This window comes from Flavicella sp. IMCC45668 (genome assembly GCF_057219105.1).
In genome coordinates this window covers 2,767,552-2,825,222 of the sequence record NZ_CM170114.1, presented here as the reverse complement: position 1 = coordinate 2,825,222, position 57,671 = coordinate 2,767,552, and the positions used below count along the sequence as shown (strand labels likewise).

Annotated in this window: 29 protein-coding genes (2 of these 29 only partly in view); 12 read left to right on the top strand and 17 right to left on the bottom strand. The window is 34.6% G+C overall.

The genetic code is table 11. From position 1 onward, the window contains the following. The 6 genes from AC2DZ0_RS11540 to uxaC form a co-directional block, all read right to left on the bottom strand. Positions 1 to 142, bottom strand: partial view of an alpha-L-fucosidase gene (locus AC2DZ0_RS11540; protein WP_484641902.1) — the 5' end (the start) only. It extends 1,385 nt beyond the left edge of the window; 142 of the gene's 1,527 nt are visible here — the first part of the coding sequence; the start codon lies at positions 140 to 142; the stop codon falls past the left edge of the window. Next, positions 143 to 2,035 (bottom strand): hypothetical protein, encoded by a 1,893-nt coding sequence (locus AC2DZ0_RS11535; RefSeq protein ID WP_484641901.1) that lies wholly within the window; start codon positions 2,033 to 2,035, stop codon positions 143 to 145. Between the two features lie 119 nt (positions 2,036 to 2,154). After that, a complete protein-coding gene (locus tag AC2DZ0_RS11530) occupies positions 2,155 to 3,453 on the bottom strand; it encodes a glycoside hydrolase family 117 protein (protein ID WP_484641900.1) in 1,299 nt (432 codons plus the stop codon). A 46-nt stretch (positions 3,454 to 3,499) separates the two neighbouring features. Beyond that, complete coding sequence (locus tag AC2DZ0_RS11525; protein WP_484641898.1) at positions 3,500 to 6,337, bottom strand: glycoside hydrolase family 2 protein; 2,838 nt, start codon at positions 6,335 to 6,337, stop codon at positions 3,500 to 3,502. Between the two features lie 20 nt (positions 6,338 to 6,357). Then, complete coding sequence (locus AC2DZ0_RS11520) at positions 6,358 to 9,210, bottom strand: glycoside hydrolase family 2 TIM barrel-domain containing protein (RefSeq protein WP_484641897.1); 2,853 nt, start codon at positions 9,208 to 9,210, stop codon at positions 6,358 to 6,360. A 7-nt stretch (positions 9,211 to 9,217) separates the two neighbouring features. Then, positions 9,218 to 10,621 carry a glucuronate isomerase gene (gene uxaC, locus AC2DZ0_RS11515; RefSeq protein ID WP_484641896.1) on the bottom strand — a complete coding sequence of 468 codons (1,404 nt, stop codon included), beginning with the start codon at positions 10,619 to 10,621 and terminating at the stop codon, positions 9,218 to 9,220. 201 nt (positions 10,622 to 10,822) lie between these two features. Here uxaC and AC2DZ0_RS11510 point away from each other — a divergent pair, with 201 nt between their 5' ends. Then, on the top strand, positions 10,823 to 11,974 hold the full coding sequence (locus AC2DZ0_RS11510; protein ID WP_484641894.1) for a hypothetical protein: 1,152 nt from the start codon (positions 10,823 to 10,825) through the stop codon (positions 11,972 to 11,974). A gap of 65 nt (positions 11,975 to 12,039) precedes the next feature. Here AC2DZ0_RS11510 and AC2DZ0_RS11505 read toward each other — a convergent pair whose 3' ends face one another. After that, the gene (locus tag AC2DZ0_RS11505) at positions 12,040 to 16,320 is read right to left on the bottom strand and encodes a two-component regulator propeller domain-containing protein (RefSeq protein ID WP_484641893.1); all 4,281 of its coding nucleotides are present in this window, start codon (positions 16,318 to 16,320) and stop codon (positions 12,040 to 12,042) included. 405 nt (positions 16,321 to 16,725) lie between these two features. Between AC2DZ0_RS11505 and AC2DZ0_RS11500 the strand changes: the two genes are divergently transcribed. The 10 genes from AC2DZ0_RS11500 (at position 16,726) to AC2DZ0_RS11455 (ending at position 36,642) form a co-directional block, all read left to right on the top strand. Next, positions 16,726 to 19,821: a SusC/RagA family TonB-linked outer membrane protein gene (locus AC2DZ0_RS11500; RefSeq protein WP_484641891.1), complete on the top strand. Its 3,096-nt coding sequence runs from the start codon at positions 16,726 to 16,728 to the stop codon at positions 19,819 to 19,821. Positions 19,822 to 19,877: 56 nt separating this feature from the next. After that, on the top strand, positions 19,878 to 21,701 hold the full coding sequence (locus AC2DZ0_RS11495; RefSeq protein WP_484641890.1) for a RagB/SusD family nutrient uptake outer membrane protein: 1,824 nt from the start codon (positions 19,878 to 19,880) through the stop codon (positions 21,699 to 21,701). 43 nt (positions 21,702 to 21,744) lie between these two features. Then, positions 21,745 to 23,319: a hypothetical protein gene (locus AC2DZ0_RS11490; protein ID WP_484641888.1), complete on the top strand. Its 1,575-nt coding sequence runs from the start codon at positions 21,745 to 21,747 to the stop codon at positions 23,317 to 23,319. A 199-nt stretch (positions 23,320 to 23,518) separates the two neighbouring features. Next, a complete protein-coding gene (locus AC2DZ0_RS11485; protein WP_484490203.1) occupies positions 23,519 to 24,610 on the top strand; it encodes a T9SS type A sorting domain-containing protein in 1,092 nt (363 codons plus the stop codon). 90 nt (positions 24,611 to 24,700) lie between these two features. Continuing rightward, a complete protein-coding gene (locus AC2DZ0_RS11480) occupies positions 24,701 to 26,245 on the top strand; it encodes an alpha-L-fucosidase (protein ID WP_484641886.1) in 1,545 nt (514 codons plus the stop codon). 89 nt (positions 26,246 to 26,334) lie between these two features. Next, on the top strand, positions 26,335 to 28,902 hold the full coding sequence (locus AC2DZ0_RS11475; protein WP_484641885.1) for a right-handed parallel beta-helix repeat-containing protein: 2,568 nt from the start codon (positions 26,335 to 26,337) through the stop codon (positions 28,900 to 28,902). Positions 28,903 to 29,094: 192 nt separating this feature from the next. Continuing rightward, positions 29,095 to 31,614, top strand: coding sequence for a T9SS type A sorting domain-containing protein (locus AC2DZ0_RS11470; protein WP_484641884.1), 2,520 nt, complete (start codon positions 29,095 to 29,097; stop codon positions 31,612 to 31,614). Between the two features lie 24 nt (positions 31,615 to 31,638). Continuing rightward, positions 31,639 to 34,344: a T9SS type A sorting domain-containing protein gene (locus tag AC2DZ0_RS11465; protein WP_484641882.1), complete on the top strand. Its 2,706-nt coding sequence runs from the start codon at positions 31,639 to 31,641 to the stop codon at positions 34,342 to 34,344. Then, positions 34,341 to 35,042, top strand: coding sequence for a hypothetical protein (locus AC2DZ0_RS11460; RefSeq protein ID WP_484641881.1), 702 nt, complete (start codon positions 34,341 to 34,343; stop codon positions 35,040 to 35,042). Before AC2DZ0_RS11465 ends, AC2DZ0_RS11460 begins: the two co-directional genes overlap by 4 nt. 424 nt (positions 35,043 to 35,466) lie before the next feature. Then, the gene (locus AC2DZ0_RS11455; RefSeq protein ID WP_484641880.1) at positions 35,467 to 36,642 is read left to right on the top strand and encodes a carboxypeptidase-like regulatory domain-containing protein; all 1,176 of its coding nucleotides are present in this window, start codon (positions 35,467 to 35,469) and stop codon (positions 36,640 to 36,642) included. Between the two features lie 71 nt (positions 36,643 to 36,713). Here AC2DZ0_RS11455 and AC2DZ0_RS11450 read toward each other — a convergent pair whose 3' ends face one another. From AC2DZ0_RS11450 to lacZ, 5 genes are all read right to left on the bottom strand, one after another. After that, entirely contained in the window at positions 36,714 to 38,525 is a 1,812-nt protein-coding gene (locus AC2DZ0_RS11450) for a beta-agarase (protein WP_484641879.1), read from the bottom strand. A gap of 3 nt (positions 38,526 to 38,528) precedes the next feature. Then, positions 38,529 to 39,497: a hypothetical protein gene (locus AC2DZ0_RS11445; protein ID WP_484641877.1), complete on the bottom strand. Its 969-nt coding sequence runs from the start codon at positions 39,495 to 39,497 to the stop codon at positions 38,529 to 38,531. 50 nt (positions 39,498 to 39,547) lie between these two features. Beyond that, positions 39,548 to 40,432, bottom strand: a complete 885-nt coding sequence (locus AC2DZ0_RS11440; RefSeq protein WP_484641876.1) for a carbohydrate-binding protein — start codon at positions 40,430 to 40,432, stop codon at positions 39,548 to 39,550. Positions 40,433 to 40,462: 30 nt separating this feature from the next. After that, positions 40,463 to 41,785 carry a family 43 glycosylhydrolase gene (locus AC2DZ0_RS11435; protein ID WP_484641875.1) on the bottom strand — a complete coding sequence of 441 codons (1,323 nt, stop codon included), beginning with the start codon at positions 41,783 to 41,785 and terminating at the stop codon, positions 40,463 to 40,465. Positions 41,786 to 42,015: 230 nt separating this feature from the next. After that, positions 42,016 to 45,270 carry a beta-galactosidase, LacZ type gene (lacZ, locus tag AC2DZ0_RS11430; protein ID WP_484641874.1) on the bottom strand — a complete coding sequence of 1,085 codons (3,255 nt, stop codon included), beginning with the start codon at positions 45,268 to 45,270 and terminating at the stop codon, positions 42,016 to 42,018. 269 nt (positions 45,271 to 45,539) lie between these two features. On the opposite strand from lacZ, the gene AC2DZ0_RS11425 reads away from it, so the two are divergent. Further along, complete coding sequence (locus AC2DZ0_RS11425; RefSeq protein ID WP_484490191.1) at positions 45,540 to 46,148, top strand: superoxide dismutase; 609 nt, start codon at positions 45,540 to 45,542, stop codon at positions 46,146 to 46,148. A 79-nt stretch (positions 46,149 to 46,227) separates the two neighbouring features. On the opposite strand, the gene AC2DZ0_RS11420 is transcribed toward AC2DZ0_RS11425, so the two are convergent. The 5 genes from AC2DZ0_RS11420 to AC2DZ0_RS11400 form a co-directional block, all read right to left on the bottom strand. Next, positions 46,228 to 47,403 (bottom strand): hypothetical protein, encoded by a 1,176-nt coding sequence (locus AC2DZ0_RS11420; RefSeq protein ID WP_484641872.1) that lies wholly within the window; start codon positions 47,401 to 47,403, stop codon positions 46,228 to 46,230. Positions 47,404 to 47,467: 64 nt separating this feature from the next. Then, positions 47,468 to 50,113 carry a BNR-4 repeat-containing protein gene (locus AC2DZ0_RS11415; RefSeq protein WP_484641871.1) on the bottom strand — a complete coding sequence of 882 codons (2,646 nt, stop codon included), beginning with the start codon at positions 50,111 to 50,113 and terminating at the stop codon, positions 47,468 to 47,470. Positions 50,114 to 50,128: 15 nt separating this feature from the next. Next, positions 50,129 to 51,256, bottom strand: coding sequence for a glycoside hydrolase family 88/105 protein (locus AC2DZ0_RS11410; protein ID WP_484641870.1), 1,128 nt, complete (start codon positions 51,254 to 51,256; stop codon positions 50,129 to 50,131). Positions 51,257 to 51,700: 444 nt separating this feature from the next. Next, positions 51,701 to 56,962, bottom strand: coding sequence for a Calx-beta domain-containing protein (locus AC2DZ0_RS11405; RefSeq protein WP_484641868.1), 5,262 nt, complete (start codon positions 56,960 to 56,962; stop codon positions 51,701 to 51,703). Positions 56,963 to 57,019: 57 nt separating this feature from the next. Next, on the bottom strand, positions 57,020 to 57,671 hold the final stretch of the coding sequence (locus AC2DZ0_RS11400; protein ID WP_484641867.1) for a LamG-like jellyroll fold domain-containing protein. 3,485 nt of this gene lie beyond the right edge of the window; the window shows 652 of its 4,137 coding nt (coding positions 3,486-4,137); its start codon lies beyond the right edge, outside the window; its stop codon occupies positions 57,020 to 57,022.

The window sequence follows — 57,671 nt, the reverse complement described above, 5'->3', positions numbered from 1 at the left end:
GAGCAGCCCCATGTTGTTTTAATGACTCAAAGGTTGGCTTATAAACAACTGGTTTTTTATGCTCACTATTAGGCATACCACTACAGCCAGCAAGCATCCAACCAGCTAACAGGACTCCACTACAAAACTTAATCAAATTCATCTATTTATTTTTTTTATTGTAAACTTTCATCGTTACAGATGCTACATGTCCTCCATTATCTGGAAATGCAATACTTACATGGTTGTTCTTTGTTAAATACTCTACAGGAATTGGAATTTCTAGAACTCCATAAAAACGATCTCTTTGCTCTTGTAAATCACCAGCAATAACCTCTGAATACTCTAGACTTTTTCCATTGATCTGAACCCTAGGCATTAAACTTTTGTCATGGTTTCTACCGACTCCAACTCTTAGTACTGCCTTTCTACACTGATTGACAACAACACTATCTATAGTAAAGGTAAGCTCAGTATTCGCTTCAATAGATTGGTAATATTCTTTTGAATAATATTTAAACTCCTCTTGTGCTTTGACTAATTTTATAGATTTCTGAAAACTGTATTCTAAAACCATCGTACCTTCTGCTTCTAGCACAACATTATCCAACATATTTTTGAAAACGGATTCCTCAATTTTTCCTTCTCTTTCAACTTCAATTGATTTATAAGGAGCATAATGATGTTTTACCTTGATACTTTTTAATCTATAACCTTTCGGATTTAAAACATCTAATGCTATAGATTGTTTCTGTTCAGATAAATTATTTAAAATAACATACATCTTTTTACCCGCCACAAAAGCTTGGGTTTGAATATCTATATTGTTTGATTCAATAGCAATTCTCTTTCCCTTAACATCAGACCATAGTTGATAAAACTGAACTAAATCCGAATACACCCATTGCTCCCCACTTTCACCTTTTTTCTCAAATTGCTGTCTAAATAACCTGCTTCTATAGGGATGTCCGTCTTTAGTTCTACCCCATTCACATTTTAACATAAAAAACGGAATTGCCATGGCCACTGATTCTGAATGATCCATAAAAGTCATCAACATAGCATTGGCACTTTTTACATACAGAAAATCTCTCCAAGGAGTCCATGCTAAATCCCTATACCGATGTGCTTGAACCGAATACTCCGAGATGACCATAGGTTTAATCTTTCCAAACTTTATCATACTATACTGTTCTAACATATCTAAAGAAGCTTTCAAGTTACTTCCTTTACGATACTTTTTAATATAGCTTAGTTTGCCATTTTCATATTTCTGTTTACATGGGAAATCATAAAAATGCAACGACCAAAAATCCATATCATCACCTGTCAAATCAATGAATTTTTTCCATCGATATTCCCACCTCTTAAAATCATACTGTTCAAAATCCGGAAATGCGCAAGTAAAACCTCCCACTAAAACATCTGGGTTTATTTTTTTTATTTCATGAGCCACGGTAGAATGAAATTCAGCCATCTTAGCTACTGCTGCCTCTTCTTTCTCTGCAATACCTCTATTTTTTTTAGGTACTAAATCCCACATCGGTTCATTTATTACTTCTATAAACCTAGGTTTTTTCATTTCCCCAGTTGGATAAAAACTTTTTAAGTAGTGAGCCATAAACTCACCACTAGCAGTTCCGAATGGTTCCTTGCTAGAACTTGACTCAGATAGCGCCCAACCCTTTCTGGTAAGTTTTCCTTCTGGCCAAATTGGATGAAACTGAGCTCCAACAACCATATTGTTCAACCTTTTTTCGTAGCCAAACAAGTTGGGTTTCCTTTGATAAGATTGTACAAATCTTGCTCCCAATTTTTGAATATCCGTAACATCGGCAAAGCCAGGTCTATTAGGATCTTCTTTTACAGCATTCAAAGCCCCTTTTAAACCTCCAGTTTCTCTACCAAGGTACACATCATACCCCTTTAAAAAATCCTTTCTAATATCTGACACAATATGATCGCCAGCCCAATCACTAGACAAACTCGCGTGTATCGTAATGTACTTTTCACGGTCAAACTCTTCTATATCACCTACAATATGTTGCGTATTCATATCAACCTTAACATGGTTTACCTGAGCCGTACACACATAATGGAATCCTCCTAAGATTAGGAAGCAAAAAAACTTAAAAACTAATCGATCTCGTTTCACCTAGTGTTCTCTGTTTTAAACTACTGTTGTGTTTTTATTTTGTTGTTTTCTTCTGAAATTCTTTTTCGCTGTTTCTTACTTAAACCGTGCTTTTTGTAATGAAACTCTGGAGAGTAGTTATAATAATGTCTTTTCATCTCATCATCATGAATTTCTGTACTCAAATCACAATCAAAACGAGTCAGGATAGAATGTCTCCAATTTCCGCCAGCATTGATAAAATGAGAAATCCCCCATGTAATCCCTTTACCATCTTTAGTATCCGTAAAAGCATCTGGTATATATGGACCCGCCGCTACGGGTAATAATTCTGTAATGGCAGCTATTTCAAAATTCACCCAATCCTCTGCATACTGAATGGTATTATGCTCTTGCCCATCTCGCTGAACGATTGCTGCAACTCCTTTCTTAAAAGGAAATAAAGTTGTTTCATGTCCAGAATTAATAACGGGATTCAAGGGATGTTTTTCAAAAGGTCCCAATGGGTCTTCTGCAATTGCCAATCCTTGCATTCTTATCTTAGAAGGTTTTAATTCCGGACGCTTATCAAAATCTCCTTTATAGTATAAATAAATTTTACCATCGTGTACTAAAGGGTACGGATCATGAATCGAATATTGATCCCAAGAACCTTCCGGACCATTAGGAATAACGATTTTCCCAGTATGTTTCCATGGGCCATCTGGAGAATCTGCCACGGCAACTGATACTGGACAAAAGTCACCTCTTAATCCACTAGCCTCCATAAATGCCTGAAAATATAAATAATACTTGTCCTTAAATTTTAATATATCTGTAGTGGTAACAGACCTCCATCCTGGTTGTGGTTTTGGCGGTCTTGGCACGGCTATACCTTCCTCTTTCCAAGTAAAACCATCCTCAGAAGTAGCATACCAAATATCCGCTAAATCCCAATCAGCTGAAGGAATTACATCCGTTGCCTCTTTAGCACGTGACATCCCTACGGGTTTTACTGGTGTTTTTCTACCCGTATACCAAACATAGTATTTCCCATTTTCAAAAATTACTTTTGAAGGGTCTCTTCTTGTAATCGTACCATCACCATCATTATAATCAAGCCCTTTTAATTTCGTATACTTAAACTGTGTATACAATTCTGTTTGCTCAGGACGGATGTTTTCATAAGCATCATAATTTCTTTGCACAGCCGCACTCAAAGGGCGATCTGGTTTCTCTGCAGGTATAAAAAAAGGAAATTCCTTTTGATCACCTTTCATTGGTTGTTGTTCTTCTTGTTTATTCTGACAGGCAACGGTTACCATTGCAAACATCAGTAGGTATAGAAATTTATGCATCATGTTAATTGTTTAGTTTATTTAAATTCTCTTTGTAATAAAAGCAACACTAAAATTCAAAAGTTAAGTCCACTTTTATCATTTCATCATCGTTTCCAAAAATCATTTCTTCGTTACTGGTTGGTCCCATTTCTCCTAAATTTTTAAATTTTGAACCAATCGCTGGAATATTTTTCACAAAAGAAATATCCCCTTTAGGAAACTTTGTAACTGCCGAACCTCTTAAAGGTTCTGCTGGAGCCTCTGGTGTTAACATCCTCAAAAAAGTGTTTTTTGAATGACAATAAACATTAAAACCATTTTTATGATTTCCTCTAATTTTTGCCCAGTACAAACTAGAAAAGAATCCCTTAAATTCTGGATACACATAACCTGACTCACCCGTTATGGTATTGTTATAATCGTTTTCCCAAACTTTTAATTGAGTTCCTTTCATTCTATTTCTCCAAACTCGGTACGGACCATCTCCCAACCATTTCATACCGGCAACTTCCGTTTCTGGAAACGTGAAAGTAATTCCTTTACACACCTTCGTCTTTCGGGAAGTTTTAAAACTAACATGCAGATCTACCAAACCATTAGGATGCACCGTCCATTTGATATAGTCTTGATACATTTCTGTATTCTCTTTCCAGTCCCAATATTTTTTCTTGGCTTTCATAAGCGCCGTTATTTCGACTTTCTTTTTATATTTTTTAACCGTTACAGAAACCACCTCATTTTTACTATCCAAAATAACAGGTCCGTTTGTTAATGGAATCAGAGCATCTCCTTTTACCACTTTTGATATGAGTCCGTTTTTTGACGAAAATGTAAGCTCTAAATTCTTTACAGTAACCACTATATTCTCCTCTGTTTCCTTCAGTGATAATTTTCCTTTCTCTTCACTTACAACTTGTAATGCGTTGTGTTCTTTTGGCATTTTAACAGGATACGACCAAGTAAAAATCTCCTTTCCTTTAGGGTCTGTCGCTGTTAAATACAACACATCATTCTTTTGCCAAGCATCTGGCAAATCAACTTTAAAAACACCTCTATTCCCAGGAGTGATTGAGGGCATGATTACATTCGTTACAACATTTACTTGTTCCCCTGCAGCACCGTTTGGTCCTTCAAAAGAAACCCATTTGGCCGTCATCTTACAGGCGTTTAAATTCGTATAATGATAGCGGTTCTCTACCTTAAACTTGCCATTAAAACCATCTCTGATAAACCTATCTTCAATAAATATAGGAGACCATACTTCCTTAATCGTAAAATAGCTCCCTTCTTTTTCGCCATACGGCCCAACAATACCATCAGGTGCATGATTTCCGTCAGCGTCAAGAACACCTCCTTTATCAGTACGAACCACGCTCTCGTCTGCAAAATCCCATAAAAAACCACCTGCATTTAAAGGCATCTGCCACATTAATTTCCAATAATCATCTAAACCTGCCCCATGTCCACCATCATATAAACCATGCATAAATTCTGTTGGAAATGTAATTTTATCTTTTGCATATCCGTCATAAGCCAATCCATGATATGGTACATAATGAAACGTGTTTGTTTTTTTAAAAATCCCCCAAGGATGAATTACCTCACGCTGCTGAATATCCCATTTGGCAAATTCATCATCGAGTTGTGTATTCCAACCACTTTCGTTTCCATTATCCCAAAGCAATATTGAAGGATGACTTACATCTCTAGTTACGGTTTCTCTTATAATTTTCTTTCCAACCTCCACATCTAAATAAGGCACATGCCATGTACAAACTTCATCTAACACAAACAGACCTATAGAATCACAAGCTTCTAAAAAATGAACATCTGGAGGGTAATGAGACATACGAACTGCATTCATGTTCATATCCTTGATCATCTCAATATGCCTGATACTTAATTCTTTTGACGTTGTTCTACCAGATTCAGGATGAAAAGAATGCCTATTGACACCTTTGAATTTTATTTTTTGATCATTTACATAAATACCATCACTCTCTCTAACTTCAACTGTTCTAAAACCAATTTTTTGATAAACACTATGCAAAATGGCTCCTTTCTTATTTAACAAACTTATCTTTAGTCTGTACATATTCGGACTTTCAGGATTCCAGGTTTTGATATTTTTTGCATGGGTAGCAACGGTCCATTTTTGCTTTCCTTTTTCCATCGTAGTCAGGTTCAAATCTTGAATTTTGTTCCCTAAATCATCTTCCAAAAGCACCTTTATTTTATCAATCTTTTTAGAAGAGGTAAAAATAGCTGCCGTTATATTTCCATTTGCTTTTGCATCCACAGCAACGCGCTCAATATTTTCTTTTGGCAATACTTCTAAATACACAGGTCTATAAATCCCTCCAAAAATCCAAAAATCAGATTGTCTTTCTGCTGCATTGATAGATTCATTACTCGAGCGTTTGTGTACCGTTACTTCCAATTTATTTTCAGCCCCGTATTTCAATAATTTTGAAATAGAATATTTGAATTCATAAAAAGCTCCTTGATGTATTTCTCCAGCTAATTTCCCATTTATCTTAACTTCCGCATCAGTCATCACTCCTTCAAAAACAATTTTCACTTCATTGTTTTTCCAGGCTTCCGCTACAAAAAAGGAATGTTTATAAATTCCATGTTCATCAAAATAGGGTTTATTTATTTTAAAATCTCTACCATAATTATAGTTCCCAAAGCCCTGAAGTTCCCAACAAGACGGCACTTCTATTTGGGTCCATTTTTTACTTTGCATTCCGCCCGAACAATAAAAATCCCATGAAACGGTATGATCTTTATCGGTTCCTGACAAATACTTTTTAATTGTTTTAACGTTTTGTCCTTGGACTTGAGAGACAAAAACTGCCAACAAGATCAAAGTAAAAGTTCTGAGTATTAAGTTTAAATTCATTTTGCAATTCTTTTAGTGATCTAGTTAAAATCGAAAGTCAAGTCTAGTACAATTGGTTCATCATCATTACCAAAATAGTGTTCATTATTTCCGTGCGGTCCTGTACTTTCTGAAAAATCAAATTTAGTTCCCATTCCAGGAATATTCATTACAAAAGAAATATCTCCTTCTGGAAAAGAGGGGTGAATTTTCTCTTTCTGCGCACCTGACTTATTAATTTTTGGTTCTTCAGGCGTTAACATTCTTAAATAAGTATGCGGTGTTCTACAATACACTGTAAATCCATTATTATGATTTCCTTTTATGGTAGACCAATACAAACTTGAAAAGAACCCTTTAAACTCTGGATATACAAATTCATCCTCACCTGCTTGTCCGGTTACAGTATTGTTATAATCATTTTCCCAGACTTGAAAACGTGTTCCTTTGATTCTATTTCTCCAAACTCTATAAGGTCCATCTCCCAACCATTTCATTCCAGCTACTTCCTCCTCAGGAAAAGAAAAAGTAATTCCTCTATACCCCTTTAGGTTTCTAAACCCTTTAAATTCAACCCTTACATCTAACAAACCATTAGAATGTACAGTCCATTTTACAATATCAGATCTCTTTTCCTTTATGGTAGACCATGATGGTGATCTGCTAGATTCTTCAAAAATTGTCAATATTTCAACTTTGTCTTTTAATGATTTTACGGAGACGCTTTTGATTTTTGATTTTTGATTTAAAATAAAAGGTCCGTTGTTTAAAGGAATAATTTGAGTTCCATTTGTAACCTTTTTTAAAATTCCATTTTCTTCAGAAAATTCATATTGGAACTCTCCAGCTCTGACACTAATAATACCGTCTTTAGTTTTAGTGTTTATTTTACCAGTTTTTGAATAATCAACTTTATCTGCATTCAATTCTTTGGGTCTTGCTACTGGATAACTCCAAGTAAAAATCTCCCTACCCTTTGCATCCACGGCTGTTAAATGTAGCGCATCAGCATTTTGCCAATTTTTAGGCTTTTCAATTGTAAATTTTCCTTTTGAACCAGGATCTAAACTTGGCAGCACCACATTACTCTTAGCAATTAATTTCTCTTTCCCTCCTTTTGGACCTTCAAATTCGATCCACTTTGCCGTCATTGTACAAGCCTCTAAATTGGTGTAGTGATATCTATTTTCTAATCTAAAAACCCCATTAAAATCTTCATTGATAAAACGATCTTCAATATAAATTGGTGACCATATTTCTTTAACGGTAAAATAGCTAGCTTCCTTCTCTCCATATGGGCCTACAATACCATCTGCTGCTTTGTTACCTTGAAGATCTATTTCATTATTCCTATCCGTTCTTTCAATCCCTTCATCTGCAAAATCCCATAAAAAACCTCCTGCACTTAAAGGCAAATTCCACATTTTCTCCCAATAATCTTGTAAACCTGCACCATGTCCTCCATCATACAATCCATGTAAGAATTCAGTAGGAAACAAAATTTTATCTTTAGTATAAGAATCATTGACCAGTGAATGATAATGACTGTAGTGAATTGTGTTTGTTTTTTTATAGATACTCCATGGATGAATCACTTCTCGTTTTTGAATATCCCAAAGCGCATAATCTCCGTCCACTTCTGGATTCCATCCCTGTTCATTTCCATTTGCCCACAATAAAATTGAAGGATGATTCACATCTCTTACAACAGTTTCCTTTACAATTTTACGCGCAACTTCAGTGTCTAACATTGGATTATGCCAAGTACAAATTTCATCAATCACAAATAAGCCTATGGAATCACAAACTTCTAAAAAATGAACATCAGGCGGATAGTGCGACATTCTCACCGCATTCATATTCATATCTTTCATCATTTGAACATGCTTTATGCTAATTGCTTTAGAGGTTGTTCTTCCTGTTTTAGGATGAAAAGCATGTCTATTGATACCCTTGAACTTAATTCGTTCTCCATTTACATAGATCCCATCGCCTTTAAGTATTTCAACCGTTCTAAATCCAATTCTTTTGTTAGAGATATGAATCAATTTGCCTTTTTTGCTCAACAATCTAAACTCCAATTCATACAAATTTGGGTGTTCTGGATTCCAAGATTTTATATCCTTCGCATGAGTACTAATATGCCATTTCCCTGATTCTTTTTCTATCTTATCAATTGACAACTCTTCAATTTTATTCCCTTGAAGATCCAACAAAGAAACCGCTACAGAATTTGTTTTTTTTGAGTTCACAAACAAATCCGCTGTAATATCTCCATTCGCTTTTGCATCAATTGCCAAACGTTGTATGTTTTCTTTCGGAGCTATTGTTAAATAAACAGGTCTGTATATCCCACCAAATATCCAAAAATCTGCAACTCTCTCAGCATGATTAACAGATGCATTGGCAGATATTTTGTTTACTTTAACTTCTAATACATTTTGTTTTCCAAATTTTAAAAATTTATGGATGTCGTACTTAAATTCATAGAAAGATCCTTGATGAATTTCTCCAGCCAACTTTCCATTTATTTTTACCTCAGCATCCGTCATTACACCTTCAAAAACAATTTTAACATCTTTCTTTTTCCAATCCTCTGGAACCAAAAAAGAATGCTTGTACAATCCGTGCTCTTTCGCTCTGTCTTCTACTTTATCTGTACCATAATTATAAGCTCCAAAACCTTGTTGCTCCCAACAAGAAGGCACTTCTATCTTTGTCCATACTCCACTTTTTCTTCCCTCAGAACAAAAAAAATCCCAAGCAACAGTAGCATCGCTTCCAGTACCTGATAAATATTTAATTTCCGATTCCTGCGCATTCACTGAACTTTGTACAAACAAATGAAATGATACAAGGCAAAAAATGAATCTTTTTAGATTTAAAAATTTCATGCTTTTTTTAATTAAAATTAAAATAATTCTTAGCGTTATAATAACTGATATCCTCTACCATTTTTTGTAACAATTCCATATCCTTAGGAATCATTCCTTTGGCAACATCATTCCCCAATAAGTTACATAAAATCCTTCTAAAATATTCATGTCTTGAATAAGACAAAAAGCTACGAGAATCCGTTAACATTCCAATAAACCTGCTGAGTAAACCTAAATTAGAGAGTGAATTCATTTGATCTTCCATGCCAGATTTCTGGTCTAAAAACCACCAACCCGAACCAAATTGAATTTTACCTGGAACCGAACCGTCTTGAAAGTTCCCAATCATCGTTGCAACAACATCATTATGGGCAGGATTCAAATTATAAATAATGGTTTTAGCCAATTGATCTGTCTTATCAAGGGTATTTAAAAATTTTGACATCGAAGCAGCCACACTGATATCATGAATGGAATCAAAACCCGTATCTGGACCTAATTTTTCTAACAATCGACTGTTATTATTTCTTATCGCTCCATAGTGGTATTGTTGCGTCCAATCTTTTTTATGATCCATCAATCCAAATTCATACAACATTGCCGATTTAAATTTTCGTACTTCATTTTCCTGCAAATCAATACCAGACCTTACTTTAAAGAAAATTGTTTTTATTTCCTTTACATCATAATCATCTGCATAAAACTCTTCAATTCCGTGATCTGATAATCGACAACCTACTTTATCAAAAAAGTCATGACGCTTCAAAAGGGCCTCCATAAGATTTTCAAAAGTTACAATGGGAACCTCAGCAACAACTCCCAACGTATCTATATAATTATTGTACTCCTCTGTATTTTCAACAGCCATGGCCTTATCTGGCCTCCATGTTGGGAGTACTTTGGTTTTACAATCACTATTTGCAATTTCAATATGGTATTCTAATGAATCGATAGGATCATCGGTAGTGCACACCAACTCCACTTTCATCATCTGCATCAGACCCTGTGGACGATAGGCATCTGTCGCTAATTTTTTATTTACCAATTCCCAAACTTCCTCAGCAGTATCTTCATTAAGCACTCCTTCATAACCAAAAAAAGATTTCAACTCCATATGTGTCCAATGATACAAGGGATTTCTTAAGGTATAAGGTACTGTAGCCGCCCACTTTTTAAATTTCTGAAAGTCCTCAGCATCACCAGTACAATAGTTTTCAGCAACGCCATTCGTTCTCATACTTCTCCATTTATAATGATCTCCATCTAACCACAAATGCGTTAAGTTTCTAAACTTTTTATTTTCTGCAATGGTTTTTGGATCCAAATGACAATGATAATCTATGATTGGCATCTGAGAGGCATTCTTATGAAACAGTAGCTGAGCTTCCTCTGTTTCTAAGATAAAATTTTCATGTAAAAAGGTATTCATTGTTAGGTGTATTTAGGTAACTATTTAAATCTTAAAATCTCTATAGAATTAGAGCTTCCATAGAGTAGCTTTGTAAGATTTGTTCTTCAAATGTAGCTATCTAACATTCTTTTTTTAACTTTAACGCAGCTTTAACGGTACCTATAACGGTTAATGCACCGCATAAAACCCCTTTAAATCAAAGGAAAACAGAAACCATACATGGAACTCGGAAAATCTAAAAAACAGGAAATCGTTTCAAAAATCAGAAACAGCAATACCCTAAAAAATGCTCCAACAAGTAGCGCTTTGTTGCAATACTTACATGAAGCAACCCTTAAAAATATAGAATTAAAGGAAGGGGTAATTGATATAGAGTTTTTTGGCAACAAGGACATTTCTGAAAAAAACAACCCTCGAGTTCGTGTGAATGTTTACAACCTTAGAAAAAAACTAATCGCATATTATCAAAACGAAGGAAAGCAGGACACCTGGAAATTGGCCATTGAAAAAGGACAGTATAAAATTAGTTTCGTAAAAACAGAGAAAGAAGTAAACCCAATAAAAAATATCAACTGGAAACTTACCCTTCCCTACCTTGGTTTGTTGGGCGCCGTGATAGTGATTCTTCTTATATCAAAAACCCCTACCGCACCGGTGATGTGGAAGAATTTTCTAGATGACAACCAGCAAACAAATCTATACATAGGAGATCATTTTGGAATAGCCGGAAATACCATCACAGGAGAAAGAGGATGGACACGAGATTTTAACATCAATAACACGAAAGATTTTTACCAACTGATAGATGACAAACCAGAATTGAAAGGAAAAATAAACCCCGCTAGTTATAGTTACAGTACAAGAATGAGCGCTTTGGCTACACAAAAAATTCAAGAATTATTTCAGATGCACAACAACCGTTTTGAAATCAGATTCTCAACCCAGACTACCATTCCTGAGATAAAAGAAAGCAACGCTATTTATGTTGGACCTTCTAAAAACAAAAACCAATTTTTAACCTTTTTCAACGAAGCCAACCCTTATTGCAAAATCCTTGACAACACATTACATATTAGTGGACTGACAGCAGCTGAAAATAAAAGTTACTCGTTTAACTCACAAAACACACAAGAAGAATATGCCTTGGTTTCTAAGTACACGAGTATTGGTAACAAAGAACACTTTGTATTCTTTTCGCAACACGATATTGGAGTAAGTGCCACAGTGGCTTATTTCACAAATTTGGATAGTATTTCAAAATTTGAAAAGGAATATTTACAAACAAGTAAACATTTTACGGCCATTTATAAAGTAAAAGGACTCAACAGAACAGATACTGATTTGAAACTATTGCAGGTGATTGCTTTTTAAAACAGAACAAAAAAAAGCTTGAAAATTAATTTCAAGCCTTTTTTTATATCACTATACTTTTTCTCCTATGCTTGGAAAGTATCGCCTTTTCCTTCGGTTGCTCCTGCATCTCCTTTGATTTGTTTCAAATACTCACTCGGTATCAATCCAAATTGTTTTCTAAAGCATTTAGAAAAATAGGATGCTGTATTAAAACCAGTCATATACATGATTTCCTTTACCGCTAAATCTGAATCTGTAAGCAGCTGCATCGCTCGTTTTAATCTAATATTCCTAATAAACTCACTTGAAGACAAACCTGTTAATTCTTTAATTTTCAGATAAAAATGACTTCTACTCAAATACATTTCTTTCACTAAAAACTCTACACTAAACTCGGTATCCATCATATGTTTTTCTACCACTCCAATGGCACGTTGCAAGAAATCTTCATCAGTAGATGTTACCGTTACTTCTGTTGGTTGTAGTGTAATCTCTCTATTAAATCTCTTTCTTAACTCTTGACGATACTTTAAGGTATTTTGCAGTTTCAAGTGCAAGAGCTCCATATCAAAAGGTTTTCTAATATAAGCATCTGCCCCTGTTTTTAATCCCTGTATCTCTGACTCCTGAGACATTTTTGCCGTTAACATTATCACCGGAATATGACTCGTCTCTTGCGTTGTTTTTAAACTTTTACAAAATTCAACACCATCCATTACCGGCATCATCAAATCTGTAATAATAATATTAGGAGTTACTTTTTTTGCTATTTCAAAACCTTGCTCTCCATTTTCTGCTTCATAAATATAATAGCTTTCCCCTAACCCTTGCTTGATAAACAATCGGATATCTTGATTGTCATCAACAATTAACAATACAGGAAGTTTAGACCTTGACCTATTGATATTCGAATCAACAATTTCATCCATAACATCTATTGCCTGAGATTCTGCATCCTCTTGGCTAATAAAACTATCCGTCTCAAAATCTTGTTGAAAACTAACTCCTTTTTTATCTAAATAGGCAGCTTTATCTTTTGGCAACCATACATAGAAACACGTTCCATCATCGCTATTACTCTTTACACTAATTACCCCTTGATGCAATTCTACCAAGTTTTTTGTGAAAGACAAACCAATACCTGAACCTTTCATGTTCATTTTTAGTTTATCTACTTCCATATAAAAACGTTCAAAAACATGATTAATTCTATGTGCAGGTATTCCTGGGCCAGAATCTTGAACTTTGATTAAAACGTAGTCTTTTAATTCCAGTCCTTTTGACATTTCGTACAATTCTGGGTATTGATCTGCCTCAGCAACTTCCAAAGAAATCTCTCCTTCTTCTGGTGTAAACTTAAATGCATTTGACAACAAATTATTCACCACCTTTTCCAAGGCATCAGAATCAAACCAGCTGATAATGGTAGCTTCTTTGTTTACTACTTTAAAATTGATATTCTTTTTTGTTCCTAAAAACTGAAACGGCTCGCCAACCTCTTTTAAGAAAGCCACTATATTTCCTTTGGCTATATTCAAATCAAGCTTTCCTCTATCCATTTTTCTAAAGTCAATCAACTGATTCACCAAACGCAGTAAATACCCGGTGTTCTTTTTCATTAGATTGTATTGAACACGTGCTTCTTTAGGTGTAATTTTATCGCCCTGTTTTAACAAATAATCTAAAGGACCATTGATTAAGGTTAACGGAGTTCTAAACTCATGCGAAATATTTGTAAAAAACTCTAACTTCAGCTTATGAATTTCTTCTTTCTTCTCCTTTTCAAGATGCTCTAACTCTAGGTCGTATTTTTTTGTAGTTTTAATAATTGTAAAACGCCTAAAAGCAAATAACAATCCTAAAACACACAACAAGTAAAAAATCTTAGCAAAACTTGTTTTCCAAATAGGCGGAATCACCTTAATTTTTAATTCCACCGGAGTGGTGTCCCAAACTCCATCATTATTAGAAGATTTTACCTTCAACACATAGGAACCTGGTTCTAAATTAGTATACGTTGCGTATCTATTTTCTGAAGTGGTATACAACCATTTTTTATTAAACCCCTCTAATTTATAGGCATAGGTGTTTTTGTTAGAGGCAGCATAATGCAATGCTGCAAATTCAAAAGAAAAACTATTTTCATTATGCAATAATTCAATTTCATCAACCTCATTGATAGATTTATCAATAACAACTCTACCATTGATTTCCTCTCCAATTTTTACCGATTTATTAAAAATTAAAAAATCCGTTAATACTGTTTGTGCATTGATATTATTACTTTTTATTTCTTCTGGATAAAAAGAATTAAAACCATTTACACCTCCAAAAATAAACTCGCCAGATTTTCGAACCACACAGGCCAACTCTCCAAACTCATCACTTTGCAACCCATCATTTACATCATAATTTTTGAAAATCTCATGTTCTGTATCAAACCTAGAAATTCCTCGATTGGTTGAAACCCAAAGATTTCCTTGTTTGTCTTCTAAGATTCCTTTGATCACATTATTAGGCAAGCCATGTAATGTAGAATACCTTTTGAAATGGGCAGGACTTGACTCTGTAGCAGGTACAAATTTATTCAATCCTCCGCCAAAAGTTCCAATCCACATTTCTCCTTTAGAACTTTCATATAAGGTTAGTATATAATTATGACTGATACTTGTTGAATCCTTTCTACTATTTTTATAAACTACAAATTTTGGATTTCGTGCAACGGCCTCTTCTCTAGTCAACATATTCAGACCGTCACCCGTTGCGAACCAAACATTTCCAAAATGATCTTCATAGATATCTCTTACAATATTATTAGAAATACTTTTCTCCTGATTATCATTTTTAAAAAGTATATCCTTCTTAAACTCTCCCTCACTTCCTGAGGACAGCCATCTTCTTACCCCTCCATTATAAGTACCAATCCATAAATTCAATTTGCTATCCTGTAATACAGAAAACACCGTACTTGTGACTTCTTTCACGGGTTCAAAAACTAACTCTGATACTGCCTTTTCTTCTGTAACATCTACCATAAACAGGTTTGGCGTAGATTGCCCACCTACCAATACCTTATCCCTTCCTCCAATAGTCGCATTTTCAATAGTGAAGGCAGTTACAAAATCTTGTCCATATTCAAATTTATTATAAACTCCATCATCATGTATTCTCGACAGAATATCTAAACCTCCTCCCTCGGTACCGACCCAAAGAAACCCATTTTTATCCTCTTGAATCGATCGAATTTTATTACTACTCAAACTTCCTGACTCACCGGTTTTTAAAAAATGTTGAAATTGTTTTTTATGCGGATCGTATTTATTAATTCCAGCTCCATAAGTACCAACCCACAAAATCCCAGTATCATCAATAAACAAAGACTTCACACTGTTTGAACTTAAACTTCTTCTTTGGTTTGGGTCATTTTTAAAAAAGTTTACAAGAACTGGCTTTACTCCATCGTCTAAAGTTTTGAATTGCATCAATCCTCTATTGGTAGCCGCCCAGATATATTCTTTATCAACTACAATATCTGTAAAATTACCCCAATAGACCTTCATAGCCTTTTTAGAATACCCTCTTTTTGAAACTATAAAAATATTATTATGCGTCCCTAAAATTAAATTTCCATATTGATCCTCACTCAAACATCTCACTCCAGATTCCGGTATTCCTAAAAAAACATTATACCATTGAAAATATTTATGACCATCTTTATCACTTTCTAATTTATGAACCCCTTTTGCACTGGCCACCCAAATTTGTTTATGACTATCCTCAAAAATTTGAGAAATATGCGTTCCGTTCCAAACATCAAAAACTTTATCTTTATTTAAATTACAATGAATAAACTTGGCCTTATCCAAAGGCGTATTTAAGTCTAGCATATCAATACCAACGGCGGTTGTAATCCAAAGTCTATTTTCAGAATCAATTAGAATAGAAGTGATATAATCATTAGACAAACTGTTTTCATCATCTTTATCATTGATAAAATGTATAAACTCCTCAGTTTGAGAATCAAAATAATTGATACCATTTCCTGTGGTAGCAATCCAAAGACCTCCTTTAGAATCTCCAATAATTTTCCATATCAAATTACTGTTGATACTCTTCTCATTTGACAAATCGGGTGTAAACACCGTAAACTCATATCCATCATATCTGTTCAGCCCATCATGAGTTCCGAACCACATATACCCTTTATCATCTTGATAAATGGCATTTACATCATTTTGTGACAAACCGTCTCGAGTGGTCAACTTATCAAAAATCACAGAATTTTGCGCTTCTAGACCACAAAAGAAAAGAATACAGATGCTTGTAATGAAGTAGAACTTTGATTTAGTATTTAATATTCTCATAATCTAATAGTAGCTAAGGTTCCAATTAACATCTGATTAAAAAATCAAAAAACAGATTTTTTTTGGAAGATACTTTGTAATTTAAGAAAAATCTAGAAAAAACAAATGTAGTTTGATTTTTTTCAAAGTTCACTCATTGACAATAAATTAAGAGAAAGAGAAATAAAAAAAAACACGACAAATGGTTCTTTAATTTTTCTAAAAAATCAAACATAAAACCAATAGAAAAACAAACCAACCCAACAACAAACCATCTCAAATAACTGATTTACTGATTTTTAACACACAAAACCAATATTAAAACCACGATTAAAAATTGGATTTGTTTCCCCGATAAAATCATTTGTTTCCCTAACCAGGAGCAAAAATCTAAATATTTGTAGTCTAATCTTAAAACTAATCAATATGAAATTCAAATTACTTGTTAATTGGAAACTCAAAGCTTTTTTTATAACATGCCTGTTATTAATTAGCTTTGGTACAATTCAAGCACAAACGATCTCCGTTACCGGAATTGTTACAGGAGACGGGGAGCCACTACCCGGTGTTAGTGTTCTTGTCAAGGGAACATCAAACGGTACTGTAACTGATTTTGATGGTAACTACTCACTAAAAACCGATGCCAACAGCACTTTATTAATTAGCTACATAGGTTTTATTGCACAGGAAGTTCCCCTAAAAGGACAAGCGGTTGTAAACGTAGAACTTGTTTCTGACGTTGCAGCATTAGAAGAGGTAGTGGTTATTGGATACGGTACACAGAAAAAAAAGGAAGTAACTGGGGCAGTTGCAAGAATTGAATCTGAAACTTTAATCGAATCTTCTACGGCAGATTTAGGTACTGCGTTACAAGGACAAATTGCAGGGGTTACCGTAACTGCTAGTGACGGTCAACCAGGATCTGAATCAAATATTATTATTCGTGGAATAAGCTCCATTGAAGCTAGTAGTTCTCCTTTATATATTGTAGATGGGATTCCTTTTGAAAGTGACCCTAAATTAAGTTTAAGCGAAATTGAAACTATTGATGTTTTAAAAGATGCTGCTTCTGCAGCCATTTACGGAACACGTGGAGCAGCTGGAGTAATCTTAATTACCACTAAAAAAGGTCAAATGGGACAAATGAATATCAATGCAGATAGTTATTACGGTATTCAAAACATCACTTCTGGTCTTCCTTTGGTAAACTTTGAAGAAGATTTATATGTAAAATTCTTATCTGCTGCTGCTAATAACGGAACACATTATAACAACACTTGGACCCCTTTAGAACAAGGAGTGGAACAATTTACAAACAACACAAACTTGTTGGAGGTAATGCAGCAAAACTTTGCTCCTATTCAAAACCACGGATTACGTATTTCTGGAGGAAAAGATGGATTGGCATATAGTATTACAGGGAATTACTTTAGCCAAGATGGTATTATCATTAACTCTGGTTATGAAAGAATTAACGTTAGAGCAAATACTCAATTTTCTAAAGGGAAATGGAAAATTGATACAGGTATGGGATTCCGTATCGAAGAACAACAATATGCGGCTTGGGGATTATTAACCGATGCCTATAAATACCACCCACACCAACAAGAGATTGACCCAAATGCAACTACAGTTCAAACACCAGGAGGTGGAGATCAAAATGAGACAATCAACTTGAGTAACATTTCTACCAAACTTCAACAAACAGATGTAAGAAATGGAGAAAGCTTAAACGCAAACATCACGGCTAATTATAAAATCAATAATGCCTTTAGGTTTACTACAAGATTTGGTATGGCTTACACAAACAATACACGTGTTCGTATCAATCCTCTTTTTGAAGTATTTAATGAAGATGGAGACCCAGTACCGGTACAGCAAAGATCAGGTGCTTGGAACCAAAGTGATAGATCCGAAAAAGCAACATGGGAAAACTTCATTAACTATAACAAAAGTTTTGGAAGTCATAATGTAAAAGTTTTGGCTTTATATTCTGCTGAAAGATACAACTACACATCATTTTTTGCGAGTAAAAAAGACTTTTTCAGCAATGACATTACCACCCTTGAAGGAGCTTTAAGAGATGCTGATGCTGGAACAGGAAATAAATGGACTCAAGATAAAACGAACACACTACTTGGTGCATTGGTAAGATTCCAATACAATTACAAAGGAAAATACCTTTTAAGCTTAAGTGCAAGACGTGATGGTTCTTCTAGATTTGCTCCAGAAAATAGATACAAAACATTCCCTTCTGTTTCCTTAGGATGGAACGTATCTGATGAAACTTTTTGGCAACCTGCTAAATACATTGTAAACTCATTCAAAGTAAGAGCAAGTCATGGTACCACCGGTAACCAAGGAATTTTAGATTACAGTTACCAACCAACAATTACCTTAAATCAAGATTACGTTTTTGGTCCTGAGCAAGGAGACAACCTTGTTTTGGGTGCAACTCAATTAGCCTATAAGAACAGATTTACGCAATGGGAAACATCTATTCAAGATAATATTGGTATCGACTTCGGTTTTCTTAAAAACCAAATTACTTTAAGTACAGATATCTACAAAACAGTAAAACAAGACATGCTATTCCCTCTATTAGTTCCGCCTACTACAGGGGTTTGGCCAAACGACAAAACCGTTACCTTAAATACGGGTGATATGGAAAATAAAGGTGTAGAAATCGCAATGAACTATCGTCATAAAGGTAAATTCAATTGGAATGTTGGAGTAACATACACCAAAAACAAAAATACGATCACAAAAATGAGCGGTACTAATAAAATCGCTTATCTAGACGGAAGTAATGTAGCAGATAACAATAACGAGGATTTAGTTTCTGTGATTGCTGAAGGCTATGAAGCAGGGGCGTTCTTTTTAGTTAAAACGGATGGAATTATCTCAAGTGCTGAAGAGTTAGCTGACTACCAAGCAAATGTCAATCCAACTGCTAAAATTGGAGATTTAAAAATGATTGACGCGAATGGAGATGGTACAATCAGTATCGATGATCGTCAATATGCTGGAAGTGGAACTCCTGACTATAATATTGGTTTGAACTTCAATGCAAATTATAAAGGTTTTGATTTTTCTATGCAATGGTATGGTTCTTTTGGGGCTGAATTAATGAATGGTAGTGCAGCTTTTGCATATAAATACGCTACGCATAAAGATTTAGTATATCAATGGACTCCAAACAACACCGCTTCTACTATTCCTGTAAACCGCGGAAGAGATCATGACAACTACAGAGGGTTCACTGATTATTGGTTAGAAGATGGATCTTACATTCGTTTACGTAACGTAAATGTTGGATACACGATACCTAAAAAGGTTACGGAATCAATAGGTGTAACAAAGTTAAGACTTTATGTTGCGGCTCAAAATCCATTGACTTTTACGAAATATACTGGATTTGACCCAGAAATTGGAGGTAACAACCTTGCTACTCGAGGAATTGACAGAGGTAGTTATCCTATCACATCTCAATACAGATTAGGAATTCAATTCGACTTTTAAAATAGAAGAACCTAATGAGAGAAAAAAAAATTAAGAGTAATAAAATATTTTCAACCATGAAAAATACACATATACACAAAATAGCAATTGTCTTGATGGCTATCTTGACGCTTACTGCTTGTAGTGACGATTTTCTTGAACAAGTGAATCCAAATCAACTATCTACTGCAAGTTTTTGGAAAAACAGAAACGATTTAGACATTGGTCTGATCGCTGTCTATAGCTCCCTTAAAAGCGGAAACATTATCCGAATGACAGATGAGAATAACAGAACAGACTTGACATACCCTGGGTTTGGTAGACCTAACCCAACCAACGAGTATTACTTGCAGACATTTAATAACTCTTCTGATGCTCCTAACAGTAAATGGCAATTTCTTTACCAAGGAATTTTTAGAGCAAATCAGGTAATTATTGCTGCTGAACGTCTAAAAGGAACTCATCCAAATGCTACTGAAGAAGCCGCTGCCAACTATATTTTGGCTCAAGCAAGAGGACTAAGAGGATTGTTCTATTTTTACTTGCACAACTCTTTTAACAATGGTTCTGTAGTAATTTTTGACTTTGTTCCTGAAAAAGAATCAGACTTCTTTCAACCTTTAAGTTCAGCTAGTGCTGTGGAGGCATTTTACTTACAAGATTTAGAATTCGCCTACAATAACTTACCAGAATCATGGGACACTGCAAACCTAGGAAGATTTACTTCTGGTGCAGCGGCGGCACTTATTGGTAAAAGTTATTTATACGCAGATAATTATACCGAAGCACAAAACTGGTTTGGAAAAGTAATTAATGAATTCAGCTATAGTTTAACTCCTAACATTGGAAGTAACTTTACTACCATGGATGAGTTCAATTCTGAATCAATCTTGGAAATTGCTTACTCTCTTAACTACAAAGATGAAATTGACCCATATTCTGGAGAGCAAATTTCAAGTGTAAACAATTTCTTGGTAAGTCCAGTTGGTGGTTGGAGAACCGTAATACCAGCATGTTGGTTAACAATGGCCTACAAACAAGATCCTCTGGATCCTACTGACCTAAGAAATCAAGTAAGTGATGGAGCTGGTGGAACTACTTTAAGAAAATACTCTCTAAGAGCTTCTTATTCTATTGCCTTACCCGATGATGAAGATCTATATTACTATATCGGAGATGTCACTCAAGATGATGGAAGTAAGGTTACGCAAGGATTGACCCCTGCTCAGTCAGCTCCTTTCAACAACAAAGAATATGCCTATTTCAGAAAATACACGAACTGGGATTTTGCTGAAAGTGAAAGAACTATTTCTGCAGCGACACCTCGTTCTGGTGTAAATGTTAGATTGATTCGTTTGGCAGATGTTTATTTAATGTACGCAGAATCAATTTTAATGAATGATGGATCTGTGGATGAAGCATTGATTTACGTAAACAGAGTTAGAAAACGTTCTGGGTTACAACTACTAGGTATTGATGGTACAGGAGAATACCCAACTAGCTTACACGATAATATTGCGCATACAACAGGAAAAAACGGAACTCTTATGCAACATTTAGTGTATACGGAAAGACCTTTAGAATTATCAATTGAAGGAAATGCTATCAGACATATTGATTTGAGAAGATGGGTTGAGAATGGTACGATTAACAAAACTATGAATGACTACTTCTTAGAACTATCTCAAAAAGAATACTACGTAACAAACCACACCTATACTACAGCTGAAAACAAACCAGGGACTAAATGGGGAGCAGTATTACAAAATGATGGCGGTGCAGCAGCAGATGAAAACTTTAAAGAATTTCATCTTTCTGCCCAAAACTATATTAAAGAAGCTCACGCTTATTGGCCAATACCAAATAGTGAGATTACGGCAAATCCTAAATTAAATGAATAACCAACAAAAAGGATATTCTATTAATAATTAAAAAACTAATCCAATGAAAAATAAAATATATGCAATTGCTCTAGTTGTTTCTAGTATTTTTACTAGCTGTAACAACAACGACTACGATGCACCCAATTCAAACTCTGATATTGGTTGGTACACTTCTGCCTTAAGACAAACGGAATGGAAAATTGGTATTAACAAATACATGTCTTTTGCAGATTTATCTCAAGGAACAATAGAACATAAATGGACTATCGGTGAAGGAAACTACTTTCTTGAAGGACCAATTCAGCGACAAGATTCTGTTTTTGATCAATTTATAATCAATAGAGGAGCTACGGAAACAACGGACAAAACAATTCATGTATTGTTTAAAAAATCTGGTTTGCAAGAAATTAGACTTTACAACACTTTCAAAGATTCCGTTTCGTTTAGAGGTAATGATACCATACCAGCAGTTCAAATTGGTGACAAGTGGGTAATGGATACTACATTCGTTGTAGATGTTTACGACACCATCGTACCTGCTATTGAAGTAAGACAAGCTGGTGTTTTAGTGCCACACGAAAATCCTTTAGATACTATTTATGTAGAAGCTGGAGACAATATTGAATTTACAGATATTACTACTATTGGACGACCAGACACTTGGAATTGGAATGTAGGTGGTTCTTCAAGTAGTGAACAAGTAGCAACCTTGATTTTCAAAAAACTAGGAAACTGGAAGGGTACCTTAAATCTTAGTAGAACAGCACAAAACACACCTGGTGACTGGGAAAGCTATAAAATTCCAGTTAATTTTAAAGTAATTCCATCATCACAACCATTTATCGTTTCTGGTGATGTTATCGAACTTGAAGATCAAACCATTCAGATTCCGTATAATGGTGAATTTGCACCTTTTACAGATCAAGAGTCTCACTTTACTGTAAATGTAAACGGAACAGCTTTCGCAATTGACGCCGTTACAATTAACGAAAGTGATGCTACAATTTTAGATATCAACCTAGTTGATCCGATCTATGAATCAGATAATATTACGGTATCTTACGATGGAATGGGAGCCTTAGAGTCAACCGACACAAGAACACCAGATGCTTTCTCAGATTTACCTGTAACTTCATACTTTGTTAATGTATTTGATGTAAATGCTTCAACAATGGAAGATGGTGGTGCTTCTGCTTCATGGGTTCCATCTTGGGAAGATGATACTTTAATAGAAGTTACTACAGACAACCCTTACTCAGGAGACTATAGTTTAAAACTTACTTTTGATGGTGAAGAACGAAACAATGCTGCGGGTTATAGATGTAACCCTATGAGTAACGGAGCTCAATTCACTTTAGAAAACAAAACCTACTTACTAGAATTCATGTTATATATTGAACCAGGAGGAAATTATCCTAATATCTGGCCTCACTTTATAAATGGACAATGGAAAGGTTGGTGGACAGATGCTTCAGCTGCCGTAGGTACTTGGACTAAATTCTCATATGAATATGCTCCTGGCGACCTTAAACCTGGATCAGCTATTATGCTTCGTATTCCAGGAGAAGATCCTGCTAAACGAGGAGTTATGTATTTCGATGATTTTGTAATCAAAGAAAAAGACATCAGACCATAACAAACTGAACCAATAGAAAAGCCTGCATCAACTGCAGGCTTTTTTTTATTAAAAACCCTAAAATACACAAAAACAACTAATTAAAAACTAACAAACTCTATAAATAAGTCATTTGTTTCCTCGAAAAAATCATTTCGTTTCCCTTAAATAACACTATTGCAATAATTTTGGACATTATATAACCACAAAAATCTTTATTATGTTTAAAAAATTACTTTTTAGTTTGACATTGATTGTTGTAAGCATGGAGATGTTTTCGCAAACAGCTCCCTTTTCTACCTGGACAACAGAACCTCCTGCAACAATAACTTTAGGTAGCTCATATACTGTTGCAGCCGACTATGACGCTGGTGACGATGGAATGGGACTCGATTATACTGTAGATGCAAAAGTACAATTCGTAATCCTTGAATATAACTCAGAAAATGTAAACCAAGGTTGGAGAGCTGGGAACAGTGACAATTCTGCAGGTGGTGAACATTCTGGAAATGCAACTGTTAATTGGACTATACCTAGTCTTACTCCATCCGCTGATTTAGCCAGTGGTAACTATTATGTTATGGGAATATCTTGGAAAAATTCAAATAATTCGTGGCAAACTTCTACCCACAAACCTATTACTATTGTTTCTCCAGCTGATGTTCTTTCTTGGAACCCTACTAGCCCATCAATAAGTTCTTCAAGTACAATAGATATTGGAATTAGTTATTCTTCAGATAGTGATATTCCAGTAGGGGGAATAAAATTCACGCTTTGGACTATTACAGATCCTTTTTCTGACGTTTGGCATGGGGCTTATTCAAATACCGCAATTCTTCCTTCAGGAGATAATTTAACAACTACAATCTCTATTAATGTACCAGCTGGTTTACAAGACGGAAGTGGCAATATGGTTACCACAGCTGACTTGCCTACACTTGATCCGAATAGCGGTGACGCAAGTTACCCTGGTGCCGGTCTTATATCATACTCATATCAACTAAGAATGATTGCTGTTGACTCAGATGATTTTGAGCCAGCCATTCCGAGCGAAAGCTATCCTATCATTACTGAAACTTTGTCAACGGATAAAACCGAACATAAAAACACAGTAGTATATCCAAACCCTACTGAAGGAGAAGTTTACATTTCTGACTTAAAGGGAGCACAAACTATTACAATAACTGATGTATTAGGAAAAACACTAAAAGTTTTACCAGCAACCACTACTATAAATTTATCAGGAATGAAGGCAGGTGTTTACATCATAGAAACAGACAATGGATTGCAACGAAAAATTGTAAAACAATAAAAAACATACCCAATCTAATACTTCTTAGATTAGGTATATAATTTGACCCTTAATTGACTCTAAGTCACTCTAACTAAAAAGAAAATTCTCATGGAATTAAAAACCCTTAAAAAAATAAGCTTACTTGCAGTTTCCTGTTTAGTATTTGCCTGCGCAAACAAGAAAACACCCGTTGCAAGTAAAACAACCTCAACTCCTAAGTTTGAAGCAAACTGGGAATCTATCAAAAAAAATTACAAAGATCCGGCTTGGTTTAATGAAGCTAAATTTGGAATTTTTATTCACTGGGGTGCTTATAGTGTTCCCGCATATGGTTCTGAATGGTACCCTAGACAAATGTATATGGATACAGCGAATTTCAATGCGCAATTAAATACGGGAACGAAAGGTCCGAGTAGAGAATACTTACATCATAAAAAACACTGGGGTGACCAAAAAAACTTTGGGTACAAAGATTTTATCCCAATGTTTAAAGGAGAAAAATTTAGTGCAAATGAATGGATTAGTCTTTTTCAAAAAGCAGGGGCAAAGTACGTAATTCCAGTTGCAGATCATCATGATGGTTTTGCGATGTATAAGTCTAACACTACTCGATGGAACGCCTATGACATGGGACCAAAAAGAGATGTATTAGGCGAACTTTTTAAAGCAGGTAGAGATAAAGGTATGATCATGGGAGCTTCTTCTCATTTTGCTTTCAACTGGTCTTTCTACAACAAAAAAGCACACTTTGATACAACAGACCCTGAATATGCAGATTTATATTCTTCAAAAGGTACTGACTTAACAGAACCCGTATCTCAAAAATTTAAAGATAGATGGTGGGCTAGAACTAAAGATGTTCTTGACAACTACCAACCAGATATTTTTTGGTTAGATTTTTATGTTGATATTCCAGATTTTGCCGAGTTGCGACCGAAATTAGCAGCATATTATTACAACAAGGGAATTGAATGGGGAAAAGAAGTGGTACTTCAAGACAAAAATTTTTCTCATGAAGCCTTCCCAGAAGGAACTGTTGTATACGACTTAGAACGAGGAAAATTGCCTGGTATTAGAAAATTGCCGTGGCAAACAGATACATCTATTGGAAAAAACTCATGGAGTTATGTAACCAATTGGCAATCAAAAACGGCAAATCAACTTATTGATGATCTTGTTGATATTGTGAGTAAGAATGGAAACCTTTTATTAAATGTAGGTCCAAAATCTGATGGAACTATTCCAGAAGATCAACAAAAAATCTTGTTACAAATGGGAGATTGGCTTTCTATCAATGGTGAAGCTATCTACGATACAAAATATTGGAGAACTTTTGGAGAAGGTCCTACGGAAGTAAAAAAAGGACATCATTCTGAAGGAAATAATAAAGACCTTTCTTCAGAAGACATTAGATTTACCTCTAAAGGAAATAAACTTTATGCAATTACACTTGATTGGCCAGCTAATGGTATCATCAAAATCAAAACATTAGCAAAAACGAATCCTAATGCCAAAGACCTTAATATCTCTAAAGTAAAAGTATTAGGATCTAAAGAAAAAATTAAATGGCATCAAACAAATGAAGGTTTAGAAGTACATATGCCTAAAAATAAGCCTTGTGATTTCGCATATACAATTGCAATATCACTTTAAAATTTTGGTTAATTAGTCTTAAAAAAGTGTGACTCCATGTGAGTTGCGCTTTTTTTTGTAAACACAAACACCCCTATTAATTAGAATCAATGACAACCTATAAAAACAACTATACGACCCTACTAACCATAGGTTTATTATTCATTCACTTTTTTATCTACTCAAATAATATTTATGTAGCAAAAACAGGTAATGATTCTAATCCTGGAACAGAAGAGCTACCCTACCTTACAATTTCAAAAGCGGCAACAGTTGCTGTAGCAGGAGACATTGTTTATATAAAAGCAGGAACTTATGAAGAAACGTTGACCCCTACTAATTCTGGTACTGACGGAAATCCTATTATATTCCAATCTTACCCAGGAGATAAAGTCATAATTTCTGCCATGGAAGCCTTGTCAGGCTGGACACAATCTGAAGGAGCTATATACAAAACCACAATTCCATTCAGTTCACTTTCCCAAGAGAACTTTGTAATGAATGACCAAACTGCTTTGAATTATGCAAGATGGCCTAACAAAACTACTTCCGATCCTTTTGTACTCAACTCAATACGCAATACGGGAGGTAGCGATGGAACCGTGGAAATTGACGCTTATTTAACAGAATCCTCCATCCCTAATATAGATTGGACAGGAGGTGCGGTTTGGTTTTACGGAGACAAACCCGGTTCAGGATGGACAGCATGGAAAAGAACTATTAAAAGTAGCTCAACAGGAAAAGTAACATTTGACCTGACCTTCAATGATTCTGAAGAATGGGTTAGAACTTATCATGCTCCTGCTGACTTGGGAGATTTTTTTCTAGAGGGAGCTAAGGCCGCTCTAGATTATGAAAACGAATGGTATTATGATGAAAATTCTGGAGAACTTTTTGTGCAACTTCCTTCTGGACTTGCTCCTATAGATGGAGAAGTTAAAATGCGCAGAAGACTTGAAACCATCAATCTAAAAGACAAAAAATATATCCATATAAAAAATCTTGCAGTTTTCGGTGGAACAATAAACATGGAAGATTCCTCTACCTGGCACACCAATGGAAACAATAGAACGACAAACAATTTGCTTTATGGTATCAGTTCTTTTTATGGAAATCACACCTTAGGAGTTGCTGAATCTTCAAGATCCGGTAAAGCAAGTATTAGCATGCAAGGTTCCAATAACACGATAGAAAAATGTGAAATTGCCTTTAATGCTGGGGCTGGAATCCAAACAAGAGGAAACAATATAACCATAAAGGACAATTATATTCATGATTTTGATTTTCTTTCCAATTATGATGCTCCTTTAGTAGCTAGAGGAATTGAAAATAGCACTATTATAAACAATACCATTTTTAATGGAGGTAGAGACTGTATTCAATATGCAGGTTCTAATAATGTTGTTTCGTATAATGATGTTTCACAAAGTAATCGCTTAGCAGATGATTGTGCCTTATTCTATACAGTGGGTGCACAACCAAATACAGAAATTCATCATAACTGGTTTCATGATACCGAATCTAGTGGTACTAAATCAAAAGCCGCAGGAATTTATTTAGATAACGATGCTGAAAGTTTTATTGTGCATCATAATGTTGTATGGAATACGGAATGGACAAACATTCAAATCAATTGGAATGGAAAAGACATAGAGATTTACAACAACACTTTATTCAATGGATCAGCTGTTATGGGAGCATGGCATCTTGAAGGTACTGAATTTACAAATGTAAAAGTATGGAATAACCTTGGTGGTGATTCAGAATGGGAACCACAATCCGACCAACAAAACAACATTACTACAACTTCAGCTTCTTTTGTAGACTCTGCAAACGGAAACTTTAATCTAGTAGCAGAATCAGAGGCAATTAATGCTGGAAAACTTATTCCTGGTTATACTGACGGTTTTATTGGAGAAGCACCAGATGTAGGTGCTTACGAATACAGCGCTACCGAATGGGTAGCCGGAATGACTTGGGATCACAAATACAGTCCTACAGGTCTAGGTTGTTACGGTTTACCTGGTGAAGATTGTGAAAATATTATTGACGAACTAACATGGAACCCTAGACACCCAACTCTCAATGCGAATAATAGTTTAGAAATCCCTTTCACTTACAGTTCTGACACAGAAATAGAACCAGGAGGAATTTTATTCACGTTTTGGGTTGTTCAACCTTCTCCTTGGTGGCACCAATGGAAAGCGCAGTATAAAAACACAACTACACTTCCTATTGGTCATGATGTTCAAACAAGTATGATCATTACCCCTCCAGCGGATGTTAGTACCAATGGCATCATCTGGACAACAGACGAACTTCAAGTGAAAGACATCAATAATTCTGGTGAAACATATAGATATGAATTGAGAATGCTGGCAGGATCTGACACCGATTTTACTCCAACTTTACCTGATCATTCTTATGTAACAGTAGCAGAATCATTATCGATTGATAAAAATTCGGTTGAACAAATAAAAATATACCCAAATCCAACAACGGGAATTATTTTTATTTCCGATATCAAAGATGCCACTTTTATAACAGTTACAAACCTAATTGGAAAACACGTTATGACCCTCCCAATTTCTGATAGAATTGACCTTTCTCATTTACCAAAAGGAATTTATATCATACGGACCGATAATGGAATTCTGAGAAAAATAATAAAGAACTAATTCACTTAACAATTAGTCACTAGAACAACGGAAAGCGCAGATACATACTATCTGCGCTTTTCTTTTATAAAAAACTTCTCAAATCATCCTCTCATAAAATAAAGACATTTGTTCCCTTATCAACTTCATCTGTTTCCCAACAAAATTGACTTATCCAGTAATTTTGATTGACAAACCTAAACCAACTATTTCATGAGATCAAAATTTAGAGTTCTAAGTTTTCTTGTATTTACCTTTTTGCAAAAAAACCAAGCACAAGAATCAAATATCTATATTGATCTAAAATGCCAACGTTTTATTGGAGAGATTTCAGAAATTGACAGAACAAAATTTTTCTCTGTTCATGATACTGGCTCGGATGTTGACCAATCAAAATTTCGATCTGACTATAATGTCACTGGAGGAAGAGGATTTTGGGGAGCCTATTCTTATGCCAAAAGCAAAACTGGTGAAGTTGGCGTATATCCCGATCCGAAACCAGAAAACAACACTATAAAAGCTGTACTCACAAACTATGTAGCTACAGAGCACCCGAGGAGTGCTTTTAAAGATGGACTAAATATTTTTTCAGCTGGAGACTGGGCAGTAGAATATTACAATAATTTTGTGAATACCTCTGGTCGTCAAGAATTTTTTGAAGTAATGAATGAACCTTTTGTACATGCAGATGATTTTTACGAAGGTTGGGACCCTGAAGAAAATCAACGCATCAAAACGCAAATGGCTGAATTTTACAATGAAGTAGGTAAAAGCATTCATTCAAAACCTGAATTAAAAAACATGAAGGTTATTGGTTATTCCGCTGCCTGGCCTTCCATGGAATTATGGGATTTTGGTCAATGGAACGACAATATGAAATTATTTATGGATGTCGCGGGTGCTAACATGTATGGCTTTTCAACACATTTATACGATGGGATTAATGTAACCGGTCAAGACAGTAAAAGATCAGGAAGTAATTCAGAAGCTATTTTAGATATCATAGAAAACTATAGCATGCTAAAATGGAATAAAATCAAACCTCATGCTATTACAGAATATGGAGCTATAGAAAAAGGATATGGAGATAACTATAGTGATTTAGCAAGTGTTCAAACAGTTGCATCTATCAATCATATTTTATTAAACCTTTTAGATAGAGAGGACAGAATTTGCAATTCCATACCCTTTATAACAGGAAAAGCCACTTGGCATATCAATGCTGACAACAACTACCAACCCTATGGTGCAGTACTTTGGAAACCAACTAACATTGGGGTTCCTGTTGACCAAATTGAAGGATGGGAATATACGCCTAGAATTCTATTCTATGAATTGTGGAAAAATGTTGAAGGTAAAAGAGTTTTGATAAAAAGTGACAACCCAGATATTCAATGTCATGCTTTTGTAAAAGATAGTAAAATGTACGTTGCCTTGAATAACCTAGATGATCATGAACAAAAAATTAATTTAAATTTTCTTTCCAGTCTACCTCTCTTGGAATCAGTACTTGTAAAGGATTTAATTATATATCCAAAACAAGCCCATATTTACAACAGTACAACCTTGAATACAAGTCCATCTGAAATCAACCTTATAAAAGATGAATTTGTTATGTTAGAATATACCTTTAAAGAAAATATTGAATTTAACAACACTGTAAAAACCTCCAATTATTACGCGTCGAATTATCTTGAACCAATCCTTACAAACACAGAAATAAGCTACACTTATAACAATATCATCAAAGGAAGTGGATTTGCAAATCTTAGAATGAGTATTGGAAGGAAACATGATGTTACCAAACAACCTCTTGTTAAAATTAACGGAGTTCAGGTGGATGTTCCTAGTAACTACAAAGGATATGATCAATCAGATAGAGATGATTTTTTTGGAATGATAGAAATCCCATTTTCAGTCAACCTTTTAAATGAAAACGACAATACTGTATCTGTTACCTTTCCAGATAACGGTGGACATGTAAGTTCCATGATTCTTGCTACCGACATTTATGATAAAGAAATTGGTGTCATGAGTGTTAAAACAATCTCAAATCCTTGTCCTGATGCTCAAGAAGGTGTTATTAAGTTTCATCCAATATTTTCTGATCAGTATATCGCAAGAGTTTATAAGGAAGGTTATGATGAGACCTTCACTTTCAGTGAAAATTTTAATGTTGAAAACCTAAGCAATGGAATTTACAATATAGATCTTACAGCTACACAAAACGAAAATTACCACGAAACCTTAAAAGTTGTGATTACCTCTCCGAACGTTTTGGAGGTTTCTGGCAAAATCAACGAAATAAAAAAGACAACGACACTTAAGCTAGAGGGAGATAACATTTTTGAAATCACACACAATCAGAATACTTTTAAGACTTCCTCAAAAACCATTGAAATTCCACTAAAAAATGGCACCAATTCCATCTCTGTAAAAGCAAATAAAGATTGTCAAGGCATCTACCAAAAAGAAATTTTTATAGGAAATGAAATTACAGGATACCCAAATCCTTTACAAAACTCCTACACCATTGATTTCGGACAAGACCCTAGTCCAACAGGACAATTAAACATATATAACGCTGTTGGAAAAATTGTTTTATCAAAACAATTAACAATCCTCAATAATATCGCTCAAATTGATACCTCTCCATTTCCAAATGGAATTTATCATATACATGTGGCAACTGAACAAAAACATAAAACACTCACAATTCATAAAACCAAATAATTTAGATATTCAAATTTAAACCCAATGATCAACCTAAAACAATTTATTTTCCTCGCACTCCTACTGCTACATTTTCACATATCAGCTAGGGATATATATGTTGCCAAAACAGGTAACGACAATAACACTGGTACTGAAACCAATCCATATTTAACCATTACCAAAGCAGCCAATGTGGCGGTCGCTGGGGATATTGTTTATATAAAAGAAGGTACCTATGAAGAAACCTTAACCCCAACAAATTCAGGTTCTTCGGGAAATCCAATAATTTTCCAATCGTACCCGGGAGACCGAGTAATTATTTCTGCAATGCAAGCTTTGGAGGGTTGGACTCAAGATTCGGGTTCCATTTATAAAACAACTATCCCGTTCAATACATTAGGTCAAGAAAATTTTGTCATGTACAATGAAACTGCCTGTGATTTAGCAAGGTGGCCAAACAAAGTAGATGATAATCCTTTCAATTTGGCAACGAAAAGGAATACCGGTGGTAGTGGTTCAAGTATTATCGTAGGCGCCTATCTAGAATCCATTGAAATCCCAAATATTGATTGGACAGGGGGAACCGTATTTTTCTATGGAGACAAACCAGGTTCTGGCTGGATCGCATGGAAAGAGACTATCTTAAGTTCATCCTCCGGGAGGGTGAATTTTACATTGGATAAAAACCCAAGTTGGATCAGAACTTTTCATGCTCCTGCTGACAAGGGTGATTTTTATCTAGAAGGAGTAAAACAAGCTTTAGACTATAAAAATGAATGGTATTTTGACAACACCTCTAAAGAATTATTTCTACAAATCCCATCAGGAGGGGCTCCAGAAGATGGTGCAGTTAAAATGAGAAAAAGAATCAAAACCATTGATCTTGACAGAAAAAGCTATATCCATATTAAAAACCTAGCCGTTTTTGGAGGAAGCATCACTTTAGATCAAAGCACCTCTACCAATAATTTACTCTATGGTGTTTCTTCTTTTTATGGAAATCATACTCTTGGTGTTTTTAGAGGTTTTAATGCAAACAAACCTAGCGTTAGAGTAAATGGATCTAACAATAAAATCGAACGATGTGAAATCGCATTCAGTGCTGCTACAGGAATCTACATCGATGGTAAAAATAATGAAGTTGTAGATTCTAGAATCCATGATTTTAACTACCTCGGTTCTTATGATGCTCCTTTAGTGGCAAGAGGTGGTGAAGACAATACTTTTATCAACAATACCATATTTAATGGAGGTAGAGATGGAATTAACTATAATGGAAAAAATTGTGAATTTGCCTATAATGACATTTCCCGTAGTAATTTAATTGCAGATGACTGCGCTTTATTCTATACCGTTGGTGCACAATACACTACTGAAATACACCATAACTGGTTTCATGATGTAGCTTCTAGTGGTTCAAAAAAGAAAGCGGCAGGAGTATATTTAGACAATGACGCTGAGGGATTTAACGTACATCATAATGTTATTTGGAATACCGAATGGACCGGTGTACAAATGAATTGGGATTGTAAAAACATCAATATTTATAACAATACACTTTGGAATAATGAAGGAGGAGTTATGGGAGCTTGGCATAAAGAAGGAACTGCTTTTAGTGACATAAATGTCTGGAATAATATTGCAAGCGATGACAAATGGGAACCCCAATCTGACAAACAAAACAACCTTACTACTACATCAGATTCTTTTCAAAATGTATCCACTGGTAACTTTAATTTAACTGCTGGTTCAGACGCTATCGACTCTGGAAAAGTAATTGCGGGTTACACAGATGGTTTTAACGGAGCAGCGCCAGATATTGGAGCATATGAATTTGGGGCAACACAATGGGTTGCCGGAATCACTTGGAACTACAAACTAAGTCCAAATGGCCTAGGTTGTTATGGTTTACCTGGTGAAGATTGTTTAACATACCCTAAAGATGATCAAGACAAAGATGGAGTTGGTGATGCAAATGATATCTGTCCTGATACTCCTTTTGGAACACCTGTTAACACACAAGGTTGTCCGGTATTCACCTTAGAAACCAATAATTTTAAAATTTTAACTACCGGTGAATCTTGTAGTGCTGCCTCTGATGGTAAGATTTCTATTATTGCAAATGAAAACCTTGCCTATATCGCAACAATTGAGGAGTCTAATAAAACAAATGAATTTACAACTACAACCTCATTTTCAGATTTAACATCTGGAAACTATGTTGTAAAAATCACAATAAAAAACAATGATAGTTTTGTTCAATACTTTACTCTAAACGTTACCGAACCTTCAAATTTATTTGTCAAATCAAATATTTCTAAAAACAAGAAAACAGTAAACTTAGAACTTTCTGGAGGCGAACTTTATAGAATTCAAGTTAATGAAACCACATATATGACCGATCAAGATGAATTTGAAATTGAATTATCCGCTCCGTCTAACAAAATTTTGGTTTCTACAAATAAAGATTGCCAAGGAACTTATGAAGAAATCATCTCTGCTGCTGACCCACAACTTTTCGTATCAAACCCGGTAGACGAAATACTTTCAATTACTACCCTAAATTTTCCAGATCCTAAGGTAACTTATCAGGTATATACTACCACAGGACAAATTATAAAATCTGGACAAACAGAACTCTTAGATACTATGATCTTAATTGATTTTTCAGACATACCCTCTGGAATATATCTGATCAATATTATTTCTCAAAATCATAAAATACAATCTAAAATTATTAAAAAATGATCTTTACAAAGAAATTTACATACCTCTTATTAATTACATTTATCCTACAGAGTTGCTCTTCAGGTTCTGAAGATATTGATACTGGAGGAGGTGATTCAGCTAACAAGACACCTACTTTAATATTCCCTTTAAATGAATCAGAATGTTTTGAGGGAACCATTATCTCAGACTCTAAAAGTGAAGTTCTATTTGAATGGAACGGTACCGAATCTGCCACAAGTTATATATTCACTTTAACAAACTTAAATACGAATAAAGAAACGGGAATGTCTGTTACCGAAACTAACAAAAAAATGACATTGGAAAGAGGTGTACCTTACTCATGGTATGTAATAGCCATAGGAGAAAGATTTTCGGATCAAACTAAAAGTTCTGAATGGAAATTTTACAATGCTGGAATTGGAACTCAAAACTACGCTCCTTTTCCTGCAGAAGCTCTCTATCCAACCATGGGAAGTAGAACTCCTACCAACTTTAACTTGACTTGGAATACAAGTGATTTGGATGGAGACAATTTAAGCTATGAAATATTTCTAGGGACAAACGCAACACCAACAACCTCCATAGGAGTGGTCACACTAAATGAATATTGGATTAGCTCTCTTGCAAGTGACACTGTATATTATTGGAAAATAATTACCACGGACGATTTTGGGAACCAATCAACTTCTCCCGTTTTTGATTTCCGAACAGAATAAAAAGAAATCAATTTCTTCATAAAAAGGCCTAGAATTAAATTCTAGGCTTTTTTTTATTTCTCAATAAATCACCAAGCAACTCTCATTTCTTTTTTAGAATCAAAACCAACACTCATAGAATTCTTTGCTCTTTTGACGGATACAACCTTTGACAGTCAACTGTTGGTAAATAGCTTACCAGATTTTCTTTAAGAAAAAGCATCTGACTTTTATCAAACAATGGTTGCCCCGAAAAAAAATGAAATAAATAATCATCATGTATCATCCTTTCAATCTCTCAAAATCAAACACAAAACAATTTGACAAGTATAAATCAACTTATTACCAACCAATTAAAAAACCTGTCTAGTTATTATGCAGTTTAAAATCCCGAGATTTACTGATATTGTTATTATTTTGTCAATCAAACAAAACCACTAATTACATGAAACAATTTAGCTTAAAACAATTAAAAAATTTTAGTCTATTTTTTGTTCTGTCTTCTCATCTAGTTTTTTCACAAGAGAAAACAATAGAATTAAACGGAACAATTACAGATGAAACGGCATTGACACTACCATATGTTGCCATAGGGATTTCAAATAAAAACATTGGTACATCAAGTAACGAAGATGGTGAATTTAATCTTCGTATATCGGATGCAGAATTAAATGATACTTTATTTGTCTCTTATCTTGGATTCAATACCTATAAAACATTAGTATCAGACTTCATAGCTTCAGAAAATAAAACAATCATTTTAACAGAAAATGTTGTCTCTCTTGAAGACATTGTATTACTCCCAGCCAAAGATTATGTGCTCAATGCTATGAAAAATCTAAAGGCAAATACACTTAGCTCTTTACACCAAACAGATTTCTTGTACAGAAGAGCTGCCACCGAGGGAGGAAGAGCCAAATTTTTTGTAGAAAACTACATCAAGGTGAAAGATAGAGGACCTGCTTATTGGATGGGAACCATAGAAGTAAGTGAAATTAGAAAATCTGCAGATTACCGAATTTGGAAAAGACAGCAATGGAGGCATTCCATTACTAGTATGTTTGAAGTAAACCCATTTGTTCCTAATGACTCTCAACATAGACGAAACTTGAAAAAATTCGAATGGAAAAAAACAGGTGATTCGTCTTATGAAGGAGAAGATGTTGTGATATTAACAGGTAGAAATCCAAAAAAACAATGGGAGAAAATAATCCTCTATATAGGTTTGGACTCTTATAAAGTGTACAGAATTGAAAGAGGAAGTGCCTTATACATTTACAAAAAACATAAAAGTGGGAGACTTTATTTGAGTTATTATCACAACGAATGGAAATTCCCTAAAGATCAAATTCCTGAAAAATACTGGGGAACACCTGCTGAACATGTTCACTACCGTTTAGAAGCTTTTGCTTACAAAGTAGAAACGAATAAGAAAAAAATAGACGTTACAGCTTTTGGTATAGAAAAAGACATGGGATCAATTGAATTGCCTTATCATGCTAATTTCTGGTCAGGGTTAAGTACACCTCCAGAAACAAAATTCTATCAAAAAATTAAAACAGAACTTGAAGGATTATATGGTGTGTCCATCCAAACACAATTTAATTTATCCAATAAGTAATATCCAACTAGAAAAACAAAAGCCCTATTCATAAGAGAATAGGGCTTTTTTTATTGAATTAACTTCTATATTTATTTTAATGCTTCTACGTTTATAATTACCGAACTGATAAACCCACTTGCATCCTCAAATGTAAAATCAATTGTATTACTCCCCTCTTTCAGATATTTTATCGGAAAAGGAATCTGTATAACTCCAAAAAATTCATCTCTTGGTAATTGATCATATCCTCCCCAATTGGAAGGCACCTCAACAGGTTTACCGTTAATCAATACTTTCGGTTGTTTGCTAAGATTATGAGTTCTGGAAATCCCCATTTTTAAATAGGCTCTTCCTTTTTTAGCAGATATCACATTTTCAATTTCAAATGAAATTGGTTGCTTTGCTTTTATCTCTTGAAGATATTTTTTACCGTAATAATTATCCTCATGTAACGTTCTTGAAAACTCGTGATTTTCAACATCACACTCAAGAATAATCGTTTCCCCTACTTTTAAATCTAATTCACCCACAGCCGAAATATTTGTGAAATAAACTAATTTTGGAGTCCCCGTAGCACCAATATAGAGTCTCCTAAGAGTAATATTTTTAATCCCTTTTTGACAGTTATTTAAAAAATCAAACTGAATATTTTCTTGCTTCTGAGAAAGATTATTAATCGCTATATAAGCCTTTCCTTCTTTTAAAAAGGCATTTGTTTGAATATCTGGATTATCCGAATACATCTCTACCCTTTTCCCAGCCACGTCTTTCCATAACTCATAAAATTTTTTCATATGAGTATATTTATAACTTCCATCTTTCATTTTTCTCAATAACACCCATGGATACGGATTCCCGTCAGGATTTCTTGGATCGTTATAGAAAAAACTCGCCTTTCCCGTTATAAAAGGAATTGCCTTTAATAACCTATCTGGTTTATCCATCAAAGACATCATAATATTGTTATATGAAACCAAACAAATTCCATCCAACTCAGCCGAATATGGTTTTCCTTGCAATCCTTTAGCTGTATACCCATATTCTGATATTAAATGTGGTTTAATGATCCCCCATTTTTTATAGCAATAGGCCTCAATAAGATCTAAAATCGCTTCAGAATTACTACCAGATCTATAACTAAACCCGCCTGACACATTTCGACCATCATAAATATGTGTTGCAAAAAAGTCCATACTTTCACCAGCTTCATCCATAAAAACCTTCATTCTAGTATTCCAATGCCAAAAATTATTTTTTGACATTTCTGGCCAAGCAGCACTGTAACCACCAACTAAAACATCAGGCACTTCTTTATGCATTTTATCCGCTACGATTTTATGAAATTTGGACATTTCAACAATAACACCTTCCGTTTTATCCCAAGAATCTACATAATCTTTAGAATGCACAAAAGGCTCATTCATAACCTCATAATATTTCGGCAATAAAGGAAAAGCATTTTTAAAATAAATTGCATTATAAGTAGCTATCTTTTCATAATCTTTATTTAATTGAAAAGCTTGACTAGGATGATCGGTTACAATCAAATCTTTAGTCTTTTGGGTATTATACATTGGCGCCCCTAAATAATGCGACCGTGATTTTTTTGCAACAAGGTTGGCATCACTTAAACTAGGTTCTTCGTTTTTATTTTTACCGAAAGGCCTTGGTCCACCAAAGGTTCTCCCAAATTCAATTCCCAAATGCTCAAATAAATACTCCTCCTCTGAGGCCAGCCCCCAATCAGTATAAGATGCATGCAATGAGAAATATTTCTCTCTATTCAATTCACTTTCCGATCCAATAAATTTTTGTGTATTCAAATCAATGGAAACTTTATTAATCTGAGCGATACCTACATAGCAAAAAAACACTGCAACATGTAAAAATTGTCTTTTCATTTTCTAAAATTTCACAAATTTATAATAGTCTTTATTACTCGTAATCACAAAATAAGGTCCCTGCACAAGGTTTTCTACCAACACTTTATTTGTTTGAGTCACTTCTGTAATTATGCTTCCCTGCAGATTTACAATTCGAATATATTTATAAGAATTTTTGCCTGGCAGCGTAAGAATTTTAGACTTTTTGTTTAAAGAAATCTGAATACTCTTAGCATTGATTTCTTTCATGGTCAATTTTTCCTCAGGCTTTTTAAAAGATACATTTCCAATTTCAACTACTGAGGTTTTTTTGCTAATAAAATCCTCTTGTGTTCCATAATTCAATTGAAATTTATAATCTTTTGCCGCTGCTTGTAAAGGCAGAGAAACCTGAACCTCTTTTGTTCCTTTTCCTTTATTTAAATCAAATTTCTTTGAAGTCCCTAGCCATTTATTCCCCTTCCAAACAGAAACTTGAATTGCTCCTGCTTCAGGAAAATCATACTCGATATTAAAATTATAAGCTTCTTTTGTTTCATAAACCGTTTCCGTGTCAAGGGAAAAAGAAGCTGACATTGGTTTTACTACCGGATTCTTTACTATTTCTATATTACTCACAGAACCTCCTGCCATGGCAGTTTGCCAACCGCCACCACTTTCTCTCATAGAAAGCACGATCCTATAATTTTTTCCAACAACAAATCCTTCCTTGGGCGTTACACTGACATCAATAAGTCCGCGTCCTTTTTTAACTTTTACCACACTCCCAGACCAAGATTTATTCGGCCCTCCGGATATATCTAAAGCAATATCTCTATTTTCCGTAGCCACATAACCTACAGAGAAACTGAAAAACGCTGCGTTCTGGATTTTGGAGGAAACTGGCTTGATAAAAAACACTTTATCAACCGCTTGAGCATTATTTGTATTCGAGTACAACAAACAAAACACAAAAAATAACAATAGTTTCGTATGTTTTCTTAATCTCATTATCATTTACTCTTTTAATATTTTTATTTTGTTTTGATGTTTTAATCAACCTATTCAGACTTTTGCAACGTCAATCTAAATGCATCTATCCCATGATAATTTGATCTTGCAGCAATTTCTATGGTATATTCTTTTGCCTCAGAAAAAGTAGCATATACTTGATGTGGATTATGATCTGAAGTACTACTAGTCCAACTCCATGCTATCGTATTGGTATAAATTTTAAAAAATCCATTTCCATTTTCACCTGCTGGATTCGGTGTTTTACCGGAGCCATTAGGATAAACAATGGTACCTGCAGCATTCTTAAATCCATAAAAATTATCTGCATCAGCCATTCGTAACCAACTATCATTATGCTCTGTTGCCGGTTTTTCGTCTGCTAATTTTGCTATAAAAGATTTCCATTGGAACAAATAAGTTCCTGGTACTGTAATATTGACTTTATATGTTAACAAACCTGCTTTTCCAATATTTTCTGTGCCCTTCCAAAACTGAGCTGCACCTTCCCAAACAATATAGCCACTACCCGAATAACCTGCATTCTCTGTTTTCTCTTTCCAATCACCAACTAAAGTTGCTGTTTCTGCTTCTACAAGAATTACTGTGAGAACAAAAGGTTCTTCACACTCACAAGTTTCTTCATTTAAAGTTTTACCAGTTTCACAAACCAAAGTACAAGGAACAACCTCCGCTTCACATTCACATGTATCCTCATTTAATTCAAATCCTGCATCACAGGTCAAGGTACACACTTCAATACTTTCTTCACAATTACATGTTTCCTCATTCAAAACAAAATCTCCTCGGCATGTTTTAATACATGGTTGATCCTCAACACCTCCTTCATCAGCAGATGATTCAGAACAACTCGAAAAAACCATTAAAATTATTATTGATGCTATTAAATTGAAAAAATACTTACTAGTTTTCATAAAGTTTAGTTCGTTTTGGTTAGTTTTTATTTATTGAAATTTGATCCAATCCAGATTTAGGACATATTTAGCGTCTGATTCAAAAGTTAGTTTTATATTTTGAACTCCCTTAATCTTTTGGCTTACCGGAACTTCAATTTCTTTCCAGCTATTCCAATTTCCTGTATTTGGAACTTTAATCTTTGCTACATGTTCTCCTCCAACAAACACATTAATCACGCCTCCTTGTAAACCTGAACTAACTCTAGCGGTTACCGTTTTAGGTTTAGACTTCCCAAAATCAACAGAATTATAAGTAACCCATGCACCATTTTCTACATAATCTAGTTGCCAATTTACCTCGGGTCCTTTTACCCTGCTAACTTTTACTTTTTGCGCATCAGAGTAACGATCTATCTGAATAGGCTTCTCAATACTCGTCAGTCCAATTCCTCTTAAGGTTGCTTTTTTCTTCAAAATCATACCTTTCTTGTCAAAAAACAAACTATCTGCCCTCATAGAGCGTAAATGTTGATTGTTTGAAATATCATGATGATGGTAAAAAATATACCACTGCTTTTTATATTCTACAATAGAATGATGGTTTGTCCAGATTCCATCTTTCCAACGCTCCATTACCATCCCTTTATATTCAAAAGGTCCCATTGGATTTTTCCCAACAGCAAAAGCAATTTCTTCCGAACCGGATGCATTATGTGGAAAAGTAAAATAATACATATTATCTTTTTTGAACACAAATGATCCCTCTTTATACTTTCCTGGCAAATCTTTTACAACCTTTGCTTTTCCTTTGATAGACTTCATGTCATTATTTAATTCTGCAACAAATAGATTATTCCCTCCTCCAAAGTACAAGTAAGCCTTACCATCATCATCAATAAAAACATTAGGATCAATTCCATTAACACCCTCAATATAATTTTTCTCTAAAGTATATGGCCCTTCAGGAGAACTTGCTGTTGCAACTCCCACTCTTCTGAAAGCGCTTTTATCCAAAGGTGGTGCAGGGAAATAATAATAATAAACTCCATCTTTTTCAACACAATCAGGAGCCCACATTCCAAATCCATCTTTTTTTCCCCAAGGAACATCTGTTTGATCGATAATTTTCCCATGATCTTCCCAATTTGTCAAATCTTCTGTAGAAAAAACATTGTATGAAGGCATACAAAAACCATTTTCTCCTTTTCCTTCTTCACAAACAACATCAGTAGAGGGGAACACATATAGTTTTCCATTAAAAACTCTTGCTGTTGGATCCGCTGTATACATATGTGTAACCAAAGGATTCTGTGCATTTAAAAAGTTCCCTAGCGTCATTAAAAGAACTAAAACTGTTTTCATTAATTTCATAATATATCTAATTATCTATTTGTAAAATATGGTATCAATACAACCGAATAAAGTCTTTACAGGACTATACTCCCCTAGAATTAATACAATTCAAAAATACAGTTGAAGCAATTCTCAAAAGAATAATGATGATTTTATGTGGAGCACTCATGTCTTATTTCAAAAAAAAACTCCTTTCAAAAAGAAAGGAGTTTACAAAACTTTTGTCAGCAACAATTACGTCGTTGCATCTAAAATTTAATTTTTTCTGGCTTAACCGATCCTGAAAACGGTACTAAATAAAATGTATACTTATACACCCCTTTACCTATTCTATACTCTTTATGAGGTTCAGCTCTCTTCGACCAAGTATCATCTCCACCAACACCCGTCTGAATTAAATCGACTTGAACAGAAGAAGTATTTGTTTCTGTTAACTCCTTGGTAAATTGTGCCTGCTGAAGGTCATATAATTTGTAAGGAACAACACTAAAACTCAATAGTCCATCTCCCTTTACTAACAATCCTTTTGAATTCGTATGAATTTTAAACCATCTAGTATCTGTATGATTTCCATACTCACTTGGTTTCACATACCCATAACTCATGTTTTTAATGAGACCAGAATACAAACCAACTTCTGCTCCAAAATTTCTATCAACATAATTTGGCTGAGGACCCCTTCCTAAATAGCTAAGGTTTTGGTATGATGATGAAACATCAAATTGCATCCCAACCCTTGGCGCGTTTGGAGCAGTGCTATCAATTACTGATTCGTAATCAACTTTTAACTTACCATTCCCCAAAATAGTATATATTAATTTCACCTTCACTTTTGGATTTGCAATTTCACCTTCAACCATAACAACAACTACGCCCTTATTTTTAGAATCAATATTTAAATTCTTTACTTCAAATCGATCCTCAGCATGCATCCAATCTCTTTCTACAGCTAGTTTCTTTGAACGACGATAGGCCATATCATTCTCTGTCTCTGCCCTCCAAAAGTTTAACTTCAACGGCGATTTTAACAAATCCATACCATTTGACTTATAATTACTTACATACCCATTAGTCTTATCAATATTTACGATCACAAATTTGTTTTTTACCTCAATCATACCCTCCGTTTCACTAACGCTTAAAGTGGAATTGCTTTTCTGAACAGCTACAGGGGCTACTTTATAATCAAGTTTAAATTGTTCTTGAAAAACAACATATCCCTTCTTTTCCCATAATTGATCTTCCTTAAGCTTTCCATAAATATTGATAAAATACTCACTTCCGTTGCGCAATCTAGGCTGCTTATATTTTAGCACAAACTTTTCTTTTTCAAAAGGTTTGGCTGAAAGACCTTCTTTCAATATTCCTTTTTTTACAGCTTTACCATTTTCTACTAGTTCCCAAAAAACATCATATTTCGTTAAATCTTGGGCATGATGCCTATTTTCTATTTGAAAACTTCCTGTTTTAGGATCTTCAGAAGTAATAACAACAGGCTGATTTACCTTTTTACATTCAATAATTTCTGGTTTAGGAGTTCTATCTGAAGCAATAATACCGTTGATACAAAAACTACCATCATTAGGAGTATCTCCAAAATCTCCTCCATAAGCATAATATGGTACTCCTTTTTCGTCTTTTCTTAGAATTCCTTGATCAATCCAGTCCCAAATGAACCCTCCCAAAGCTCTATCATTCTTGTAAATAACATCCCAATATTCTTTCATATTCCCAACAGAATTCCCCATGGCATGGGCATATTCGCACATTACAACTGGGCGACTATCAAAACTTGTATCATCTATTAAGCTTTGTAATTCTGCAGGTTGCGGGTACATTCTACTTAGCATGTCTACCCATTTTGGATCGGTAGGATTCCCTTGATCCTGTGTAAAGAAATCTTTTTTATATCTAGGATCTGTTGGATCTCCTTGTGCCCCCTCATAATGAACAAACCTGGTAGGATCAAACTCTTTAATCCATCCGGCCATTGCCGCATGATTAGGCCCTTTCCCTGACTCATTTCCTAAAGACCACATTACCACACTTGGATGATTTTTATCTCTTTCTACCATTCGAATTGCTCTTTCTAAATAAGCAGCTCCCCATTGTGGGTCATTTGTCAAAAGTCCACGTACACCATGTGTTTCTAAATTCGCTTCGTCCATTACATAGATCCCGTATTTATCACATAGATCATAGAAATAAGCATCATTTGGGTAATGAGAAGTTCTAACAGCATTAAAATTGAATTGTTTCAACAAGCTAACATCCTCTTCCATATCAGCTCTCGAAACCGTTTTTCCGTTGGTCATATGATGATCATGTCTATTTACTCCAATTAATTTTACGGGATTTCCGTTTACCAAAAATCTCCCTCGATCATCAAAAACCAATTCTCTAAATCCAACTTTCGTACTTGTATATTCAACTGCCTTTCCCTCTTCGTCCGTTAATGTCAAAAGCAACGTGTACAAATAAGGATTGTCTGAAGACCATTTTTTAGGTGATTTAATCTCTGTTTCAATCATCCCAAAATAAACATTATCTCTCTGTGGATACCATTCAGAAAAAAACTTTTTTAACGGCATTTCTGTTGAGGAACCAACATTATTCCCATCTGCATCCAATAATTGTGTAGATAAAACCCATTTATCGACAGTTGTAGCCATAGGTGCTACTCCAAAATGCCCAAGCTTCTTAACATATTTATTTTTAATATTGGCGATAAACTCTGGTCTAATTTGAAGCAACGCATTTTCATAATTCTTATCAAAATCAGTTCGTACATGAAAATCTGAAATCCTTACTTTAGGCACAGCTTTTATATATACTTCTCGTTCAATACCACTCATTCTCCAGTGGTCTTGCGCTTCCATATAGCTTCCATCTGCCCAACGATATACTTTAACCGCTATTTTATTTTCACCTTCTTTCAGATGCTTTGTAACATCAAATTCCGAAGGCAACCTGGTGTCCTCACTATATCCAACAAATTGACCATTTACCCAAACATAATATGCCGAGGAAACACCCGCAAAATGTAAAATCACATCTCTAGTTGACCAAGATTTATCTATCTGAATTGTTTTTATATAGTGTCCAACCGGATTATCATTATGATTGATATACGGATAATCGCTAAAAAATGGGTAGGTTGAATTCGTATAAATCGGTGTTCCATATCCTCTCATCTCCCAGTTAGAAGGAACATCAATAGATTTCCATGAACTAGCATCAAAATCCTCTTTCTGAAATTCATCAGAAGCATCCGCAGGTTTTGCAACCCATGAAAATTTCCAATCTCCATTTAATGATTTAAAAAAACTTGAATTTTCTCGAATATCGGATTTGGCCAATGCTTCTGTTTCATAAGAATAAAATGTTGCATTTGCAGGCAATTTATTAATTTGATTGACATGAGGATTTTCCCAATCGTTTTGTTGACTAAAAGAATTTAGCACTATAAAACATAGTAGTAAGGAGAGTATATTTTTTTTCATAAAATTAATTGTATTCCGTTTTTATTATTTTTTAGTAAGTATCCACTTTAATCATTAGAACAAATTTGCAGCTTAATTCTCTGTCTCATATGGTCAAATGTTTTTATGAGGGAAACAAATGCTTTATTTATCTTGATTAAAACTGAATCTGCCATATTTGAAGGGACTTCTATAGTATTTCCTTATACATTAATAAATATTTAAAATTTCAATTAATGATTTCTGTTTACTACCTTTGAATTCATTATAAATAAATAAAAAATTATATTATGGCTTTTGAATTACCAAAATTACCATACGCATACGATGCGTTAGAACCACATATTGATGCTAGAACTATGGAAATTCACCATAGCAAACACCATCAAGGATACACAAATAATTTAAATAATGCTATTGCTGGATCTGATGCAGAAGGAAAGTCTATTGAAGATATTCTTAACGGATTAGACATGACAAATGGTGCTGTAAGAAATAATGGAGGTGGATTTTACAACCACAGATTATTTTGGGAAGTTCTTTCTCCAAACGGAGGAGGTTTGCCTACTGGAGAATTAGCAGCAGCAATAGATGCAGCTTTTGGTTCTTTTGAAGCATTTAAAGATGCATTTTCTAAAGCGGCAGCAACTCAATTTGGATCAGGATGGGCTTGGTTATGTGTTGCTAAAGGTGGAGAAGTAAACGTATGTTCTACTCCAAATCAAGACAACCCATTAATGCCAGGTGTAACTTGTGGTAACCAACCAATTTTAGGATTGGATGTTTGGGAGCACGCATACTACTTAAACTACCAAAACAGAAGACCAGATTATATCAATGCATTTTTTAATGTAATCAACTGGGAAGAAGTTTCTAAAAAATATGCAGCTGCAAAATAATTATTGCAACTTATTTTTTTTAAAAAAAGGCCGTCATTTTTGACGGCCTTTTTCATTTTGAAAAGAGACCTAACAATGATTAAAAAGTAGGACTCATTTGTAAACCTACCTCAACTATAACTAATTCCAAACCGAGATTAGTTCTTTCACGTCCTTGTACTTTAAAAAGCGCGATGAAGGATTTTTTTTCATCCACTCCATATTTATCCGCAAAAATCTTCAATTGTTTATTCGAGGTAAAATAATCTACCGTGGCCATTGCCCCAATATCATGATCTGAAAAAAACATAAATTGAGAATTACCATTACTTTTATTATACAATTTGGCCACCATTGCATATTCAATATTATTAGTTTTTGTGGATAATTTATAATCTTTATCCTTACCCACATCATGTAAAATAACTCCTCCTTCACCGAAAAGAAGTTGATAGTCTAATATTGCTTGATTAAAATAGTCAATAAGTTTATTTTTATTCTTTAGCGGGCCAACATACACAATATTTTGATGCTTGATATCTCTAAAACCAATTTTAGAAGATAGCTTTATGGTTATCTCTCGATCTCTTTTGGTAAACATTCGCGAAAGATCATTTGCAGAAACCGCTCCCATACCTGTCATATAAGTATAACTAGAGGCCTTAATACTATCCTTAAAAATTGGATTTTTTCTTTTATAGGCATATAACTCCTCTGCAGAGTTTATTCTATAATCTCTATACCAACATGTTTTACCTTCAAAATTCTTCCCTTCTACCCCAAATAAATCACCAACAACCAAAAGAGTTTCTTTCTCACTGTTAAAAAAAGAATCCCACAATACAGTACTTTCCTTATAAAACAGGCGTATTATGATTGTAATAAAAATTATCCCAACAATGGATAATAGCATTAAAACAATCTTATATCGTTTTCTATAATCAACCTCTTTTAATTCATTATTTTTTTTAAAACTTATGTTGTATTGCCCTTTTTTAATCTCTAATCTAAAAGAATCTTGTTTCCCCTCATGCTCATAATAAGCAGTCAATCTCTTTCTAAGGTGATAAATATTAACCCTGATTCTCGATGAATTATTTTCGCTGATAAAGTTGTTCCCAAATAACTCGAGTGCTATAGTGGTCTCCTTTAAGTCTTTTTTATCAAAAGTAGAGTTGGCTAAAAATTCAAGAAGCGCAATACTTGCAGGTGCCTTTTTAAAAGAATCACTCTCAATAATTTTTTTTAAGTAATACTTTTGATCAACAATATCCATACAATAAAAAGCTTTAGTTCCTTAAAGTACTATTTAAAACATAAACATTTATAAAAACTAGTTACTATATTTTAACAACTAGCTTATTTAAAATAATAGCACCCTCTTGATACAACGATAAAACATAATTTCCTGATGAAACTAATGGATCTATCTCAATAAAATCATCAACAATTTTTTGATCAAATACAACATTCCCAAGTAAGTCTTGTAATAAAACTCTAGACACAGAAACTCCACTATAACCAACAAAATAAAGTCTTTGCGTAAATGGATTAGGGTATACACTAATCTTTTGCTCCTTTAAAAAAGAAACTCCAGCACTCATTACCTCTTCTTTCGGTTTTATCTGAACACCATTAAATCTAGATTCAACACCATTGTTATCAGCCCTAAAAATCAAATCATAATCTTTACCTTTCTCAATGGTTATCTCATAATTAACAGCATCTATACTTTCTAAACTTATTCCTGTCAGTAAATCTGTTAAAGGGTTCCCCACACCAGCTTCCCTTATCTGTATTTTTATTTCACTCCCCATCAATGTAGGATCATAATGCCAACTATTCACCTCATAAACACCGGCAGACAATCCAGAAACCCTAAGCCCAATTGCTGGCTGTCCGGAAGCGTTTACTGATGAATTCACTGCAAAATCCGATAATAAAATATCATCACTACTATTAGTTGCTGGTTCTTTTCCAAATCCAAACAACATATAATCTACATCTCCAATTGTCACAGATGTATTCTGACTACCTAACATCCCTACATAACCAATTTCAGTTGCGGAGGAAGCTGTATTAATATCTAAAAAATATTCTGTTATTACTTTGTTTATCGACACCCCATTAAATCGCACTCTATTATCAGTATTGTTTTCTCTAGCAACTATCTCATACACTTTTCCTGCTTCAACAACTAACTCAAACACAGCGGGAGCATCTGAATTCTCTACCTCTATCGTTTGCAAAACAACCCCGCCTTCTTCCTGAAGTGTAACAGTAACATCAGCCGGAAAACTATTGTCATAATGATAACTATTGATCTTATACGTACCTTCAGGAAGGTCTTCAATACGAACTCCAATAGTAGCATTAGCAACCTCTGGATTCACAAATGCAAAATCTCTTACCACATCATTCTCTGCTCCCTCTCCTCTATCTTTTACATCTATATTTTCACCAATTATAGTAAATGTTACGCCATTATCAATTATCGTCGCACCCGAAGCTCCCACTATAGTTTTAAAAGGACTTAGTGTTGGACTGCTGATTGTATTAATATCAATGCCATAATCTATATTGGTATTTATTGGCTCTGGTGTTACCCCTAAATCCGGTGCCTCACCTGAATAAATTTTATTGATATACTCACCAACTATTCTAGTGGTATAATTGGAATAACTCACATAGTCCCCATGAAACCAAAGAACAACGCGATCCTCAGAGTTTTCAATTCCTTTTGGCACAAATGGACGCAAATTATCCTGATCTGAATCTTTTGTAACTTCAGACCAACTCCAGGTTTCACCTCCATCAGAGGTAATTCCAGAATATATTTCATATCGGCTATCTTCATTTTCTGAAATAGGATTCTTGTTTGAAGAAATAAATATTTCATTAGTATTATATGGATTTGTAATAATAATTCCGGTATAATCGTCTTCACCAACATATAATCCCTTACCTGCATCACATACAAAATTATTAATCCATTCCATACCATTCCATTTTGCATAATGATAGGAAATTTCATTAATATTTAATTGTTTCGAATAGGTAACGATTGGATTCCCATCCAAATCATAGTTGATGCTATGAGTCCAGGCCCTTGCTGCAGTTCCATCAGCCCCATAGACATATATTTTATTGACCAAAGAAACCTGAATAGGCACCCCATCTATCACACTTTGCAGCGAAGTAATTAAAGTTCCGTCAGATTGATATACACTCCCTTGCGTACCATCATCATTTGTTTTATAATAACAATGATACAAACTGTTATCTGCTACCCTTGGATGACCATCCGTAAAAAAGAAATCTATCCTATCAATACTATTTGAAGTATATTTCATGTATGGGCGTGTATTTCCATCACCATTTTTGAACAGAATAATATCAATCCCGTCCCTCAAAGCGACACCAGAGGCATCGTATTCCTTCCAGTTTGGATTGAAGTTATTGGTTCTCATAAAATTATATATTTTATTCCCTTCCGCACTCAACTGATAGGCATTATTATAGGTTGCTCCTTTGTTATCCGTATCATTTTTTGTTACCTGTGTGATTTGCTCGCCCCAATCCGCTTGTTCTGTTGGCTCTTCTACTAATGAAGTCCGATAGTAATTATTTTTTTCACGAATATGTGGACTATAGAAAGACATAATTTTACCATCCTTCCTCAATAAAAGAGCCGCATTGTTATGATCATCTTTTTGCGTCCAAGTACTCAATATTGTTTCTGATCCAAGATTGGCACCGGTTTTAATATCATTAACACTTAAAGCCACTTTTCCATCCCTTTTTACATAGGACGTATATAATTTGTCATTTTTAAAAACAGCCCTTTCATCGTTAAACCAAGTCCACACACCATCATTTGTAACAATAAAATCAAACCCCTTATTTGTATCATGTTGTGCAATTAAGCCTTTAATAAGTAAAACGCTAAAAATCAACATCAATTTCACCTCCTTAAATTTCTCCATCTGTTTTAATTTTAATTATTTTTTATTCCCATAAAGCTTATACACTTCTGAACCTGCCGCTAAAAAAGCTCCTATTCCATACACCTCAGTTTCGTCTTTAAATGACCGCTTGGGTCCAGCTCCTATCTGTTGTACATACCCTAACTTACCATCTTGATCAATATAAGAGACAAGGGCATTCCAACCTTTTTTTACATGAGGTTCATAAGTTTTTTCATCTAGCAAACCATTATTAACACCCCATGCTAAACCATAGGTAAAAAAAGCTGTCCCGCTGCTTTCTGGTGATTTGTAATACTTTTGATTCAATAAACTGGTAGCCCAATACCCTTGATCCGTTTGTAATTGAATAATCTTTTTGGCCATTTTTAAATAAAGACGCTTAAAATATTTGTATTCCGAAGACCCTTTTTTATACTCATCCATCAAAAGTGTTAGCCCTCCAAACACCCATCCATTTCCTCTTGACCAAAAAATTTTATTTCCATGATCTAGCCTCCCGATAAAACTATTATCTCTATAAAAGAGACATTCATCTTCATCAAACAAATGTTTCCTTGATGCTTTATATTCTCTCATCATAAAATCCGAATACTTCGAATCACCGGTAATCTTACTCGCTTTTGCCCATACAGGAGGAGCCATAAACAAAGCATCGCACCAAGTCCAACGCTCTAAATGTTTATACTTATCCAATGTGATGGGTTGCTCACTTGGATGCTCAAGAATCCAATCTAATCGTTTTAGTGTTGGAATTATCATCTCATCAACATGATGCTTTCTATATAACTCAAAATAAAGCTGTCCTACAATATGATCATCAGCAATATACTTACGCCAATGTAGCTTCCATTTTTGCTTTTCACCGATACTCTTTAAAAAACTCCAATATTTATCATCATTCGACATTTTAGCAAACTTTATCATACCTACATACAACGCTCCATTCGTCCAATCCGCAACGTGATGAGGTTTCGTTTTCCCACTAAAAGTATCTCTAAAATGATCAATTTGCCAATCTGCAACTCTCTCCATATTTTGAATTACAGAAGGTGCAGATATAGGGTGAGACAAATCAACTTGCTGTGCTAAAACAAAATTGAACACTCCCAAAAAAACTAAAAAGAACTCTTTCTTAAGCATGATGTATTTTTTAATATTAGTCCTACAAAATTATATTAAAACTCCCCTTCGAATAGCAAATCTCAGCCTCTTAACAGTATATGTAACAGTTAAAACCTCAGTATTTACAGGAAACACATGAGCTTTTATCTTCATCTATTTTTCTATTTATTTGAATTACTATTACAATTGAAAAGAATATATTAATCGCTTGAAGCGTATAAAAGTTTGTCCTCCTAAAAAAAATAACACACAAGAAAACTATTGAATACAACGCAATCAACATTCATTATTGAACCAAGATTTATTCAAATTGATTACAACTATTTTAGAACCAACGAGTAATTAAAAAAACAACAAACAGAATTTCTTACATCTTTTCCATTGTTTAAAAATCTTAAATAATTGCACAAAAAAAGGCCGTCAAAAATGACGGCCTTTTTCGATTCTCTTCAATAAAAATAATTATTTAATCAATACTTTCTTGGATACTATACCTTTATTGGTTGAAATTCTGACTATATACACTCCAGTCTGCAACTCTTTAACATTTACCTTTTGACTATACATCGAAGAACTTTTCACCGCAACATCAAGTACTTTCACACCAAATAAGTCGTAAATAAACATCTCCGAAATATTAATTTCCTTGTTTGAATGAATTAATAACTCATTTTTATTTGGATCATGAAATATAACAAAGCTTTCATCTACATCAACATTTTCAATAGATAATGCTTCCTCTTGACTAAATGTTACATAGAAACGATTCGTATAAGTTCCCTCCGTTAAAACCAAAGAAACTTGACTCTCCAAGCTATAGTAAACACTCAATAAATCGTCAAACAAAAATGCTTGTTCTAGAATTCCAGCTTTTTCAATCTCCACAAAAGAAAGCACACCTTCTGAATCAACAACAACTTCTAATGGTAATCTCACATCCTTAACAAAACTATTTAAGCCAGCAATAACATAGGTTCCATCTGTCTCACCTTCTTCAGAAAATTTCCAGTAGGCATCTTTTTCATGGATATCGTAAATCCCACTATCATAACCATTATCATATTCGGTGGACAGCCCTTCTTTAAAAACCGCTAGCAATTGTCTCGTCAAAGCAACACCATTCTCATTCGTTTGCTCAAAACCTAACCTAAACGATTGTAATTTATTCTGAACTTTTGAACCTTTAGAAGGAATTCCTTTGAAAAAGATAGAATTGCTTCCATCCTCTATTTGATGCGCTCTCATGCTATTATTAAAAGTAATTTTCGCCATAGCAGGGACTCCTGACTCATTTGCGTTTACAAAAAATCCTTGACCTACCGGAATATATTGCCCCGGCACATCTCCTGAACTTGTTCCTAAACCTTCAACTCCTGTTGGAGCAACAGCGGCAACACCTCCACCAATGTTTCTCACAGCATATCCACCTTGATAGTTGGATTTATAATGCCCTTCATCTCCTTCAACTGAGGTCTCTCCGTTATGTTCCCAAAAATAGATACTACCATCAATATAAGAATTTGTAATATTATTATAGGTAATAAAGGCATCCGCATCCAAAGCCGACGGGTAGGGATTCCCTAACAAGAACACATCTCCATTTTCCACATCAATTTCGTAATCACCATTATTAACCTCTCCAACAAAGGTATAATTTTGAATAGCACCTGGCCCTTTCATCGTATACCCTTCTCCTATTTTTAAACTTCCTGACTCCCCTATTTGGCTCCAAGTGTTATCGTATTTATATATCCAGTTCCTAGAGATTGTAATTGGCGTGGTAGTATTATCACCATTATTATCAGATGTAAAAGTAATATCAGGCGGTGTTGAGGTAGCTGATGTAGGAGAGCTACCGTCCTTCACAACCTCACTAACAGAATAGGCCGATGCTGAACTTGAAACCGGTGAAGACCAATAATTAAACCTAAACTTACTATTATTATTTCCTTGTTGATCGATATAATAAATCCCTGAACCCGAATTTGCATCTACACCTGAATGTGTTTGAATTAACTGAGAAGTTCCCATCATTCGAATTTCACCATCATTTTCTATAGCATCTGTAACTTGTAGACTTACCCCTGAGGCAACCGTAAGAACACCACCAGACTCTACCTCTACCTCACTTACATGAGCATTTTCAGACAGCGGTAAACTTCCGGTTGCTGTATTTTTAACTAACAACTTATAACAATCATCGCTTTCACTAGGAACATTATCAACTCCGGTTCCATTATAAAACTGCATACCATCTACAACTATTTTATCTACATATTCAATGGTAAAATAATCACCATCGGCAAAAGACACATCAGAGGCTTGATACAAATCGCCTGTTGTATTTGTCAATGTATATATGGTTGGCGATAACATATCACTATCATTATCTACAACAAATCGGATATCTGAGCATGCCGGTTTAGAGCTGATATCAATACCTGTAAGATCAACCTCAACCGTTACCGTACCTATATCGTTCTGCTTGGTTACTCTCCAGTTAGAACTAATTCTTGATTGGTACGTAGCATTATCAGCGAATGAATAATCTGAAGTGTTATTTCTCCCCCAAAATAGATAATCATTTACATCAACTGAATTTGGATTGTACATTCGTATGATTCCATTTCCTCTAGAATCAACATGAAACGATCCATCAGCAGCCCTACCAATACCAGCTACATTATGATCGAAATCCCCATTACCTGAATCATCTTGATCATAAATATCGTTTGAAATGGCAATATTATATTTAGCTGACAAATAGTTCGAAACGATAATCTGCTGAGCATCATTTAAAAACACATTGTAGAGGATCAACTCTGGATGATCACCTGTATGTGCCTGACTATCCACATAGCCTCCATCAACAGAATCCTGCTCGCCACCAAGAGACAAACTTCCACCATCTGTGATTGATGTACCGGTAGCATGAGTTCCTGTAAAAGACTCTATTCCGTCCTTCCAAATAGACACAGTTCCATCTGAACTTTGCCAACTTGTGTTAATAATATGCCAATTATTATCATTAGCACTTACACCTGTATTTATTTCTGGACCTCCTATGTATAAACTCAAGGAATTACTATTAAAAAGTAAAAAATCATTGTCTGCACTTGAACTGGCATAAGAAAATTGCGCATCCCCAGACTCTCCGTTATTCACATTTACAAAAATTGCGGTTGCTGCTACATCAGCAAACCCAGAAAAACTAGCATTCCGAATCCTATTGTTAGATTTATTAAATCTAGCTGTGGGATAACCGTTTACAATTGATGTTTTATAAATTGGAGAAAAAGTACTTGATTCACTAAACGTATTAGAATTACCGGACACATCGGGCCAAGATAATAAATCATCATCATCAGAATAAGCAGATATTTCATTCGCGTCTAACCAAAGAATATTTGTACTGCTATCCCCAACACCACCAGGACCCGTATATCCAAATGAATCATCATCTGAAATGGTATAAGTATAAACTGTATTTGTTCCAAGATCAGCACTGGAAGCACCTGTAAGTGTTAGGACAACCGTTTCACTAAACTCCACTTCAGCATCATCAACAATTGTAGCTATAATATTTGCCGTAGTTTCTCCTGCCAAAACTGTAACGGTTCCCGCATCCAATAAATAGTCCGTACCACTAGTTGAGCTACCTGAAAACGTGTAAGTTGCAGAAACATCCAAGCCAGACACAAAATCTAACCCCACTTCAAAATTCACGGAAGTAACCGATTCCAATCCAGATGAAAAAGAACTTGTAAATCCGATCTCAGGATTATTATCATTATCATTTATCGTATAGGTATAACTTGTAAACCCCGTTCCAGCATATGGCAAAATATTATCCAAGTTAGCGTTTGTAGGGTTAGACAACTCTATCAAGATAGTTTCATCTATTTCGTTAAGAGTATCATCATTTATTGTAATATCAAAAGATGTTGTTGTTGTTCCAATAGCAAAAGTTGCCGTACCAGAACCCAATGAATAATCTTCGCCAGAAGCAATTGCTGTTCCTCCTGTTGCCGAATAATCTACAGTCGTAAGATTAGACATATCAGCTTCATTTAAAGTCAAATTAACTGTAACCGTTGTCATCGATTCATCCCCCGAATCAGATGCTATATTAAAATACACTTTTCTTGCAATATCATTATCTAAAACACTGTAAGTGTGTACTGAATTCGCTCCTAAACTCAATCCTGCTATTGGATTACTCAAGGTCGAAATAATAGTTTCAGTTCCCTCAGCATCCATATCATCAACCACATCAATACTATAATTTACACTTGTAGTACCGGCGGTAATTGTAAGCTCAACATTAGTACTTGAAATATAATCTCCGGAAGCGATAGCAGTACCATTGGAAGTAGAAAATTCAACAGTTTTATCTGTAAGTGGAATAAAATTTAAAAGTACTTCAATAGATGGATCAATATTTTCACCCCCCGAGGAAGACACTGAACTATGCTGAATTACAGGGTTAACAGCAGCAATGGACACATAGTCTCCATCATTGAATTCTATCCCTGACGTGCTGTATGTTTCTCCCGAAACCAAACTCATTTCATATACACTTGCTCCAGAACTAAAATCTCCATCAGCATCCACCATTAATGCGTATAAAGTATGTCCTCCTGGTAGAGTTGGTATGTTTGATGCATCCACAGAAAATTCTATAGTTCCAACGTCTCCCGTTTCATCCAATCTCCATTCTCTGGTCAAACGCTGAATATCAACACCACTATCTGGTGCTTCTACTGTAGTCCAGGTTACGCCTCCATTATCATGACCGAACATCAAATATTCATTATCAAGGTTCAAGCCACTTGCATTTGAAATATTTAAAATACCATCTGACGTAGCATTCGTATGCATATTTGAAATATTTTCTCTACCAATACCTGCCAAATCATGTCCATATTGAGATTCGTAAGAATAATAATCGTTAGAAATAGATAAGGCATATTTTGCAGCTAAATAATTACTCACAATTATTTGCTGAGCTTCATTCAAATAATTATTAAATATCAAAACCTCAGCAAAATCCCCAAAATGAGCCTGTGACGCATCATAACTCCCATCCACCAAATCTTGCTCCCCAGCTATTGCCAACGAACCACCTGAAGTAATATTTGACCCTGAAGCTATGGTACCTGTATAATCCTTAGATCCATCCTTCCAAATCTCAGCAGCTCCTCCTGAATTTTGCCAACTAGCATTGGTTATATGCCAATTATTATCATTAAAACTAATCCCTGAAACAACTTCTGTATTTCGATATAATCTAAGGTTATTACTTGCGAAAAGCAAAAAGTTATTATTACTTGCAGATGAAGCATAAGAAAGAACTCCATCATTACTTTCGGAGTTTTTATTTACATAAATAGCTGTTATTGCAGAAGTTGGAAAATCAGCGAAACTCGTCCTTCTCAACCTCCCATTTGCCTTCTCAAAGCGCACTACTGGAAACCCATTTATAATTCCTGTTTTATAAACAGGTGTAAAACTGGAATTTGGCTGACTTACATCATTTCCATTTCCAGAAACATCCGACCAAGAAGAAATATTATCACCATCCGAAAGAGAAGATAAATCCTCTGACTTCAACCATAAAACGTTTGAACTAGAACTCCCCACTCCACCAGGTCCAGTTTGGGTAAATCCTTTTAATGACAACAAAAAAAGAAAAATAAATATTTTATGGGGTAAATAATTCATCGTTAGTCTAAAGTGCAAATTTACTTAGAATAAACCAAATAAAATATTTATTGTATTTTATTCAAGTAATACTTTCTTGGATACTATACCTTTATTGGTTTCTATTTGAATAATATAAACACCCGGTATAACCCCTCCTACAGGTAAAACATGATCTGAAGTATCGATCCTTTCAGGTAAATAATTTAACAATAATTCCCCTACTGAATTATATAATTTAAGCCTCGAAATAGATAAATTATTGTCAGTTTTTATATGCAAATCACCTTCTGAATTCTGATAGATCAAAACTGATTCTGATGTTACCACATCACCAACACTCAATGAATTATCTTCTTTAAAGGTAACATAAAATCGATCACTATAGGTACCGGCATCTAAAACTATAGAAACCTCATTAGTCAAGCCATAATAGATATCCAATAACTTATCATACAGGTACGCTCTATCCGAAACTCTCGTTTTCTCCAATTCAACAAAAGACACAATACCTTGAGCATTCATAGTAACCTCTAAAGGTATCTCTACAGCAACATTATATGTATCTAATCCAGCAATCACGTAAGCCCCTTTGGTCTCTTCTGGTTCAGAAAATTTCCAATAAGCATCTTTTGAGTGAATATCGTAGATACCACTATCATAACCATTATCATACTCAGTAGATAAGCCTTCTTTAAACACAGCCAATAATTGACGGGTAAGTGGAATT

Coding starts and splice junctions, on each gene's coding strand:
- AC2DZ0_RS11535 (WP_484641901.1), bottom strand. CDS start 2,035: ATGAATACGCAACATATTGTAGGTGATATAGAAGAGTTTGACCGTGAA.
- AC2DZ0_RS11530 (WP_484641900.1), bottom strand. CDS start 3,453: ATGATGCATAAATTTCTATACCTACTGATGTTTGCAATGGTAACCGTT.
- AC2DZ0_RS11525 (WP_484641898.1), bottom strand. CDS start 6,337: ATGAATTTAAACTTAATACTCAGAACTTTTACTTTGATCTTGTTGGCA.
- AC2DZ0_RS11520 (WP_484641897.1), bottom strand. CDS start 9,210: ATGAAATTTTTAAATCTAAAAAGATTCATTTTTTGCCTTGTATCATTT.
- uxaC (WP_484641896.1), bottom strand. CDS start 10,621: ATGAATACCTTTTTACATGAAAATTTTATCTTAGAAACAGAGGAAGCT.
- AC2DZ0_RS11510 (WP_484641894.1), top strand. CDS start 10,823: ATGGAACTCGGAAAATCTAAAAAACAGGAAATCGTTTCAAAAATCAGA.
- AC2DZ0_RS11505 (WP_484641893.1), bottom strand. CDS start 16,320: ATGAGAATATTAAATACTAAATCAAAGTTCTACTTCATTACAAGCATC.
- AC2DZ0_RS11500 (WP_484641891.1), top strand. CDS start 16,726: ATGAAATTCAAATTACTTGTTAATTGGAAACTCAAAGCTTTTTTTATA.
- AC2DZ0_RS11495 (WP_484641890.1), top strand. CDS start 19,878: ATGAAAAATACACATATACACAAAATAGCAATTGTCTTGATGGCTATC.
- AC2DZ0_RS11490 (WP_484641888.1), top strand. CDS start 21,745: ATGAAAAATAAAATATATGCAATTGCTCTAGTTGTTTCTAGTATTTTT.
- AC2DZ0_RS11485 (WP_484490203.1), top strand. CDS start 23,519: ATGTTTAAAAAATTACTTTTTAGTTTGACATTGATTGTTGTAAGCATG.
- AC2DZ0_RS11480 (WP_484641886.1), top strand. CDS start 24,701: ATGGAATTAAAAACCCTTAAAAAAATAAGCTTACTTGCAGTTTCCTGT.
- AC2DZ0_RS11475 (WP_484641885.1), top strand. CDS start 26,335: ATGACAACCTATAAAAACAACTATACGACCCTACTAACCATAGGTTTA.
- AC2DZ0_RS11470 (WP_484641884.1), top strand. CDS start 29,095: ATGAGATCAAAATTTAGAGTTCTAAGTTTTCTTGTATTTACCTTTTTG.
- AC2DZ0_RS11465 (WP_484641882.1), top strand. CDS start 31,639: ATGATCAACCTAAAACAATTTATTTTCCTCGCACTCCTACTGCTACAT.
- AC2DZ0_RS11460 (WP_484641881.1), top strand. CDS start 34,341: ATGATCTTTACAAAGAAATTTACATACCTCTTATTAATTACATTTATC.
- AC2DZ0_RS11455 (WP_484641880.1), top strand. CDS start 35,467: ATGAAACAATTTAGCTTAAAACAATTAAAAAATTTTAGTCTATTTTTT.
- AC2DZ0_RS11450 (WP_484641879.1), bottom strand. CDS start 38,525: ATGAAAAGACAATTTTTACATGTTGCAGTGTTTTTTTGCTATGTAGGT.
- AC2DZ0_RS11445 (WP_484641877.1), bottom strand. CDS start 39,497: ATGAGATTAAGAAAACATACGAAACTATTGTTATTTTTTGTGTTTTGT.
- AC2DZ0_RS11440 (WP_484641876.1), bottom strand. CDS start 40,432: ATGAAAACTAGTAAGTATTTTTTCAATTTAATAGCATCAATAATAATT.
- AC2DZ0_RS11435 (WP_484641875.1), bottom strand. CDS start 41,785: ATGAAATTAATGAAAACAGTTTTAGTTCTTTTAATGACGCTAGGGAAC.
- lacZ (WP_484641874.1), bottom strand. CDS start 45,270: ATGAAAAAAAATATACTCTCCTTACTACTATGTTTTATAGTGCTAAAT.
- AC2DZ0_RS11425 (WP_484490191.1), top strand. CDS start 45,540: ATGGCTTTTGAATTACCAAAATTACCATACGCATACGATGCGTTAGAA.
- AC2DZ0_RS11420 (WP_484641872.1), bottom strand. CDS start 47,403: ATGGATATTGTTGATCAAAAGTATTACTTAAAAAAAATTATTGAGAGT.
- AC2DZ0_RS11415 (WP_484641871.1), bottom strand. CDS start 50,113: ATGGAGAAATTTAAGGAGGTGAAATTGATGTTGATTTTTAGCGTTTTA.
- AC2DZ0_RS11410 (WP_484641870.1), bottom strand. CDS start 51,256: ATGCTTAAGAAAGAGTTCTTTTTAGTTTTTTTGGGAGTGTTCAATTTT.
- AC2DZ0_RS11405 (WP_484641868.1), bottom strand. CDS start 56,962: ATGAATTATTTACCCCATAAAATATTTATTTTTCTTTTTTTGTTGTCA.